General features: G+C 62.7%; 50 protein-coding genes (2 of these 50 cut by a window edge). 29 read left to right on the forward strand and 21 right to left on the reverse strand.

The features are described from left to right. Positions 1-4, reverse strand: the 5' portion of a protein-coding gene (locus BM408_RS13885; protein WP_092130465.1) for a cbb3-type cytochrome c oxidase subunit I. 1,661 nt of this gene lie to the left of the window's left edge; only the first 4 of its 1,665 coding nucleotides appear in the window; it begins with the start codon at positions 2-4; its stop codon lies beyond the left edge, outside the window. Positions 5-346: 342 nt separating this feature from the next. On the opposite strand from BM408_RS13885, the gene BM408_RS13890 reads away from it, so the two are divergent. Further along, positions 347-1,609, forward strand: coding sequence for an Nramp family divalent metal transporter (locus tag BM408_RS13890; RefSeq protein WP_092130466.1), 1,263 nt, complete (start codon positions 347-349; stop codon positions 1,607-1,609). Between the two features lie 24 nt (positions 1,610-1,633). Here the strand turns inward: BM408_RS13890 and soxR are convergent, their stop codons facing one another. Next, complete coding sequence (soxR, locus tag BM408_RS13895; protein WP_092130467.1) at positions 1,634-2,110, reverse strand: redox-sensitive transcriptional activator SoxR; 477 nt, start codon at positions 2,108-2,110, stop codon at positions 1,634-1,636. A 127-nt stretch (positions 2,111-2,237) separates the two neighbouring features. Here soxR and BM408_RS13900 point away from each other — a divergent pair, with 127 nt between their 5' ends. Next, a complete protein-coding gene (locus BM408_RS13900) occupies positions 2,238-2,576 on the forward strand; it encodes an antibiotic biosynthesis monooxygenase (RefSeq protein ID WP_092130468.1) in 339 nt (112 codons plus the stop codon). A gap of 16 nt (positions 2,577-2,592) precedes the next feature. On the opposite strand, the gene BM408_RS13905 is transcribed toward BM408_RS13900, so the two are convergent. From BM408_RS13905 to BM408_RS13920, 4 genes are all read right to left on the reverse strand, one after another. Beyond that, entirely contained in the window at positions 2,593-3,360 is a 768-nt protein-coding gene (locus BM408_RS13905) for an aldolase/citrate lyase family protein (protein ID WP_092130469.1), read from the reverse strand. A 43-nt stretch (positions 3,361-3,403) separates the two neighbouring features. Next, positions 3,404-4,186, reverse strand: a complete 783-nt coding sequence (gene hpaH, locus BM408_RS13910) for a 2-oxo-hept-4-ene-1,7-dioate hydratase (protein ID WP_092130470.1) — start codon at positions 4,184-4,186, stop codon at positions 3,404-3,406. Positions 4,187-4,224: 38 nt separating this feature from the next. Next, a complete protein-coding gene (locus BM408_RS13915; RefSeq protein ID WP_175541796.1) occupies positions 4,225-5,088 on the reverse strand; it encodes a polysaccharide deacetylase family protein in 864 nt (287 codons plus the stop codon). A 68-nt stretch (positions 5,089-5,156) separates the two neighbouring features. Continuing rightward, complete coding sequence (locus BM408_RS13920; protein ID WP_175541797.1) at positions 5,157-6,170, reverse strand: Bug family tripartite tricarboxylate transporter substrate binding protein; 1,014 nt, start codon at positions 6,168-6,170, stop codon at positions 5,157-5,159. Between the two features lie 111 nt (positions 6,171-6,281). On the opposite strand from BM408_RS13920, the gene BM408_RS13925 reads away from it, so the two are divergent. From BM408_RS13925 to BM408_RS13945, 5 genes are all read left to right on the forward strand, one after another. Further along, positions 6,282-7,154 (forward strand): LysR family transcriptional regulator, encoded by an 873-nt coding sequence (locus BM408_RS13925; protein WP_092130473.1) that lies wholly within the window; start codon positions 6,282-6,284, stop codon positions 7,152-7,154. A gap of 259 nt (positions 7,155-7,413) precedes the next feature. Next, the gene (locus tag BM408_RS13930) at positions 7,414-8,907 is read left to right on the forward strand and encodes a Wadjet anti-phage system protein JetA family protein (protein WP_092130474.1); all 1,494 of its coding nucleotides are present in this window, start codon (positions 7,414-7,416) and stop codon (positions 8,905-8,907) included. Beyond that, positions 8,904-9,566: a DUF4194 domain-containing protein gene (locus BM408_RS13935; protein WP_092130475.1), complete on the forward strand. Its 663-nt coding sequence runs from the start codon at positions 8,904-8,906 to the stop codon at positions 9,564-9,566. The genes BM408_RS13930 and BM408_RS13935 overlap by 4 nt, the downstream gene beginning before the upstream one ends. Beyond that, positions 9,563-13,006 (forward strand): SbcC/MukB-like Walker B domain-containing protein, encoded by a 3,444-nt coding sequence (locus BM408_RS13940; RefSeq protein ID WP_092130476.1) that lies wholly within the window; start codon positions 9,563-9,565, stop codon positions 13,004-13,006. The genes BM408_RS13935 and BM408_RS13940 overlap by 4 nt, the downstream gene beginning before the upstream one ends. Beyond that, positions 13,003-14,190, forward strand: coding sequence for a Wadjet anti-phage system protein JetD domain-containing protein (locus BM408_RS13945; RefSeq protein ID WP_092130477.1), 1,188 nt, complete (start codon positions 13,003-13,005; stop codon positions 14,188-14,190). The genes BM408_RS13940 and BM408_RS13945 overlap by 4 nt, the downstream gene beginning before the upstream one ends. 44 nt (positions 14,191-14,234) lie before the next feature. Here the strand turns inward: BM408_RS13945 and xdhB are convergent, their stop codons facing one another. Together xdhB and xdhA are read right to left on the reverse strand one after the other, a co-directional pair. Then, on the reverse strand, positions 14,235-16,664 hold the full coding sequence (gene xdhB, locus BM408_RS13950; protein ID WP_092130478.1) for a xanthine dehydrogenase molybdopterin binding subunit: 2,430 nt from the start codon (positions 16,662-16,664) through the stop codon (positions 14,235-14,237). Continuing rightward, positions 16,661-18,136: a xanthine dehydrogenase small subunit gene (gene xdhA, locus BM408_RS13955; protein ID WP_092130479.1), complete on the reverse strand. Its 1,476-nt coding sequence runs from the start codon at positions 18,134-18,136 to the stop codon at positions 16,661-16,663. The genes xdhB and xdhA overlap by 4 nt, the downstream gene beginning before the upstream one ends. Before the next feature lie 70 nt (positions 18,137-18,206). Between xdhA and BM408_RS13960 the strand changes: the two genes are divergently transcribed. From BM408_RS13960 to BM408_RS13990, 7 genes are all read left to right on the forward strand, one after another. Next, the gene (locus BM408_RS13960; protein WP_092130480.1) at positions 18,207-19,139 is read left to right on the forward strand and encodes a LysR family transcriptional regulator; all 933 of its coding nucleotides are present in this window, start codon (positions 18,207-18,209) and stop codon (positions 19,137-19,139) included. Between the two features lie 77 nt (positions 19,140-19,216). Further along, complete coding sequence (locus BM408_RS13965; protein WP_092130481.1) at positions 19,217-20,809, forward strand: ABC transporter ATP-binding protein; 1,593 nt, start codon at positions 19,217-19,219, stop codon at positions 20,807-20,809. Next, positions 20,806-21,915 carry an ABC transporter permease gene (locus BM408_RS13970; protein ID WP_092130482.1) on the forward strand — a complete coding sequence of 370 codons (1,110 nt, stop codon included), beginning with the start codon at positions 20,806-20,808 and terminating at the stop codon, positions 21,913-21,915. The genes BM408_RS13965 and BM408_RS13970 overlap by 4 nt, the downstream gene beginning before the upstream one ends. Then, a complete protein-coding gene (locus BM408_RS13975) occupies positions 21,915-22,835 on the forward strand; it encodes an ABC transporter permease (protein WP_092130483.1) in 921 nt (306 codons plus the stop codon). Before BM408_RS13970 ends, BM408_RS13975 begins: the two co-directional genes overlap by 1 nt. A 79-nt stretch (positions 22,836-22,914) precedes the next feature. After that, positions 22,915-24,072 (forward strand): BMP family ABC transporter substrate-binding protein, encoded by a 1,158-nt coding sequence (locus BM408_RS13980; protein ID WP_092130484.1) that lies wholly within the window; start codon positions 22,915-22,917, stop codon positions 24,070-24,072. Positions 24,073-24,227: 155 nt separating this feature from the next. Then, positions 24,228-25,280 carry an adenosine deaminase gene (locus tag BM408_RS13985; RefSeq protein WP_092130485.1) on the forward strand — a complete coding sequence of 351 codons (1,053 nt, stop codon included), beginning with the start codon at positions 24,228-24,230 and terminating at the stop codon, positions 25,278-25,280. 106 nt (positions 25,281-25,386) lie between these two features. After that, positions 25,387-26,676 (forward strand): YbfB/YjiJ family MFS transporter, encoded by a 1,290-nt coding sequence (locus BM408_RS13990; RefSeq protein WP_092130486.1) that lies wholly within the window; start codon positions 25,387-25,389, stop codon positions 26,674-26,676. A gap of 8 nt (positions 26,677-26,684) precedes the next feature. On the opposite strand, the gene BM408_RS13995 is transcribed toward BM408_RS13990, so the two are convergent. Continuing rightward, entirely contained in the window at positions 26,685-27,089 is a 405-nt protein-coding gene (locus BM408_RS13995; protein WP_092130487.1) for a tautomerase family protein, read from the reverse strand. 150 nt (positions 27,090-27,239) lie between these two features. Between BM408_RS13995 and BM408_RS14000 the strand changes: the two genes are divergently transcribed. The 4 genes from BM408_RS14000 (at position 27,240) to guaD (ending at position 30,735) form a co-directional block, all read left to right on the forward strand. Beyond that, entirely contained in the window at positions 27,240-28,136 is an 897-nt protein-coding gene (locus tag BM408_RS14000; protein ID WP_092130685.1) for a LysR substrate-binding domain-containing protein, read from the forward strand. Positions 28,137-28,365: 229 nt separating this feature from the next. Further along, the gene (gene queE / locus BM408_RS14005; RefSeq protein WP_092130686.1) at positions 28,366-29,001 is read left to right on the forward strand and encodes a 7-carboxy-7-deazaguanine synthase; all 636 of its coding nucleotides are present in this window, start codon (positions 28,366-28,368) and stop codon (positions 28,999-29,001) included. A 29-nt stretch (positions 29,002-29,030) separates the two neighbouring features. Next, a complete protein-coding gene (locus BM408_RS14010) occupies positions 29,031-29,393 on the forward strand; it encodes a 6-pyruvoyl trahydropterin synthase family protein (protein ID WP_092130687.1) in 363 nt (120 codons plus the stop codon). 55 nt (positions 29,394-29,448) lie between these two features. Then, the gene (gene guaD, locus BM408_RS14015; protein ID WP_092130488.1) at positions 29,449-30,735 is read left to right on the forward strand and encodes a guanine deaminase; all 1,287 of its coding nucleotides are present in this window, start codon (positions 29,449-29,451) and stop codon (positions 30,733-30,735) included. 14 nt (positions 30,736-30,749) lie between these two features. Here the strand turns inward: guaD and BM408_RS14020 are convergent, their stop codons facing one another. The 8 genes from BM408_RS14020 to urtA all read right to left on the reverse strand — a co-directional run bounded on the left by BM408_RS14020 (position 30,750) and on the right by urtA (position 38,477). Then, positions 30,750-31,787, reverse strand: coding sequence for an aliphatic amidase (locus BM408_RS14020; protein WP_092130489.1), 1,038 nt, complete (start codon positions 31,785-31,787; stop codon positions 30,750-30,752). A 26-nt stretch (positions 31,788-31,813) separates the two neighbouring features. After that, the gene (locus BM408_RS14025; RefSeq protein ID WP_092130490.1) at positions 31,814-32,155 is read right to left on the reverse strand and encodes a zinc ribbon domain-containing protein; all 342 of its coding nucleotides are present in this window, start codon (positions 32,153-32,155) and stop codon (positions 31,814-31,816) included. Positions 32,156-32,172: 17 nt separating this feature from the next. Next, entirely contained in the window at positions 32,173-33,402 is a 1,230-nt protein-coding gene (gene fmdA, locus BM408_RS14030; RefSeq protein ID WP_092130491.1) for a formamidase, read from the reverse strand. A 57-nt stretch (positions 33,403-33,459) separates the two neighbouring features. After that, complete coding sequence (gene urtE / locus BM408_RS14035; RefSeq protein WP_092130492.1) at positions 33,460-34,149, reverse strand: urea ABC transporter ATP-binding subunit UrtE; 690 nt, start codon at positions 34,147-34,149, stop codon at positions 33,460-33,462. A gap of 24 nt (positions 34,150-34,173) precedes the next feature. After that, complete coding sequence (urtD, locus tag BM408_RS14040; RefSeq protein WP_092130688.1) at positions 34,174-34,917, reverse strand: urea ABC transporter ATP-binding protein UrtD; 744 nt, start codon at positions 34,915-34,917, stop codon at positions 34,174-34,176. 33 nt (positions 34,918-34,950) lie between these two features. Then, positions 34,951-36,147, reverse strand: a complete 1,197-nt coding sequence (gene urtC, locus BM408_RS14045) for an urea ABC transporter permease subunit UrtC (protein ID WP_092130493.1) — start codon at positions 36,145-36,147, stop codon at positions 34,951-34,953. A 39-nt stretch (positions 36,148-36,186) separates the two neighbouring features. Continuing rightward, positions 36,187-37,101 (reverse strand): urea ABC transporter permease subunit UrtB, encoded by a 915-nt coding sequence (urtB, locus tag BM408_RS14050; protein WP_092130494.1) that lies wholly within the window; start codon positions 37,099-37,101, stop codon positions 36,187-36,189. A gap of 113 nt (positions 37,102-37,214) precedes the next feature. Then, complete coding sequence (gene urtA / locus BM408_RS14055; RefSeq protein WP_092130495.1) at positions 37,215-38,477, reverse strand: urea ABC transporter substrate-binding protein; 1,263 nt, start codon at positions 38,475-38,477, stop codon at positions 37,215-37,217. A 202-nt stretch (positions 38,478-38,679) separates the two neighbouring features. Between urtA and BM408_RS14060 the strand changes: the two genes are divergently transcribed. The 4 genes from BM408_RS14060 (at position 38,680) to BM408_RS22765 (ending at position 45,536) form a co-directional block, all read left to right on the forward strand. Continuing rightward, positions 38,680-42,066, forward strand: coding sequence for a hybrid sensor histidine kinase/response regulator (locus BM408_RS14060; RefSeq protein ID WP_092130496.1), 3,387 nt, complete (start codon positions 38,680-38,682; stop codon positions 42,064-42,066). Further along, the gene (locus tag BM408_RS14065) at positions 42,059-42,952 is read left to right on the forward strand and encodes a response regulator transcription factor (RefSeq protein ID WP_092130497.1); all 894 of its coding nucleotides are present in this window, start codon (positions 42,059-42,061) and stop codon (positions 42,950-42,952) included. Before BM408_RS14060 ends, BM408_RS14065 begins: the two co-directional genes overlap by 8 nt. 117 nt (positions 42,953-43,069) lie before the next feature. Continuing rightward, positions 43,070-43,645 (forward strand): dCTP deaminase, encoded by a 576-nt coding sequence (gene dcd, locus BM408_RS14070; RefSeq protein ID WP_092130498.1) that lies wholly within the window; start codon positions 43,070-43,072, stop codon positions 43,643-43,645. A 40-nt stretch (positions 43,646-43,685) separates the two neighbouring features. Further along, positions 43,686-45,536, forward strand: coding sequence for a hypothetical protein (locus BM408_RS22765; protein ID WP_175541798.1), 1,851 nt, complete (start codon positions 43,686-43,688; stop codon positions 45,534-45,536). A 255-nt stretch (positions 45,537-45,791) separates the two neighbouring features. On the opposite strand, the gene BM408_RS14075 is transcribed toward BM408_RS22765, so the two are convergent. Next, entirely contained in the window at positions 45,792-47,225 is a 1,434-nt protein-coding gene (locus BM408_RS14075) for an NAD-dependent succinate-semialdehyde dehydrogenase (RefSeq protein WP_092130499.1), read from the reverse strand. 436 nt (positions 47,226-47,661) lie between these two features. On the opposite strand from BM408_RS14075, the gene BM408_RS14080 reads away from it, so the two are divergent. Then, complete coding sequence (locus BM408_RS14080; RefSeq protein WP_092130500.1) at positions 47,662-48,180, forward strand: hypothetical protein; 519 nt, start codon at positions 47,662-47,664, stop codon at positions 48,178-48,180. Positions 48,181-48,296: 116 nt separating this feature from the next. Here the strand turns inward: BM408_RS14080 and BM408_RS14085 are convergent, their stop codons facing one another. Continuing rightward, positions 48,297-49,205, reverse strand: a complete 909-nt coding sequence (locus BM408_RS14085) for a delta(1)-pyrroline-2-carboxylate reductase family protein (protein WP_092130501.1) — start codon at positions 49,203-49,205, stop codon at positions 48,297-48,299. Positions 49,206-49,386: 181 nt separating this feature from the next. On the opposite strand from BM408_RS14085, the gene BM408_RS14090 reads away from it, so the two are divergent. Together BM408_RS14090 and BM408_RS14095 are read left to right on the forward strand one after the other, a co-directional pair. After that, on the forward strand, positions 49,387-49,803 hold the full coding sequence (locus BM408_RS14090; protein ID WP_092130502.1) for a hypothetical protein: 417 nt from the start codon (positions 49,387-49,389) through the stop codon (positions 49,801-49,803). A 77-nt stretch (positions 49,804-49,880) separates the two neighbouring features. Next, positions 49,881-50,138: a hypothetical protein gene (locus BM408_RS14095; protein ID WP_092130503.1), complete on the forward strand. Its 258-nt coding sequence runs from the start codon at positions 49,881-49,883 to the stop codon at positions 50,136-50,138. On the opposite strand, the gene pcp is transcribed toward BM408_RS14095, so the two are convergent. Next, positions 50,135-50,845, reverse strand: a complete 711-nt coding sequence (gene pcp, locus BM408_RS14100) for a pyroglutamyl-peptidase I (RefSeq protein WP_092130504.1) — start codon at positions 50,843-50,845, stop codon at positions 50,135-50,137. The genes BM408_RS14095 and pcp overlap by 4 nt on opposite strands. A gap of 48 nt (positions 50,846-50,893) precedes the next feature. Between pcp and BM408_RS14105 the strand changes: the two genes are divergently transcribed. Further along, on the forward strand, positions 50,894-51,754 hold the full coding sequence (locus BM408_RS14105; protein WP_092130689.1) for a 2-keto-4-pentenoate hydratase: 861 nt from the start codon (positions 50,894-50,896) through the stop codon (positions 51,752-51,754). Positions 51,755-51,775: 21 nt separating this feature from the next. On the opposite strand, the gene BM408_RS14110 is transcribed toward BM408_RS14105, so the two are convergent. Beyond that, positions 51,776-52,489, reverse strand: a complete 714-nt coding sequence (locus tag BM408_RS14110; RefSeq protein ID WP_254774815.1) for a DUF4136 domain-containing protein — start codon at positions 52,487-52,489, stop codon at positions 51,776-51,778. A gap of 149 nt (positions 52,490-52,638) precedes the next feature. Between BM408_RS14110 and BM408_RS14115 the strand changes: the two genes are divergently transcribed. The 3 genes from BM408_RS14115 to BM408_RS14125 all read left to right on the forward strand — a co-directional run. Continuing rightward, the gene (locus BM408_RS14115) at positions 52,639-53,526 is read left to right on the forward strand and encodes a KPN_02809 family neutral zinc metallopeptidase (protein ID WP_092130505.1); all 888 of its coding nucleotides are present in this window, start codon (positions 52,639-52,641) and stop codon (positions 53,524-53,526) included. A 331-nt stretch (positions 53,527-53,857) separates the two neighbouring features. After that, positions 53,858-55,306, forward strand: coding sequence for a DEAD/DEAH box helicase (locus BM408_RS14120; protein ID WP_092130506.1), 1,449 nt, complete (start codon positions 53,858-53,860; stop codon positions 55,304-55,306). A 96-nt stretch (positions 55,307-55,402) separates the two neighbouring features. Then, positions 55,403-56,239, forward strand: partial view of a YihY/virulence factor BrkB family protein gene (locus BM408_RS14125; RefSeq protein WP_175541799.1) — the 5' portion only. It continues 84 nt past the right edge of the window; only the first 837 of its 921 coding nucleotides appear in the window; the start codon lies at positions 55,403-55,405; its stop codon lies off the right edge, out of view.

Here is a 56,239-nt window from a genome sequence, read left to right on the forward strand (position 1 = left end):
CCATCATGCGGCTCCTTCAGGCCTTGCCGTGCGCGCTGCGGCATCGCCGCCGGTACGTGGTGCGACTGTCATGGGGCATTCCTCCGGTCATTGGCGTGAAGTCCCCGCTCGCGCGAAGCTTCCTCTGGCTCGTTCCGTAGCAGCCTGTGGGTGCAGGCCACGTCAAAGGCATCCTACGCGCTTGGCCTTTTTCAGGCCAGCCCGCCTGCCGGGAATGCCGGGCCGGCGATGAAGTTTGTCGCTTTTCCGCGCTGGCCGGCGCCGGAATGGACGCTTTCGCGAGGTCTTTGTACGACTTAAGTTTGGCCTCAGTTTTGCCGCACCTGGCCGTGTTAGCCTCGCGGCCATGTTGAACCGCATCCCCTCCTTCCTGCGCCATGTCGGCCCAGGCGTTGTCACCGGCGCTGCCGATGACGACCCATCGGGCATCGCCACCTACACGCAGGCGGGGGCGCAGTTCGGCACCGGCCTGCTCTGGACGGTGTTTTTGTCGCTGCCTTTCATGATCGCCATCCAACTGGTCAGCGCCCGCATTGGGCGCGTCACCGGCAAAGGTGTGGCGGCCAATCTGCGTGAGCACACGCCGCGCGCTTTTTTGATGGCCATGGTGTTTTTGCTGGTGATTGCCAACACCATCAACATCGCCGCAGACATTGCCGCCATGGGTGAGGCGCTGCAACTGGCGGTGGGTGGTGGCGAGCACTTCCATGCGGTGGCCTTCGGCGTCATTACCGTGCTGCTGCAGGTGTTTGTGCCTTACCGCAAGCTGGCGCCCATTTTGAAGTGGCTCACGCTCTTTCTTTTTGCCTATGTCATTGCCGTGTTTCTGGTGCAGGTGCAGTGGGCCCAGGTGCTGCATGATCTGGTGATCCCCAAGCTGCAATGGACCTCGGGCTACTGGATGATGATCGTTGCGCTGCTGGGCACCACGATTTCGCCTTACCTCTTCTTCTGGCAGGCCTCGCAGGAAGTCGAAGAGCTGCGCCTGAAGGGCGCCGGGCATGGGTCAGAGAAAGAAGTGCGGCACGACCTGCGCCGCGTCAGGCGCGACACTTTCATTGGCATGTTTTTCTCCAATGCCGTCGCCTTCTTCATCATGGTGCTGGCCGGCGCGGTGCTGTATGCGGCGGGCATCCATGATGTGACCTCGGCCGCGCAGGCGGCAGAAGCCCTGCGGCCGCTGGCTGGCGACTTTGCGTTTGCGCTGTTTGCCGGCGGCATCATCGCCACCGGTTTGCTGGCGGTGCCGGTGCTGGCTTCATCGGCCGCCTATGCGGTGGCCGAAGCCTTTGGCTGGCCCGAGGGCCTTGAGCGCCGCTGGTACGAGGCCAAGCGCTTCTACGCCATCATCGTCATCGCCACCGTGGTGGGCACCGGTATGGATTTCACTTCCATCGACCCGATGAAAGCGCTCTACTGGAGCGCCGTGATCAACGGTGTGGTGGCCGTGCCCATCATGGCGGGCCTGATGCTGCTGGCCGGCCGCAAGTCGGTCATGGGCAATTTCACCTCGGGCCTGAAGACCACCTGGTTTGGCTGGGGCGGTGTGGTGGTGATGGGTTTTGCGGTGCTGATGATGTTGCTGGATCTATTCCACCCGCTTGTTTAAGGGCGGTTTGATAAGGCGACCGATTCAGTCAGCCATGCCCTTGATCCACAGCCGCTGCGGCCCCGCGCCCTTGTCGCCCAGCTTGTCCAAGGGATTGCGCAGCCGGCATTTGTCAATCGACAGGCAGCCGCAGCCTATGCAGTCGTCCAGCGTGTCGCGCAGCTTTTTGAGCTGCGCCATGCGCTCGTCCAGGTCTTTGCGCCAGGCGGCTGACAGGCGCGCCCAGTCCTCGCGGCTGGGCGCGGCCCGGGCGGGCAGGGTGGCCAATGCGGCCTCAATGTCGGCCAGCGCAATACCTACACGCTGCGCCACGCGCACAAACGCGACGCGCCGCAGCATCTCGCGCGCATAGCGGCGCTGGTTGCCGTCGGTGCGGGTGCTGCTGATCAAGCCTTTGGTTTCGTAGAAGTGCAGCGTGGACACCGCCACGCCGCTGCGGCGCGCCATGTCGCCGACCGAGAGTGTGGGGAAGAGGCCGGCTTCTTCCAGCGGAGAGGTCATGAGGGGCTCCTTGCAAGCAATGCGCAAACAGTGCACAAATAGTGCTTGACCTCAACTTTACTTGAGGTTCTAAGCTCCTGTCTACGAGCTGAACCCGGCCCGTATCTTTTCAAGGAGATTTTTCAAAATGCCCCATGAAGCCCAGAACGACGCGTCCGCAGCCGTGTTTCGCGTCGACAAATTTGTCGTGCCGTCAGAGTCGCTGCCAGAGTTCATTGCGCAAATGCGCCGCGCCCACCAGACCCTGGCCACCTTGCCGGGCTGCCAGCAAAAGCATGTGCTCACCCAGACGGGTGGAGACGGCGAGTTCAACGTGGTGACGGTGGTCGAATGGGCCAACGCCCAGGCAGTGGCCTCCGCCCAGGCCGTGATGCAGCGCGTGTTTGAAGAAGAGGGGTTTGACCCGGCCACCTTCCGCAGAAAGCTGGGCGTGCGGGGCGACTCAGGGTTTTACAGCCGGGTTTGATACCCGGCGCGCCGGCTCAGACGCCGAAGCGCTGGCGCAGCTGTGAGGTTGAGCGGGCCAGCAGGCCCACATCCACGCCCACGGCGGTAAAGGTGGTGCCCAGTGACATGCAGCGCTGCGCAAAAGCCTCATCCCCCGTCAGGATGCCGGCGGGTTTGCCGCATTTCTTGAGGCGCTGTATGGCGTCCTCTATCTTCGCGACCACGGCCGGGTTGCCCGGCTCGCCCAAGTGGCCCATGCTGGCGGCCAGGTCGCCGGGGCCGATGAAGATGCCGTCCACGCCCTCCACCGCTGCAATCGCTTCCAGGTTGTCCAGCGCTTCCAGGGTTTCAATTTGCACCAACAGGCACAGTTCGTCCTGGCAGGTCTTGGCGTAGTTCGACACGCGGCCAAAGCGCGAAGCCCGCGTCAACGCGGAAACGCCGCGCACGCCGCCGGTGCTGGGGTAGTTGATGCTGCGCACCGCCTGCCGGGCTTCCTCGGCGTTTTGCACGTACGGAATCAGCAGCGTCTGCGCGCCGATGTCGAGGTAACGCTTGATCAGCACCGGGTCGTTCCAGGCGGGCCGCACGATGGCCGAGACCGGGTAGGGCGCGACAGCCTGCAACTGGGCCAGCACATTGGTTACGTCGCTGGGCGAGTGCTCGGTGTCCAGCAGCAGCCATTCATAGCCGGAGCCCGCCAGCAATTCGATGCCGTAGGGGCTGGACAGCGTGCACCACAGACCGATTTGCTGCTGCCCGGCGCGCAGCATTTTTCTGAAGTTGTTGACTGGCAATTCCATGGTTGGACCTTATAGCTTGATGAGTGCGCAGTTTAGAGCGCTCTTAGCTGAAGGACACGCCGATAGAACCCAAGGGCCCGAAGTCCGCATGAATCGTGTCGCCCGCCGAGACCGCCGTAGGCCGCGTGAACGAACCCGCCAGCAGGATATGCCCCGCCTGCATGGTGATGCCATGCAGCGCCAGCTTGTTGGCCAGCCAGACAATGCCCATGGCCGGGTGGCCCATGATGGCGGCGGACACGCCCGACTCTTCGATGACGCCGTTTTTGGACAGCGTGGCGCTGACCCAGCGCAGGTCGATGTCCATGGGCCTGACGACACGGCCGCCCGTCACCATGGCGGCAGCCGCCGCGTTGTCGGCAATGGTGTCGACGATGGCGCGCGGCACCTCGGTGCGGTAGTCAATGATTTCCAGCGCGGGCGTCACATACGCCGTCGCGTCCAGCACGTCATAAATCGTCACGTGTTTGCCGCCCAGCGGTTTGCCCAGCACAAAGGCTAGCTCCACCTCCAGACGCGGTGCGTGAAAGTTTGCCGCCGGGATGCGTGCGCCATCCACGTACAGCATGTCGTCCATGAGCATGCCGTAGTCGGGCTCGGTCATCTTCGAGGCCATTTGCATCGCGCGTGAGGTCAGGCCGATCTTGTGGCCGACGATGCGCGCGCCTTGCGTCACCTTGCTGTCGGCCCAGAGTTTTTGCACCGCATAGGCGTCTTCAATTTCCATCGCGGGCCAGGTGTGGCTGACCTGGCGTATCGGCTGGCGTGTGCGGCCCGCTTCCAGCAGTGCGTCCGCCGCTTGCCGGCGTTCAGTCTCGGTGATCATGTCTCGGGGGTCCTGTGGTCGGTATGTGTAAAAGCAGCTCAAGCAGCGAAGCGCTGCGTGAAAGGCGTTTCCTGCACGCTGTGTTTGTTGACCCAGTTGGCCAACTCGTCATGCCGGGGCATCCAGACTTCGTCATGAGCCCGGATATAGGTGAGCAGCTTGTCCAGTTGCGCCGCCATCAAGGGGCGGCCGCCAAAGTTGCCGTGCATCGTGATGTTGATCAGCGAGCCCGGTTCCTTGCGGTAGAGGTAGTCGAACATGTCCTTGTAGCAGTTGAACCAGTCGTCCGGCGCACCGCGCAGCACGCGGTTGTCGGCATAGTCGCTGTGCGGAATCGCCACGATGCTGCCCGAGCGTGTCTTGACCTGGTGCGGCTGGTCGATGTCGTTGTAGTCGCCGTGCCAAAGGAGGCCTTCTTCGGCCAGCAGGTCGGCGGTCTTGTCGGTTGTGGCGATCACCGAGCTCAGCCAGCCTGTGGGGCGCTGCCCCGAGATTTCGGTGAGGATGCGCAGGCTCTTCTGGATCAAGGCGCGCTCTTCAGGCTCGCTCAGGCCCGACAGCACTTCGTCCTGCATGTAGTTGTGGCCGCCGATTTCAAAACCCGACGCCACGATGTGTTTGACCGTCTGCGGAAACAGCTCCGCCGAGCGCGCGTTGATGCACACCGTGCCCGACACGCCGTGTTGTCCGGCGATGCGCATGAGCCGCGCAATACCCGATTGGCCGCCGTAGTTGGCCCACAAAATGCCCGCTCGGTCTACCGCGCCAGGCTTGGGCGGGCTGGTCATGGGCGAGTAGGGTGGCGCCTTGCCTTCAGACCAGTTCTCCATCAGGAAAGTCAGCACGACGGTGGTGCGGGGGAAAGCGGCGGTCTGCGGGCCGGCGGCGGTGGGGCGAGTCATGAAAAGAGTCTTTCTGGCCATGTGGCCGGGGTTGCTTATTCGGGTTTTATTCGGGAGTTATTCGGGAGTTATTCGGGGGTGATGCCGGAGTTGTTGACGATGGAGCGGTAAATCTCGGTGCTGTCGGCTAGCTGCTTGCCGAACTGCGCGGGTGTCGCCTCCGCCACGTCATAGCCCGCTTGCTGCAGCTGCGCCAGCACGTCCGGGTTGCGCAGGGTCTTGCTGATGTCGGCATGCAGGCGTTGCACGATGGCCGGCGGCAGGCCCTTGGGCCCCATCACGCCAACCCAGGTATCGGGCACCGAAAAGCCCGTCAGCCCGCTTTCTGCCAGAGTCGGAATGCTGGGCGCCGATTTGCTGCGGTGGTTCTCGACCAGGCCCAATGCCCTGAGCTTGCCCGACTGGATATAGGGCAACACATTCGACAGCACCAGGATGCCGGCGTCGGTCTGCGCGCCCAGCACATCGGTCAGCGCCGGTGCGCCGCCGCGGTAGCCGACATGGGTCAGGCTGAGCTTGTACTTGTGGGCCATCAGCAAGCCGGCCAGGTGCTGTGAGCTGCCTGAGCCGGAGGTTGCGTAGGCCAGGGCCTTGGGCGTCTTGGCGGCCGCCGTGAAATCAGCCACCGACTTGAACGGTGACGAAGCCGGCACCACCATCACCTGCGGCGCCGTGGCCACCTGCGCGATTGGCGTGAAGTCTTTCACCGGGTCGTACTTCACGCCCTTGGTAAAAAACTGCACCGTCTGGTGCGGTGGGCCCAGGTTGATCAGCAGGGTATAGCCGTCCGCCGGAGCTGCGGCCACAAAGGCAGAGCCAATGGCGCCGCTCGCGCCCGCGCGGTTGTCAATGATGATGGGCTGGCCCAGCGCCTCAGAGAGTTTGGGCACCAGGATGCGTGCCACCGTGTCGGCCGCGCCGCCCGCGGCAAACGGCGCGATCAGCTTGATGGGTTTGTTCGGGTAGGTCTGGGCCGTCGCGGGCTGGACCCAGGCGGTCGACAAAGCCAGCGCCAGCGTGGCGAATTTCAGGCTGTGCGACAGCAGGCGGCGCCGGCCTGCGGCGTGAAGGGAAAGGGTCATGTTTGTCTCCAGAAGCATTCGTTATGAGACGGATGCTAGGCCCCGATATTCATGCTGTCCAATGCATAATGAAGTCATTGGCTATACCTGAAAGGTATTCAAAGGATTCTCATGGATTTGCGCCAGCTGTCTTATTTCGTCGCTGTGGCCGAAGAGCTGAGCTTTAGCCGCGCCGCGGTGCGCGTGCACATCTCGCAGCCGCCGCTGAGCCGGCAGATCGCCAAGCTGGAAGAGGAATTGGGCGCCGTGCTGCTGGCCCGTTCATCGCACGAGGTAACGCTGACGCCAGCCGGCCATGCGCTGCTCGACGAGGCACGCCGCCTGCTGGCCCAGGCCGGCGGCATCAAGGACGTGGTGGCCCGCGCCCAGCGCGGAGAAACCGGCTCGCTGCGCATCGGCTTTGTCGGCTCCACGCTCTACACCTCGGTGCCTGCCTTGCTCAGCCGCTATCGCCAGCTCTACCCTCAAGTGGCCGTGTCGGTGCAGCAGGCCACGGTGGCCAAACAAACCGTCATGCTCAAGAACGGCGACATTGATATCGGCATCATTCGTCAGCCCATTACCGACGCGAAGCTTGTCACACGCAGCCTGTTCAAAGAAGACTTCATGGTGGCGCTGCCGGCCCACCACCGGCTTGCGGGCCAGCAAGCCGTCGCCCTGAAGGCATTGGCCGATGAAGACTTTGTGTTCTTCAGCCGCAGCGAAGCACCCGCCATTCACGAGCAGTTGCGACGCATGTGCGAAGCCGCCGGCTTTTCACCACGCATCGTGCAAGAGGTGTATCCCATGTCCACCGTCGTCGGCCTGGTCGCCGCAGGCGTCGGCATCGCCATCGTCCCCGAGTCCATGCAGCGCCTGCGCATGCAGCATGTGCTTTACCGCGACTTGCTGGGTACCAAGGCCAAGACTGAGTTTTTCCTGGCCTGGCGTGCGGATAACGATTCGCAGACGCTGAAGGGGTTTCTAGAAATGAAGGCAGCGTGAGGTGCTGATGAGGTGTACGGGTAGCTATCGATAGCCATCGCGCAATGCTTTAAAGCGGAAGCCCCCCGTTTGGAGGATGGACAGGCCTACTCGATGGCGGCTACATTTGCCAGAAGTTCGTTTCGCAGCGAAAGCCGATTCCTTGCGAGAGCCCTTAAATTGGGAAAGTTCGTTGCCGGTCAAGTTGCTCGCATTCAAGCAAGCCGGTAGGTTCCTTCCGACTATCCGCTAGTGGTTCAGAGCACGGAGGAGTGCCGGGATGGCTATTGATGACCTGACCGACCAAATTCGCCAGGAGAAGGCTGCCGAGCGCTATCCGCCGCTCTTCAAGCGCCTGCCTGATCGGCTGTTCACACCACTGGCCTCAGCCAATCGCTTCCAATACTGGTCACTGCTGTGCGCGTTGCATGCCAAGCGCTTCGGGCCAGAGGCGCCGTTGCCACCAAGCATCGGCTTCCTGATGCGAGAGATCACAGCCGACATCGCCGAGGAACTTCAATACCAGGATTGGGCCCCAGAAGGCGACGACGTGACGCCGGCCACCCCACTGGCGATTCGGGCCATCACGGTCTTTAACCGTTTACGCGACGCGGGATGGATTCGAGTGGACCGGGTAGGCGTGCGCGAGATGGTAACCATGGCACCGGCCGTCGCTCATTTTATGAACCGCTTGGTCGAGTTCGCCCACACTGGTCCGGAATTCGTCTCCGGAAAAATCCGCAGCATCGAGGCCAATCTGAAGCTGCTGCTCGACGAGAACACGGACGGCGCATCGCTACAGGAGGCGGCTCGGCAGTCTCGGGCCCTGCTCGAACACGTCCGCATAGCCGGCACCAATGTGCGCGATCTGATGCTGGAGATCGGCCGTGTCGATGCCACCGGCGAGTTCGTGCGGCGTTTTTTTGACGACTACGTCGAGCGCATGTTCATCGGCGACTACAAGGAACTACGCACACGCGAACACCCGCTGGCCCGGCGCCAGGAAATCCTGCGCCTGGCGGCTCACGTCCAGCAGACGCCAGACCTACGGGCCCGGCTGATCCAGTGGTACCTCGAGAAGCAGGCAGGCCGCGAGCCCACCCGTGCTGAAGCCATGTTCGAACGCGACATTCAGAGGGTGGAAGACCTCCGCCGTATCGACGAGTACTTAGACCGCCTGGACGACGAAATTCGGCGTGCCAACAAGCTGGCTCTAGCCTATTTGGATTACCGTCTGCGGGCTGCCCGGCCTCTTGACGAACTGATTGGCCAGGCCATCGACACCGTCGTCAAGCACGGTAGCAAAGCTGCCGCGATGGCACCGTTTGCGCCGGGCGATTGCGTCGCGGGCGAACGGCTGGCGTCTCCTCGCGTCGAGAGCAAGCGTGCTCCTCCCAGCGGGCTGCGCAAGCAGATTATGTCGGCGGAGCAAGAGGCTCGCGCACGTTTGGCCCTGATGGCTCGGGATCGGCGGACTATGTCACTGCCCAAGCTCGCGGCCTACGTACGCCAGCAGCTCGGTGAGGCCGACTCTATCCACAGCCTCGCGCTCCAGGTAGACCGCATTGAGTCTGTACGGGCCCTTCAGGTCTTGTGCGCGATCGCTGCAGCGAACGCGACGTCGAGCAAGCTGCTTCACGCAAACGCTCGAGCGACAAGTAGTGGATTCACCACAGTCCGAATGGAAGGCAAAGAAGACCAGAGTAAAGGCATTTCTCACTTTCCCTTTGCGATTGCGAGAACAACTAAGGCAAGCAAAGGAGGTAGCTCATGAGTTTTTGGGCGAATGCGGTTGAGGCCACTAAGAATGTGGTCACGGAAGATGAGTTCGAGGGGGCGGCGAACCGGCTGGTCACCGAGCAGGTGCTATACGCCGCAGACCGTGGGAGCAAGGTGGCCTACGGGCTCATCCGTGACTTCGAGCGCGACTTCAAACGAGCCCTCGATCCTCTGGGCTATGTTGTGCGAGTCAACAGCCAACTGCGCTATGCGTGTGCAATTCCCAAGCACGTCAAAAGCTCGCCACTTACCGTTGATCAGACATTGCTTGCGTTGGTGCTGCGGAAGATTTTCGATGAAGAGACGCGCTCCGGGCATCACGACGAAAACGGAGAGGTGGCGTGTGATCTCGTCACGCTGGAGGTCAAGTACAAACAGACCACGAGCGGTCGCGAACTGGCCACTGGAGGAAAACTTACCACGCTCATGCAGTGGATGCGGCGCTGGGGCATTGCCAGGATATCGGAGGAGGACGGTGATCAGTTCGGGCGCGATGCAGACCAGCCTTACGTGGTCATCATTCGTCCTGGTATCGCCGAAGTACTGGGAGAGGCGGCATTGGCGCGGATAGCCCTCTTTACCAGTCCTGAAGCCGAGGTCGATGGCTTAGACCGCGTGGTCACCTCCGCGGCAGCAGAGGGCGATGCCGTATGAAGAAGCTAATCCGGATTCGTGTGGTCCAGTTCTTCCTGTATGAGATGCGCGACGTAGACGTGGGCATGACTTGCGGTATCTTCGGTGCTAATGGCAGTGGCAAGTCTTCGCTACTGGACGCCGTTCAGATCGTCATGTTGGGCGCCAACGAGAGCCGTGGGAGCACCGGCGTCGCCTTCAACGCCCAGGCAGACGAGTCGAATCACAACAGTCGCAACATCCGCAGCTACTGTTTGGGGCAATTCGGTGACTCCCCGGATGCGCGCGTGCGCGATAGCGCCAATACATACATCACCCTGGTGTGGGAAGACACTCTGACCCAGGAGATCGTTTCGACAGGTGTGTGCATCTACGTGAGCGCTGACCGCGAGAAGCCCGACATCCTCGGTCGATACGTCATCCCGGTGGATCTGACGCTCAACGATCACCTGGAGCTTGTCGATGGAGAACCACGTCCTCGACAGTGGGGAAATTTTCGACAGATGCTGTCACAGCGCGCCCATGGGGAGGAAGTGCTTTTTCACGACTCCGAGCGCTTTGTGAGCGCGATGTTGTTCCGGCTGAGGGGGGCACGCGGCGCGCCTCGTGTAGATGCCTATCGCCAGGCGTTCCGCTTCGGCCTGCGCATGAAGTTCGACAGGAGCGTTGACGACATCGTTCGCCAACAAGTGCTGGAGACCAGGCCAACCAACATCAAGCGCTTCAAGGAGGTGCTGCACACCTTCCAGGAGATGGCGGTCTTGGTGCGAAGCGTGCAGGCCAAGCTCGATGAGGCCGAGGTGATCGAGGCTGACTTTGTCGATGCGCATCGGCGTAATAGTCACTCGGTCTCGCTCGCCGCGTTGGCCCAGGCGGCCGAACTTGAAGTCGCCAATGAGGAGGTGACAGCAGCAGAGGAAGCTGAAGGCCATGCTACAACGGCCTTCGACACCGCCAATGCTCGGCGTGACGAGGTGAGTCGTCAGGTCGAAGCTGCTGAGGGACACGCACGCGACAGCATCTCTGACCGCGACAAGCACGTGTCCCATGCTGACGCCTCATTGCTGAGCGAGAGCCTTGCGGGAGCCCAAAGTCGGCTTACTGAACAAAGGGCGGTGCTGCATCGCAGCATCAATGCCATCGGGAGGGCCATCGACGTGCAGATTCCGGGCAAGCTCGTGGCCGATAGCGCCGAAGCCACAGGGTTGGCGTTCAAGGACGTCCACGCCTTGTTGGAGGGCGATAAGGTTGGAAGTCGCGACGCGGTGGAGTCAACGGTTCGGAGGGCGCTGCGTGCAGCCAAGCTGTTAAGCAATGAGGTGTTCGAGGAGATGCAGTCCGTCGGCCGCGCGCAAATGGAAGCCGAGGCCGAGCTGGCTGCCGTGCAGGAAAACCAAGAGCGGATCGCTAAGGGAAAGCCGCCTCTCGACGGGCCGGCTGCCGCACTCAAGCGTGCGCTTGCCAACGCTGGGGTGGAAGCCACTCCGGTTTGCGATTTGGTTCGCATCGACGCTCCGGAATGGCAACCGGCCATTGAGTCCTATCTGGGCGCGTCGAATATGCAGGCACTGCTGGTCGACGAGGCTGAAGAGCGCAAAGCCTTCCGGGTGTCACGTCAAGCTGGGGTCTACGAAGCGAAGGTCGTGATGCCCAGCAAGTTCTCCAATCGCGGTAGTCCTAGGCGCGGTGCCGTCGCTGAGTTGATTAGCGGCAACAGTACCGCCGCAGTCAACTATCTGCGGTCCAAGTTCGGCGACACGCAGCGAGCCGAGACTGAGGACGAGTGCTTCGCCCATCGATTTGCGATGACCAGAGACGGCATGTTGCTGGCCGACGGCGAGATGGTGCGCAAGAAGCCAGCGAATCCCGCCTTCTTCAAGATTGGCCCGACCTCCACGGCGACGCGCAGCTCGATCACTGAGCGAGCACACCAACTCCAAGATCAGATTGCCGTGCTTAAGGACAGGTACGCGAAGCTCAGGGTGCTCTTGAACAATCTTGGCCCGTTCGTGGGTGGGGAGCAAGATAAGGTCCACGAGATTCTTGAGATCTTCCATCGGGTGGCCAAGGAGGCCGCCGACGAGGCAGATTTGTCGCGGCGCCTGGAGGCTCTAGACACCGAGGAGTATCGTCAACTCGTCAAAGCGGCCGCGGAGGCGGAGGTGGCCGTGATCAAGATGCGTGAGCAGCTCCTTGCTGCGGCCCAGGCGGTTGGCGCGGCAGAGACCGCATGCCAGCAGAAGAGTGACGAGACAAAGAAGAAGCAGGCCTGGGCCGTCACTCAGATGGAAATTGCCGACGCGGCTCGCGCGGTCGAGGGCTATGACGCCGACTACGCGGCGGACCAGTGGGAAAGGTTACTGACCCGCCAAGCTCTCCCTTATCGAGAGATCGTCATCGATTGCAATCGCCGTAGCAACGGGGCCAAGGAAGATTCCCGACAGAAGGCATCGAGCGCCATGCAGAAATTGTCAGCTTTTCTCGTCAGACACAACGAGTTCATGCCGGCGGGCACCCAAGACGACTGGCGCAGCGGGCGCGCTTGGCTGGAAGCTCGCGTCGTAATCCTGACCGAGACCGGCCTGCGCGAGAACAAGGCCCGGATGGAAGATGCCTTGAGCGCCGCCAAGAGTACCTTCCGCAATGATGTCGCGGTGGCGCTACACGAGCATCTTGAGTGGTTGAGCGATACGGTCAACCGGATGAACGAGGCCCTGCGTCTGGCGCCTATGTTCACCAATAATGAGCGCTACCAGTTCCGCTCACATGTGCGGCCAGCCTTTTCCGTGCTGCTGAAGTTCATCAAGGACGTGGCCCAGTACGGCCCTACCGAGGACTTACTCGGCGGGGCCGGTGAACTGCCCAAGGAGTTTGAAGAGCTGATGCGCGAGAAAACGATCATCGGCGCTGCGGCAGTGAAGTCCCCGCTGGATGACTATCGCGAGTTTTTCGACTTCGACATTGAGGTGCTCCGCGAGGAAGCCTCCACCGGTGCGACCAAGCACATAGGTTGGCTGAGCAAGCGCGTTGGGTCGGGCTCCGGTGGTGAGCATCGAGCACCGCTGTACGTGATCGCAGGCGCTGCTCTGTCCTCGGCATACCGGCTGGAACGCGGCGACGACACGGGCATCCGGTTGCTGGTCATCGACGAGGCCTTCATCAAGATGGATCCAAGGAACATCGTAGCCACTATGCGCTACTTCGAAGAGCTGGGCCTGCAGATATTCATGGCCAGCACAGGTGACGCGTTGGGTAGCCTGACGGCCTTCCTTGATCGGTACTATGACATCATGCGTGACGCTGAGAGCAATGTAGTGGTGCTCGAAGGCCACGACGTGTCACCTGGGACACGCGAGATGTTCCGTGCTGATCTCCCAGAGTTCAACAAGGAGCTGGTTGAAGAGGAGATCAGGCGGCAATATCAGCCGCAGATCAGTGCAGCGCAGGATGTCGCAGCATGAGCAGCAGTGATCAGGTCGAAATGCATCCGCTTGCCAGAAAAGCACTAGAACGTCTGCTGAAGTCCGCCGACAGGTATGACGCCGGTGTCGCCGCGCGGCGCCCCGTGCTGACGGGATCCTCGCTGTCCGAGTACGGAAAACTGCGCAGTCTGAAGGCCAAGGAAGACTTCGAAGCCGTGATGGCTTATGCCCAGGCGGAGGGTGCAGTTGAACTCCGCCGCCCTCGAATGGACCCGCAGGGGCTTATCGAGCGCATCGAGTTGCTTGACGTTGTAAAGCTGGCCAGCTTGCTCGGCGGGGTGCCTTATGCCACGAAAGTCAAAGCGGCCAGGCAGGCTCTTATTCAGCGTTCCGTGGAGCATCCGGTGCTTCTCGACGTCCTGTCTAGCTGGGAGAGACTTAAGAAGGTCCGCGGAGTCGGACCTGACAACGCCGCCAACTGGGTGATGGCTTGTGACGTCATCGGTTATTGCCAGAACCAGATCGGGCTCGGTGTCACGGAAACACCGGTGCGTGATGCCAGTGCGAGGTTGTTCAAGGACAGCAAGCGCGTTGAGTCCCTGTTGCCATGTCTCGATGTGCTGCTGTCAGGCAATGTTGAGGAAGATGCGCGCCCGGAAGCGGAGGTGTTACAGGAGCTCGGCCTTTACCGGGAGCAGCAGCCTTCCCGCTTGGCGGGCAACATTGTGGTCCGTCGAGAGCGCGGAGCGTTTCCGCTCGATCGCCCCTACTGCGCACTGCCTCCATCGACCGTTCTGGGCATCGAGTTCACACCCAGCCAAGTCCTGACCATTGAGAACCAGACCACGTTTCATGGCTGGGCGCGTCAGCACTGCGACTCCAATATGCTGTGTATCTACACCGCTGGAATGCCTTCCCCGGCTTGGCTAGCGATGTACCTTAGGTTGCTCTCTGGGATTCCGGTCGGGACGCCGGTGTTTCATTGGGGTGATGTCGACGAAGGTGGGTTCCGGATCGCAGCTTTCTTGAGTCGGCATGCGTCTGAACTCGGCCACGCATTACTTCCGTGGAAGATGCGACCGGTGGATGTACCTGAGTCGCTGCGCCGCGCCGCGCCGACGTGTACTGTGGAACGGATGGTCAAGTACGCTACTGAGGCAGGATGGATCGATGTTGCGCGCGAATTGGCGGAGGCCAAACTCATCGCCGAGCAAGAGGGCTAAGCTGGTGCACGCAAGGAACAGAAGAGTTTGAAGAAAGGTTCGAATTAGAGGGCGACCGTCACAGAATTCAGCACACTCTCCGCCGTCGCCGGCGCAGCCATCACCACAGGCTGGTCTCCAGTCTTTACTGCACCCACCGCATCCCGCATCGCCTCATACACACTGATCGCCAGCATCAGGGGCGGCTCTCCCACCGCCTTGCTGCCGAAGACGTTGTCCTCACGGTTGGGTTCGGGCCACAGGTCGACCTTGAAATGCTCGGGCACATCGCCGGTGGCGGGGATTTTGTAGGTGCTGGGGGCGTGGGTGGTGAGCAGGCCCTTGTCGTTCCACACCAGCTGTTCGGTGGTGAGCCAGCCCATGCCCTGGATGAAGCCGCCTTCGATCTGGCCGATGTCGATGGCCGGGTTGATGGACGTGCCCACGTCATGCAGGATGTCGACTTTCAGTACGCGGCTTTCGCCGGTTAGCGTGTCGATGGCGACCTCGGTGCAGGCTGCGCCGTAGGAGAAGTAATAAAACGGCCGGCCGGTCAGGGTGGTTTTGTCGTAGTGGATTTTGGGCGTTCGGTAAAAACCGTCGCTCCACAGCTGGATGCGGTTGGCATAGGCCAGCTTCACGACCTCGGTGAAGGGCCGTGTGCCTTCGGGTGTGATGACTTCGCCGCCGTCCGGCCCGCACACAAAGCGCACAGCGCCTGCGCCGCAGTGGTCCAGGCCCGCCACAAACTGCGCCAGGTTGTCGCGCACATTGCGGGCGGCGTATTGCGCGGCGCGGCCGTTCAGGTCGGTGCCGGCCGATGCGGCGGTGGCTGAGGCATTTGGCACCTTGCTGGTGTCGCTGGCGGTGGCCAGCACCTGCGCAAAGGGCACACCCAGTTCGTCGGCCACGATCTGCGCGACTTTGGTGTTCAGGCCCTGGCCCATTTCGGTGCCGCCATGATTCACCTGCACGCTGCCGTCGGTGTACACGTGCACCAGCGCGCCGGCCTGGTTAAACAGCGTGGCGGTGAAGGAGATGCCGAACTTGACGGGCGTGAGGGCGATGCCGCGTTTGATGACCGGGCTGCCCTGGTTCCATGCCGAAATGGCTTCCCGCCGGTGGCGGTAGTGGGATGTCTGCTCCAGCCTGGACAGCAGGGGGTCAAGGATGTTGTCCTCCACCTTCATCTGGTAGTGCGTCACATCGCGCTCGCCGATGCCGTAGAGGTTGCGCTTGCGCACGTCCAGCGGGTCCAGGCCCAGTGTGCGGGCGATGTCGCCCATGATGGCCTCGATGACGATCATGCCCTGCGGGCCGCCGAAACCGCGAAAGGCGGTATTGCTCTGCGTGTTGGTCTTGCAGCGATAAGACGCTATCTCCACGTCTTCCAGAAAGTAGGCGTTGTCAGCGTGAAAGATCGCGCGGTCGGCCACCGGGCCCGAGAGGTCGGCGCTGAAGCCGCAGTTCACCGCCATGGTGATCTTCAGGCCGGTGAGCAAGCCGGTGCTGTCAAAACCCACGTCGTATTCATAGGCGAACGGATGCCGTTTGCCGGTGACCATGAAGTCGTCGTCGCGGTCCATCCGCAGCTTGACGGCGCACTGGAGTTTGTACGCGGCCAGCGTGGCCCACACCGCCATTTGGCCCGATTGAGTTTCCTTGCCGCCAAAGCCGCCGCCCATGCGCCGGCACTCCACGCGCACCGCATGGTTGGCAATGCCCAACGCATGCGACACCCAGTGCTGGATCTCGCCCGGGTGCTGAGTGCTGGAATACACCAGCCATTGGTGTTGCTCCTGCGGCACCACGTAGGCGACTTGGCCTTCCAGGTAGAAGTGTTCCTGGCCGCCGACTTCCAGCGTGCCGTGCAGCGTGTGCGCGGCCTTCTTCAGCGCCGCTGCCGCATCACCGCGTTTGACAAACACCGGCGGCAGCACATAACTTTCGGCCTTCAGGGCATCCTGCACACTCAGTACCGCGGGTAGCGCTTCGATCTTGCACACCACCTTGCGCGCGGCGCTGCGCGCCTGCATCACCGTGTCGGCCACCACCACGCCTATAACCTGGCCGATGTGCTGCACGGTGTCTTTCGCAAACACCGGCTCGTCGTGCGAGAAATTGCCCAGCACCGGGTCACCTGGAATGTCGCGCGCCAGGATCACATCGCGCACACCCGGCATGGCCAGGGCCGCTGTGATGTCAACGCCCAGCAGTTTGCCGTGCGCCACGGTCGACAGAATGGGCGCGGCATGCAGCGTGCCGCGCACTTCGGGAATGTCGTCGATATAGGTGGCGGCGCCGGCGACCTGTGCACGGGCGCTTTCGTGGGCGGTCGAACGGCCGGCCGCCTGCGTGTGTGCAGGCCTGCGCGCCAGCGAGGCTTTTTCAGCCGGATCGGCGGCGGGTGCTCTGCCGGCGCGGGCGTTGGCTTCGCGCACGTCGGGGTCGGCCACGGCATCGCGGCTGACGGAGATATCTTTGGCGGCGTTCATACAGCCTCCTCCAGCTTGAAGCTGGCCAGGTTGATTTGCTGCAGGCCCTGGCTTTCCAGCCAGTAGCGCTGTAGCAAATTGCCCAGCACCTGGCTGCGGTAAGCGGCCGTGGCCCGCATGTCGGAAATCGGCGAGAACTCGGCGCGCAGCGTAGCCATGGCCTGCTGCACGGTGGCCTGCGTCCAGGGCTGGCCGGTGAGGGCGGTTTCGGTTTTGACGGCGCGCACCGGCGTGGCGGCCACGCCGCCCGCGCCTATCGAGGCGCTTACGACCTGGCCACCTTCAATGCGCAGATTGATCGCCAGGCAGACGGCGGAAATGTCGTCGTCGTAGCGCTTGGAGATTTTGTAGACCTTCATGGCCTCCCGCGGCTGGGCCTTGGGCACCTTGATCCAGGCCAGCACCTCATCGGGCGCCATCACATTCTGGCGGTAACCGGTGTAAAGCTTTTCCAGCGGCAGCTCGCGGTGGCCGCGCACGCTCATCAGCACCACATTCGCGTTCAGGGCAATCAAGAGCGGCATCGAGTCGCCAATCGGCGAGCCGTTGGCCACATTGCCGCCCAGCGTGCCGGAGTTGCGTACCGGCAGGCCGGCAAAACGGGTGGCGAAGTTATGCAGCTGCGGGCGGTCTTTGACCAGCGCGGTGTAGGCGTCGGTCAGCGTGACGGCCGCGCCTATGGCGATGTGATGCGGGTAGTCTTCCACCTGCCGCAGCTCCTGCACTTTGGTCACGTCCAGCACCTGGCCGAACTGCTTGTGCATCTTGGTCACCCACAGGCCCACGTCGGTGCAGCCGGCCACCAGCTGGGCTTGGGGGTGGTCTGCGCGGGCTTGCAGCAGCCCGGCCAGTGTGTGGGGCGATTGGTAAGCCGAATCAGGCTGCAGCCCTTTATTGGCGGGCGCAAGCAGCTTCAGTTTTTGTAGCAAAACATTTTCGTCAACTGCGGCCGGCGGCAGCGCCGCCATGGCCTGCGCGGCGTCCAGGATGGGCCGGTAGCCGGTGCAGCGGCAGAGATTGCCCGAGAGTTCTTCCTGTGCCAGCTCGCGCGTGATGGTTTCGCCCTTGCAGACATGGTTTTGGTACATGCCGAACATGCTCATCACAAAACCGGGGGTGCAGAAGCCGCATTGGGAGCCATGCTTGTCGACCATGGCTTGCTGCGCGGGGTGCAAGGCGCCGTCTTGCGCTGCAAGATCTTCCACCGTCCACAGCGCCATCCCATCCACCGAATGCGCCAGCCGTATGCAGCTGTTAATCGCCCGGTACTGGACTTCGCCGCCGGCCGCTTCACCCAGTACGACTGTGCAGGCGCCGCAGTCGCCTTCGCCGCAGCCCTCCTTGGTGCCGGTGCAATTGAGGTCCTCGCGAAGCAGCTCCAGCAATGTACGGGTGGGTGGTACATTGCTGACGGAAATGACCTCGCCCCGCCTGATGAAGCGGATGGATTGGGATAAAGATGGGACAGACATGCTTCAGATTAAAACAGTCGCGCCGAGGCCAGCATACAAAAGCGCGTATCAACCGCATGGGTGAAAAGGTATGAAAGACCAGGCGCTTTTCGACAAGATAGACCTCCATCTCATCAGGGTCTTAAACACCGTGCTAACTGAACGCAGCGTATCACGCGCCGCCATCAAATTGGGTATGTACCAGCCCGCTGTCAGCGCCGCGCTCAAGCGCCTGCGCGTGCTGGCGGGAGACCCCATCCTGGTGCGCTCAGGCTCAGGCATGGTGCCTACCGATGCCGGCCTGCGCATGATCGAGCCCTCGGCCAGCATCCTGCGCGCAGCCGGCATGCTTTTCAGTGACGCCCGCGGTTTTGACCCGGCCACCGCCGAGATCACCTTTCGCCTGGCGGCCAGCGACTATATGGACCCGCTCTTTTTGCCGCAGCTGGTTGCGCAGATCAAGTCGCAGGCCCCGCGCTGCCATATTGAAATCCAGCCGCTGTCGTCCGAGTCCGACTACCGCTCCCACCTGGCGAAGGGCGATGCCGACCTGGTCATCGGCAACTGGTCTGCCCCGTCGGACGAGCTGCACATGGCCCGCCTATTCGGCGACGACGTGGTGTGCCTGGTCGCCAAAGACCACCCGGCCGTGCGCCGTGGTTGGGACGCCGCCGGCTGGCTGGCATCCGAGCACATCGCGCCCGCCGCCATGCACCCCGGCGCCAAAGGCGTGATCGACGAACATCTTGATTCACTGGGCATGGTGCGCAACATCACGGTGCGCTGCCCGCATTTCGGCCTGATGCCTTCCATGGTGGCATCGAGCTTGCTGGTGATGACCACCGGCCGTCAGTATTGCGAACGCTTTGCGAGCATCCTGCCGGTCAAAATACTGCCCAGCCCCATTGAGTTCCCCCGCATGATGTATTACCAGCTCTGGCACGAACGCACGCACGCCTCCAACGCCTCGAAGTGGCTGCGTGAACGGGTCAAGTCGGTGGCCGCCATGCTACGAAAGGAATAGCTGCTTACGGTTCCCAAATAAGGGCTGAAGCACTCATTCTTATAAGACCGACACTAGAACGGACACCAAAGAGACAAATGACAGCACCATCGCCCCAGATTGAAAACCCCCCAGGGCTGCCGCCGCGGCTGCAGCTGAGCGGGATCACCAAAAGTTACCCCGGCGTCGTGGCCAACAGCGGCATCTCGCTGGCCGTGCAGCCCGGCGAGATTCATGCCGTGCTCGGCGAAAACGGCGCCGGCAAATCCACGCTGATGAAAATCATCTACGGCTCCGTCAAGCCCGATGCCGGCAGCGTGACCATGGACGGCAAACCCGTGACGGTGCGCAACCCGCACGAGGCGCGCGCGCTGGGTATCAGCATGGTGTTCCAGCACTTCAGTTTGTTTGACACCCTCACGGTGGCCGAAAACGTCTGGCTCGGACTCGACAAACACCTGAGCCTGGCCGAAGTCTCGGCCCGCATCGAGCAAACCACCCAGGCTTACGGCCTGCAGCTGGACCCGGGCCGGCCTGTGCACACCCTCAGCGTGGGTGAGCGCCAGCGCGTAGAGATCGTGCGCGCGCTGCTCACCCACCCCAAACTGCTGATCCTGGACGAGCCCACTTCGGTGCTCACGCCCCAGGCGGTTGAGAACCTGTTTGTCACGCTGCGCCAGCTCTCGGCGCAGGGCTGCAGCATTCTCTATATCAGCCACAAGCTGCATGAAATCCGCGCGCTGTGCACCGCCTGCACCGTGCTGCGCGGCGGCAAGGTCTCGGGCGTGTGCGACCCGCGGCAGGAGTCCAACGCCTCGCTGAGCCGCCTCATGATTGGCGCCGAGCCGCCCGCGCTGGAACACCGCGAGGTGCGCGCAGGCGCGGTGGTGCTGGAGGTCAAGCAGCTCGATCTGCAGAAAGAAGAGCAATTCGGCGTTGACCTGCACCAGGTGGCGCTGCAGGTGCGGGCCGGTGAAGTTGTCGGCATCGCCGGCGTCTCGGGCAACGGGCAGAAAGAGCTGCTCTACGCGCTCTCGGGTGAAGACACCCGCGCCGCGGCTGAAGCCATCCATGTCAAAGGCCAGGCGGTCGGCAAGCGTGGCCCGCGCGGCCGCCGTGCGCTGGGCCTGCATTTTGTGCCTGAAGAACGCCTGGGCCGCGGCGCCGTGCCTTCGCTGTCACTCGCACGCAACCTGTTGCTCACGCGCAAAGAGGCGGTGGGAAAAAGCGGCTGGTTGAACCGCGGCGCGTTGCAGGCGCAGGCCGCCCGCATCATTGCTGAATACAAGGTCAAGACAGGCGGGCCGCAGTCGGTGGCCAAGTCGCTCTCGGGCGGCAACCTGCAAAAGTTCATCATGGGCCGCGAGATTGACGCCAAGCCCGAGCTGCTCATCGTCTCGCAGCCCACCTGGGGTGTGGACGTGGGTGCAGCCACACAAATCCGCGGCGAAATCCTCAAGCTGCGCGACGCCGGCTGTGCGGTGCTGGTGGTGAGCGAAGAGCTTGAAGAGCTGTTCGATATCTGCGACCGCCTCTATGTGATGGCCAAGGGCCAGCTCTCGCCGTCGCTGCCGCGCGCTGACGCCACGGTCGAATTGGTGGGGCAGTGGATGAGCGGACTCTGGTCGCCTGGTGCGCACCCCACTGAAACAGCCGAAACAACAACACACACGATGGAGGCCTCGGCATGAAGCTCGAAGTCCGCCCCCAACCGTCCTCCTTCTGGAGCTACGCCTCGCCCCTGCTGGCCTTGCTGATTACCGTGCTGATCGGCGTTGCGCTCTTTATTGCGCTCGGCAAAGACCCTGTGAAGGGCCTTCAGGTGTTTTTCTGGGAGCCTATCAAGTCGCCCTATGCCATCGGCGAGCTGCTGGTCAAAGCCACGCCGCTGCTCATCATCGCGCTGGGGCTGGCCGTGTGCTTTCGCTCCAACGTGTGGAACATCGGCGCTGAAGGCCAGTTTGTCATCGGCGCCATCGCGGCCGGTGGCGTGGCGCTGCTGGCTGACAAAACCACCGGCGCCTGGATCATCCCCGCGATTTTGCTGGCGGGTGTGATGGGCGGCATGGTGTGGGCCGGCATCACCGCCTTGCTGCGCGACCGCTTTAACGCCAATGAAATCCTGGTCAGCCTGATGCTGGTCTATGTGGCCGACATGGTGCTCAACTACCTGGTCTTCGGCCCCTGGAAGGACCCCAACGGCTACAACTTTCCGCAGACCAAGACCTTTGAAGCCGTGACGCAGATCCCGCGCCTGATGCAGGGTTCGCGCGTGAACATCGGCATCATCCTGGCGCTGCTGGGCGTGGCGGGGCTGTGGCTGTTTCTGTTTCGCACGCATGCCGGCTTCCGGCATGAAGTCAGCGGCCTGGCGCCTGCCGCCGCGCGTTATGCCGGCTTCTCGTCGCGCCGCGCGCTGTGGCTGGCCTTGCTCACCTCCGGCGGCGCTGCGGGCCTGGCCGGCGCGCTCGAAGTGGCCGGCCCCATAGGCCAGCTCACGCCCTATGTGCCGGTGGGCTACGGTTTTGCGGCCATCATCGTGGCCTTTGTCGGGCGGCTGCATCCGGTGGGTGTGGTGTTCTCGGCCATCCTGATGAGCATGTTCTATATAGGCGGCGAGCTTGCGCAGTCGCGCCTGGGCCTGCCCAAGTCCATCACCGGTGTGTTCCAGGGCCTGCTGCTCTTTAGCCTGCTGGCCTGCGACACACTTATTGCCTACCGCCTCAAGCTGGCCAAACCCATCACCATGCCGGTGGCCACGCCTCCTTCAACCGACGTCCTGAAAGGAGCCAGCTGATGGACTCCACCGCATTGCTTATCGCCTCTACGCTGAGTGCGGGCACCGTGCTGGCTATTGCCGCGCTGGGCCTGCTCATCAATGAAAAAGCCGGCATCGTCAACCTGGGCGCTGAAGGCATGATGCTGTGCGCCGCCATCGCCGGCTTTGCCACCGTGGTGCACACCGGCAACAGCTGGCTGGGTTTTGCGGCCGGCATGGCGGCGGGGGCCTTCCTGGCGGCCGTTTTCGGCGTGCTGGTGATCTGGCTCAACACCAACCAGTACGCCACCGGGCTTGCGCTCAGCCTCTTTGGCGCGGGCTTCTCGGCCTTTGCCGGCATCAAGTATGTGCAAGAGAAGTTGCCCGAGCAGTCGCAATACCCCATCCCCTTTCTGGCCGACATCCCCCTGGCGGGCCCGGCGCTGTTCCGCCAGCACCCCATGGTCTATATCGCGATGGCGCTGACGGCCGGGCTGATCTGGTTTTTGTACCGCACGCGCGCCGGCCTGGTGCTGCGCTCGGTGGGCGAGAGCCCCGAATCGGCGCATGCGCTGGGTTACCCGGTGCGGCGCATACGCCTGGCAGCCGTGGTGGCCGGCGGCGCGCTCTGCGGGCTGGCCGGGGCTTATGTGTCGGTGGTCTACACGCCGCTGTGGGTAGAGGGCATGATCGCCGGCAAGGGCTGGATCGCGCTGGCGCTCACCACCTTTGCCACCTGGCGCCCGGCACGGGTGTTGCTTGGGGCTTACCTGTTCGGCGGCGTGACCATGCTGCAGTTTCACCTGCAAAGCGTGGGCCTGGATGTGCCCACGCAGTTCCTGAGCATGCTGCCTTACCTGGCCACCATCGTGGTGCTGGTGCTGATTTCGCGCAACCCCTTGTGGATACGCATCAACATGCCCAGCTCCATCGGCAAGCCGTTTTACCCCGGCGCCTGATGGTGCAAATCGCTCAAACCGCCGCATAATTGCCTTTTTCCCAACTTCACCTTCCTTCCCATAACGAAAGCGAGATGACATGACCGACCTGCAAAAACGTTCCCTGCTCAAGCTGGCGGCCCTCTCGGCGCTGGCCGCGGCAACCCTGGCCGGTTGCGGCAAAAAGGAAGAAGCCGCGCCGGCAGCCCCGGCGGCTGCGCCCGCTGCTTCGGCGCCCGCCGCCAAGGCTGAGCCCCTGAAGATCGCCTTTGCCTATGTCGGCCCGGTGGGCGACGGCGGCTGGACCTACGCGCACGACAACGGCCGCAAGGCCGTGCAAAAAGAATTCGGCGACCGCGTCGTCACCAGCTTTGTTGAAAAAGTGCCCGAGTCGGCCGACGCCGAGCGCGTGATCCGCGACATGGCAGCCAACGGCGCCAAGCTGATCTTCGGCACCACCTTCGGCTACATGGAGCCCATGCTCAAGGTTGCGGGCGACACCAAAGACGTGAAGTTCGAGCACGCCACCGGCTACAAGCAGGCCGACAACATGCGCACCTATGACAGCCGCACCTACGAAGGCGCCTACATGGCCGGCGTCATCGCAGGCAAGATGAGCAAGACCGGCACGCTGGGCGTGGTCGGCTCGGTGCCGATTCCTGAAGTGGTGCGCAACATCAACAGCTTTACGCTGGGTGCGCAGTCGGTCAACCCCAAGGTCAAGACCAAGGTGGTGTGGGTCAACGAATGGTTTAACCCGCCGAAAGAAACCGAGGCCGCCACGGCTCTGATCAACGGCGGCGCCGACGTGCTGTTCCAGAACACCGACTCTTCCGCCGTGCTGCAGACCGCCGAAAAAATGGGCAAGCGCGCCTTCGGCTGGGATTCGGACATGACCGCCTACGGCCCCAAAGCCCACCTGGCATCGGCCGTGATCAACTGGGGCCCGTACTACATCAAGTCCGTGGGTGAAGCGCTGGACGGCAAATGGACCGGTAACACCGGCTCCTGGTGGGGCGTGAAAGAAGGCGCGATCGACATCGTGTCTCTCGCCGCCGACGTGCCCGAAGAGACCAAAAAACGCATCGATGAAGTCAAGGCCGGCCTGAAGGACGGCAGCTTCTCGATCTGGAAAGGCCCCATCACCGACAACACCGGCAAAGAACTGCTGGCCAAAGACGTGGTGGCGGACGACAAATTCCTCGGCGGCCTGAAGACTTATGTCAAAGGCGTCGAAGGCAAGGTTCCCGGCAACTGAAGATAATGGACGAAGCGCCGTGCCCCGGGCAGCTGCCTGGGGCCGGAGCGCTCGCAACGTAGTTTCAAAGCTGCCTCCGGGCAGCTTTTTTCGTTATGGGCTATGGTCGATAGCATTGATACGACCCCCATGAATTGAATGCTTCCGGAGCCAAAATGACGCCCCCACCCATCAAAGTCAAACCCATTGCCGCAGACCGCCTGCCCGCGCTGCTGGCCGGCATGCCCAAGGCCGAATTGCACATGCATATCGAGGGTTCGCTCGAGCCCGAGCTGATCTTTGCGCTGGCCCGCCGCAACGGCGTGAAGATTCCCTATACCAGTGTTGAAGAGCTGCGCAGCGCCTATGCCTTCACCAACCTGCAGAGCTTTCTCGACATCTACTACGCCGGCGCCAGCGTGCTCATCACCGAGCAGGATTTTTACGACATGGCGCAGGCGTATTTGCGCAAGGCCGCTGCCGACAATGTGGTGCACACCGAAATGTTCTTTGACCCGCAAACGCACACTGCACGCGGCGTCAGCATGGCGACTGTCGTCAATGGCCTGCACCGCGCCTGCGTGGATGCACAGGCCGAGTTCGGTGTCAGCGCTTCGCTGATCCTCTGCTTTTTGCGCCACCTGAGCGAAGAAGACGCATTTGAAACGCTGGAGCAGGCCCTGCCGTACCGCGACAAGTTCATCGGCATCGGCCTCGATTCAGGCGAGGTCGGCAACCCGCCTGAAAAATTCGCCCGCGTGTTTGCACGCTGCCGTGAGCTGGGCTTTCACCTCGTCGCCCATGCCGGTGAAGAAGGCCCGCCAGAGTATGTGTGGACGGCGCTTGATGTGCTGAAGGTCGAGCGTGTCGATCACGGCGTGCGTTCCAGCCGCGACGCGTCGTTGATGCAGCGCCTGGCCAAAGACCGCATTCCGCTCACTGTGTGCCCGCTCTCCAATCTCAAGCTCTGCGTCTTCCCCGACCTGGCCAGTCACAACATTCGCGAGTTGCTGGACGCCGGGCTGGCGGCCACCGTCAACTCCGACGACCCGGCCTACTTTGGCGGCTATATGAATGAAAACTTCATGCAGACCTTTGCCGCGACGGGGCTGAGCGCGCAGCATGCCTACACGCTGGCTCGCAACAGTTTTGAAGCGAGTTTTATCGATGCCGCGGCGAAGGCGCGTTATGTCGATCGCCTCAACGGGTACTTTGAGCGCTTCAACTGAGCGCAGATTAAAAACAGGCTGAGGGGTTATCTGGCGGCGCGCCAGCCCGGGCGGCGGCCCAAACGTATGATCCGGGTAGAACCATGAGCAAGCAAGGACCCCGGGCATGAGCGCCACATCACAGCCGCATCCAGTGTCTTCCTCCGCCTCGCACGGCGCCTGGCCTATCGCGCTGGCCGGGCTGGTCGCCCTGGCCGTGGCCATGGGCATAGGCCGCTTTGCCTTCACGCCGCTGCTGCCCATGATGCTCAACGACGGTGTGGTCGACTTGCCGACCGCCAGCTGGCTGGCCAGCGCCAATTACTTCGGCTACATGCTGGGTGCGATTTTGTGCACGCTGCAGCCCTGGCTATGGGCGCGTTTTAAAGGGCTGCCTTCTGTGGCGTATTCGTCGCTGGTACGCGCCGGGCTGGTCGCCACGGGTGTGCTCACGCTGGCCATGGGCTGGCATTTCCCCGCCCTCTGGCCGTTTCTGCGCTTTGCCGCGGGCGTGACAAGCGCCGTGGTGTTTGTCTTCACCTCGGGCTGGTGCCTGTCGCAGCTTGCCAAACGCGGCGTGCCTGCAATGGGCGGCATCATCTATATGGGCCCGGGCGCCGGCATTCTGGTGAGCGGCCTGTTTGCCACCGGCATGGTGGCCTGGCACTGGACGGCCGCCACCGGCTGGATGATTTTTGGCGTGCTGTCTTTTGTGCTCGCCGCTGGTGTGTGGCATGTCTTGCGCGGCGGCGACGAGCGCCTGATCCCGCTGGCGCCGCGCGCGGCCGCCCAGCCGGGCGACGCACCGCAGCACCACGGCAACGCCGAGATGACCTTGCTCACGCTGGCTTACGGCCTGGCTGGTTTCGGCTACATCATCACCGCCACCTTTTTGCCGGTGATTGCACGCGCGGCCTTGCCGGGCTCGGCCTGGCTGGACATGTTCTGGCCCATCTTCGGCCTGGGCGTGATGCTGGGCGCGTTGCTGGCCACGCGCCTGCCGCCGGGCAAAGACTTTCGCCTGCTACTGGCCGGCTGCTACTTTTTGCAGGCGCTGGGCATCGCCGCCAGCCTCTGGAGCCCCAGCCTGGCCGGCTTTGCGCTGGGCAGCCTGATCCTGGGCATTCCCTTCACCGCCATCACCTTTTTTGCGATGCAGGAAGTGCGTCGCCTCAAGCCCGCCACGGCCGCCAGTTTTATGGGCCTGCTCACCGCCACCTACGGCGTGGGGCAAATCCTCGGCCCGCCGCTGGTCGCGGTGCTGCTCAAGCGCACGGCCAGTGCGGGCGCGGGTTTCACCCTGTCGCTGGAGATCGCGGCGGCCTCGTTGCTGGTGGGCGCCGTGATGTACCTGTGGATGGCCAAGGCCTACCCGGTGCTGCGTGCGGCGCCGGCCGTTGCTGCGGCTGCAAAGTAAGCGGCTGCTTACGTCGGCCCGGGCTGTTGCACCAGCGCCATCGCAAACTTGCCGCCGCCCACCGACCAGTCCGAGTAGTCGTTTTCGTGGGTGAAGATAAACACGTCGTCGGGCGCCACGCCCGCGTTGGCCTTCAGGTTGCGGGCGATGCGCGCATACAGGTCGCGCTTCATCGCGTCGCTGCGGCCGCGGCGCATGGTGATCTCAACCACCACCAGCTTGTCTGAACGCGCCATGCCGTTAAAGCTGCGGCTGTAGAAAAAATCCCCAGGCGCGTAGGCGCTCACCCGGTTGAAAAGCTCGTCTTGCGGCATGCCGATGGCGTCAATCAGCGCCTGGTGGATGCCGTCGACGATGCCCTGCCGTTGGGCCTGGGGCGTGTCTCGATGGACCTGGGTATGAATAAATGGCATATGAATTTTTCTCAAAATGAATAGCAGGAAGGCATCAAAACACCAAATTTGATGCCTTGGGGACGCCAAGAATTAGGGAGTTTCCTGAACTCGGCCATTGGCGTAAAGCGATTAATCCTATTTTGTATGTGCATTAAACTCACATACATGATGAAGCGCCGTCTTCCGCCCCTGAACGCTTTGCGCGCCTTTGAGGCCGCCGCCCGGCTGGGCCGCATGACAGCCGCCGCCGACGAGCTGGCCGTCACGCCCGGCGCCATCAGCCGGCAGGTGCGCCAGCTGGAGGACCTGCTGGGCACGCCGCTGTTTGAGGGCGCCAAAAACAAACCGCAGCTCACAGCCGCCGGCGCCACGCTGCTGCCCGCGCTGACGGCCGCGCTGAACCAGATGGAGGCGGCGGTGCGCGAAGTCAGCAACGGCGAGTCCCGCACGCTAGACGTCTCCTGCTTCAGCACCTTCACCCTCAAGTGGCTGATCCCGCGCTTGTACAGCTTCAATGCGCGCCATCCCGATATCGATGTCCGGCTCAGCTCCTCGGAGTCGGCCGACGGCCAGGCAGCGGGCCTGGACCGCGACCGCTACGACCTCGTCATCACGGTCGACGGGCGCGGCAGCCCCCAATCCGCCACGCTGCTGCCCCTGTTTGTCGAGCGCCTGGGGCCCGTCATGGCGCCGGCGCTGGCGGCCGAGGCCCATGTGCGCAAACCGGGTGACCTGGCCGGCCAGCCGCTGCTGCACACCAAAACCCGTCCCGCCGCCTGGCAGGCGTGGAGCGAGGTTCAGGGGGTCAGTTTCCCCCTGGAGGGCGGCCCCGAGTTCGAACACTATTACTTCACGCTCGAGGCAGCGGTGGCTGGCCTGGGCATTGCCATCGCACCCTGGCACCTGGTGATGGACGACATCCGCGCCGGCCGCCTGGTGGCGCCCCTGGGCTTTGAGGAAAGCGACTACCAGTACGTGGCCAGGCGGCGCGGCGACGCCAATCCGCGGCTGGACACGTTTTGCGGCTGGCTGGCGCAGCAGGCGCGTGAGATGCCGGTGCCTTGAGGCGCTGATCTGCCCGCAAAACCCCTGAAACCCGGCCATCCGCCCTGAACCGTTAAAATCAGGGCTTGCGTGCTGTCTCGGCGCGCCGGCATTTTGCTTTTCATTCCGGGGCCATGTAGAGGACTACCATGTATAAAAACCTCGCGACCCCCGGTCTTTCGGCTTGTGTGGGCGCCTGTTTTATTTCTCCATCTTTGCCTTCGACCTGCCGGCTCACAAAGGCCGCGCCATGAGCTACCAGGTCAAGGAAATTTTCTACACGCTGCAAGGCGAGGGCGCCAACGCCGGGCGGCCGGCGGTGTTCTGCCGCTTTGCCGGCTGCAACCTCTGGACGGGCCGCGAGCAGGACCGCGCCACCGCCGTCTGCCAGTTTTGCGACACCGACTTTGTCGGCACCAACGGCACGCTGGGCGGCAAGTTCAAGGACGCCGATGCACTGGCCGACCGCATTGCCGCGCAGTGGCCGGCGGGCGACAGCAGCCACCGCTTTGTCGTGATGACAGGCGGCGAGCCGCTGCTGCAAGTCGATACCGAGCTGATTGCCGCGCTGCACGCGCGCGGCTTTCAGATCGCGGTCGAAACCAACGGCACCATTGCCGCGCCCGAAGGCATCGACTGGATTTGCGTCAGCCCCAAGGCCGGCGCGCCCTGGGTGCAGCGCGCGGGGCACGAGTTGAAAGTGGTGTGGCCCCAGACCAGTTTTGACCTGGCCGAGCTGGAAGCCGCCGACTTCACCCACCGCTACCTGCAGCCCATGGACAACCCCCAGCGCCAGCAGAACACCGAAACCTGCATCCAGCTGTGCATGCAGCGCCCCGCGTGGCGCCTCAGCCTGCAGACCCACAAGATCACGGGCATCCGATGAGCACGAAAAAACTCCCCGCACCGCAGCCCATGCGCTGCGAGATCAGCCAGACTTTTTACTTCGACGCGGCGCACACGCTCAAGCGCGCCATCGAGGCCGACAGCAGCAAACGTGTGCACGGCCATACCTACAACGCCGAAGTCTTTGTGGCCGGCGAGCCCGACCCGGTGACGGGCATGGTGATGGACCTGGGCCTGGTGCGGCGCGAAATTGCCGAGCTGCGCGAGCTGCTGGACCACCATTTGCTGGACGACGTGAAAGAGCTGGGCCCACCCACGCTGGAGAATCTCTGCCAGTTCATCTTTCGCAAGCTGGATGCGCGTTTGCCGGGGCTGACCTCGGTGCGCGTGTGGCGTGCCTCGCTGGGTGACGGCTGCCGGGTGGGCCGATAACCCTTATCGGGTTTTGCATATCAGCCCAGGCGGCCTCTGCGTTACCCTAGCCGCCATGAAAGCCTACCGCGCCGCCATCCTCTATTTCACCGGTCCCGCTCAAGCCGTTTTTGAATCCGACGGCCTGCTCGTCGTAGGCCCCGACGCCGAAGGCCGCCAGCGGGTCGAGGCCGTGGGCAGCTACCAGGCCCTGGCGCCGCGTTTTGCCGATGTGCCGACTGAACACTTTCCAGGCCGCATCATCGCGCCGGGTTTTGTCGACATGCACATCCACTACCCGCAGCTGGACGTGATCGGTTCGCCCGCCGACGGCCTGCTGCCCTGGCTGGAGAACTACACCTTTCCCGAAGAAAGCCGTTTCTCGCAAGCGGAGCACAGCGCGCAGTCTGCGGACTTTTTCATTGACGAGCTGCTGCGCAACGGCGTGACCACCGCGCTGGCCTTTGCCACCTCGCATGTGGAATCTGTCAACGCGCTCTTCACCGCTGCGCAAAAAGGCAGCCTGCGCCTGATGACGGGCAAGTGCCTGATGGACCAGAACGCGCCCGACGGCGTGCGTGATGAAACCGAACAAAGCCTGATCGACACCGAAGCGCTGATCCAGCGCTGGCACGGCGTGGACAGGCTGGGTTACGCCATCACGCCGCGTTTTGTGCCCAGCTGCAGCGCGGCACAGATGCGCGGCGCCGGCGCGCTGGCCGCCAAATACCCGGATGTGTGGATCCAGTCGCACGTGGCCGAAAACAAGGACGAGATCGCCTGGGTGAAATCGCTGTACCCCGATGCCCGCAGCTACCTCGCCGTGTATGAACAGTTTGGCCTGCTGCGCCCGCGCGCCGTGTATGCGCACTGCATCCACATCGACGACGAAGACCGCGCGCTGATGCGCAGCACCGGCACGGCCGCCGCCATCAGCCCGACCAGCAACCTGTTTCTGGGCAGCGGGTTTTTTGACTACGAAGGCGCAGACCGCATCGGCTTCCCGTACGGCCTGGCCAGCGACGTGGGCGGTGGCACGTCGTTCAGCCCGTTTCACACCATGCTGGCGGCTTATTACGTGGGCCGCGAAGGCCAGACCAAGACGGGCCTGTCGCTCAAGCCGCAGGCGCTGTGGTGGCAGCACACAGCGGGCGCGGCGCGCGCGCTGGGGCTGGACGGCGTGGTCGGCAACCTGCAACCCGGCTGCGAGGCCGACTTTGTGGTGCTGAACCCGCAGGCAACGCCGCTACTGGCCCGCAAGACCGCGCAGGCTGGGAGCCTGGACGAGTTGCTGTTCTCGCTGATCGTGCTGGGGGATGACCGGGTGGTCGAGCGCACGGTGATTTCGCAGGCCGCCCTTTAGGCGTGGCTGGCCGTTCAGGCCGTCACGCTGCTCTGGTTCGGAATCCCTTCCATGGGCGCTTCATCCGTGCCAATCGTGGCGCGCGTGAACGACTCCACCTGCTGGCGCGCGGCCACCGGGTCGCGCAGCCAGTCGGCGTAAAAGCTGAAGGGGCAGGCGGGCGTTCCCTTGTCGCCATCACCCGAATTGATCATGCCGGTGTAGCCGCGGTGCAGCAGCTTGAACAAATGGTTCTCCGACTGGCCGTTGCGGCGGAAGTCGCGTATCAGGCTCTTGGAGAGCGCCGCGTACTGCACGCCCATTTCCTCCTCGCCGCATTCGCCCAGCGTGCGGCCGTCAAAGCCGATCAGCGCCGAATGGCCGAAATAGGAATACACGCCGTCAAAACCCGAGGCATTGGCCACCGCCACATAGGTGTTGTTGGCAAAGGCCATGGCTTTGGAGATCAGAATCTGCTGCTCTTTGGCCGGGTACATATAACCCTGGCAGCGCACGATGAGCTCTGCGCCCTTCATCGCGCAGTCGCGCCAGATCTCGGGGTAGTTGCCGTCGTCGCAGATGATGAGGCTGATCTTCATACCCTTGGGCCCGTCGCTCACGTAAGTGCGGTCGCCGGGGTACCAGCCTTCAATCGGCACCCAGGGCATGATCTTGCGGTACTTCTGCACGATCTCGCCCTGGTCGTTCATCAGGATCAGTGTGTTGTAAGGCGCCTTGCGCGGGTGCTCCTCATGCCGCTCGCCGGTCAGCGAGAACACGCCCCAGACCTTGGCCCGGCGGCAGGCGGCTGCGAAGATCTCGGTTTCAAAGCCCGGCACCGTGGCGGCGTTTTCATGCATCTCCTTGCTGTCGTACATGATGCCGTGGGTGCTGTACTCGGGGAAGATCACCAAGTCCAGGCCGGGCAGGCCCTTCTTCATGCCTTCGAGCATGCGCGCGATGTTGTTCGCGTTCTCCACCACTTCGGCTTTGGTGTGAAGCCGCGGCATCTTGTAGTTGACCACCGCCACGCCAACGGTGTCCTTGCTGCTGGAAATATCGCCGTGAATCATGTTGTGCTCCTTGTGAAGGGACGCCCTCAGTGGCTGATCATCCAGGGGCGTTTGCTGGGGAAGGCCTTGTTGCCGTTGGGCGCCGTCAGCGTGGCGCCGCGCTTGCCGCTCGAGCAGCAACCGCAGCCGGCCGGGTGCTTGAGTCGCGCATAGTCGCCTGATCGCTTGGGCTCATGCCTGGCGCGCTCATTGGTGTCCATGGCGCGGCGTGTGCCGTCTTCCATCAGCGCCAGCGCGGGCGCGACGGACAGAATGCGCGCCGAGAGGCCGCCGCAGCTGGGGCAGGCGGCCGCCTGGTTGCGCATGGAGACCGAACGCAGCGCGTCGAAGCTGCCGCATTTCGGGCAGTCGTAGTCATAGGTGGGCATGGTGCTTCCCTTGTGTCTCAGCGCAGGTCAGGCGACAGCGGCATGCTGATCTTGCCGTCGATGTGCTTGATGGGCCCGGATGCGTTGGGGTTGATGTCGAAGTCGAAGATGCCGGTGGGCAGCCACAGCGTGGCGCAGGAGTTCGGCACGTCGACCACACCGCTGATGTGGCCCTGCACCGGCGCCGTGCCCAGGATGGAGTAGGCCTGTGCGCCCGAGTAGCCGAACTTTTTCAGGTACTCGATGGCGTTCAGGCAGGCCTGGCGGTAGGCGACGTTGACGTCCAGGTAGTACTGCTTGCCGGCTTCGTCGACCGAGATGCCTTCGAAGATCAAATAGTCGTCATAGCGCGGCGTGATCACGCTGGGCTTGAAGATCGGGTTCTTGATGCCGTACTTGGCCATGCCGCCCTTGATCAGTGTGACCTTCATGTGCACCCAGCCGGCCATCTCGATGGCGCCGCAGAAGGTGATCTCGCCGTCGCCCTGGCTGAAGTGCAGGTCGCCCACCGAGAGGCCCGCGCCGTCGACGTAGACCGGAAAGTAGACCTTGGAGCCGCGCGACAAATCCTTGATATCGCAGTTGCCGCCGTGCTCGCGCGGCGGCACAGTGCGCGCGCCTTCCGCGGCGGCCTTGTCGCGGGCGGCGCCTGTCATCTTGCCCATATGGGCGGTGCCGGCCGAAGGCGGGTTGGCCAGGCCCGTGCGCGTCGGGTCGCTGTCGATCAGCGCCTGCTCCCGCGTGTTCCACATGTCCAGCATGGCCTTGTCAGGCAGGCAGCCGATCAGGCCGGGATGGATCAGTCCGGCGAAGTTGACGCCCGGCACGTGGCGCGAACTGGTGAACATGCCTTTGAAGTCCCAGATCGATTTCTGCGCTTCGGGGAAATGGTCGGTCAAAAAGCCGCCGCCGTTCTTCTTACTGAAGAAGCCGTTGAAACCCCAGAGGCTGTCCTGCTTGGCGCCTATGTCCAGCAGGTCGACCACCAGCAGGTCGCCGGGTTCCGCACCCTTGACGCCGACCGGGCCCGAGAGATAGTGCACCGTGCTCAGGTCGATGTCGCGCACATCGTCGGCGCTGTCGTTGTTCTTGATAAAGCCGCCGGTCCAGTCAAAGGTTTCCAGGATGAAGTCGTCACCCGGGTTGACCCAGCAGGCCATGGGGATGTCCGGGTGCCAGCGGTTGTGGATGTTTTCGTTGAGGGTGGGCGACTTCGTCAGGTCAACCTTGATCAGCGTGTCGGTCATGCCATATCTCCTGGTGGTGATGAAAAAAAGAAAGAGAGGAAGAGAGGAAGGAAAAAATCAGACGGAAAGAAACTGCTTGATGCGCGCCGTGTCGGTGCCGGCGCGGGTGCTTTCGTGCACCAGCTGCCCGCCTTCGATCACGAACAGCCGGTCGGCCACGTCCATCGCAAAGCTCAGCACCTGCTCCGACACCACGATGGTGATTTCGCGCATCTTGCGGATTTCATTCAGGGCTTTGGCGATGTCTTTGATGATGGAAGGCTGTATGCCCTCGGTCGGCTCGTCCAGCAACAGCACCTTGGGGTTGGTCACCAGTGCACGGGCAATCGCCAGCTGCTGCTGTTGTCCGCCCGACAGGTTGCCGCCCTTGCGGTTGCGCATGTCAAAGAGCACCGGGAACAGCGCGTAGATCTCGTCCGGGATTTGTTTGTGTTTGGCGTTTTCCAGGCCGGTCAGGATGTTTTCCTGCACCGTCAGCGTCGGGAAAATCATGCGGCCCTGCGGCACATAGGCCACGCCCTTGGCGACGCGCTGGTAACTCTCGTCTTTCGAGATGTCCAGGCCGTCGACTTCAATCGTCCCGGACTTGAGCGGCAAGATGCCTATCAGCGACTTGAACAGCGTGGTCTTGCCCATGCCGTTGCGGCCCATGATGGCCACGGTCTCGTTTTTCTTGGCAGAAAAAGTGATGCCGTGCAGCGCCTCGCTCTGGCCGTAGCTGACGTGGAGGTTGTTGACGTTGAGCATGGTGTTCTCCTTGATCCGTTGTGCTTAATGGCCCAGGTACACGTCGATAACGCGCGGGTCGGCCTGCACTTTTTCCATAGACCCTTCGGCCAGGATCTTTCCCTGGTGCATGACGGTCACCTTGTCGGCGATGCGCTTGACGAACTCCATGTCGTGCTCGATGACGATCATGGCGCGGCCCTTGCAGATGCGTTTGAGCAGCTCTGCCGTCAGTTCGCGTTCGCGCACGCTCATGCCGGCAATCGGTTCGTCCAGCATCAGGAGCTCCGGGTCCTGCATCAACAGCATGCCGATCTCCAGCCACTGCTTTTGCCCGTGTGAGAGCAGGCCGGCTTCGGTGTCCAGCTGGTCGCCCAGGCCGATCTCGGCCGCCACGGCCTGCACCCGGGCCTTGACCTCTTCGCTGCGCTTGAAGAAGAGCGCACCGAACACGCCGCGCCCGCGCGGGAACGAGACTTCCAGGTTCTGAAACACGCTGAGGTTTTCGTAGATCGACGGCGTCTGGAACTTGCGGCCTATGCCGGAGCGCACGATCTGGTATTCGGGCAACTTCGTCATCTCGGCGTTTTTGAACTTGATGCGGCCGTGGCTGGTGCGGGTCTTGCCGCAGATCAGGTCCAGCAGCGTGGTTTTGCCCGCGCCGTTGGGGCCGATGATCACGCGCAGCTCGTTCTGGTCGACATAAAGGTTCAGGCTGTCGATGGCCTTGAAGCCGTCGAAAGAAACCGTCAGGTCTTCGACCGACAGCACAAAGTCGTTGGGGGTCATGGCGGGGGCGATCATGATGGCTTCCTTGGGTGATCAGGTCTGCTGGCCGGTAAGACCGTTCAGGCCGGCAGGCAAGGTGGGCGTTTCATGCGTCGCGGCCGGCGGGGGTGTCATAGGTGGAGCGACGGGCGGCACAACCTTCTCGCGGCGCGCGAAGCGTTTGACCAGCCAGGGCTTGACGCGCTGCGTGTAGACGCCTGCCAGGCCGTCGGGAAAGGCCAGCACCACGCCCAGGAACATGCCGGCCATCAGGAACAGCCAGAGGTCGGGAAAGCTTTCGGAAAAATAGGTCTTGCCGAAGTTCACCAGCAGCGCGCCGTAGACCGCACCCACCAGCGACATGCGCCCGCCCACGGCGGCGAAGATCACCATCTCAATCGACGGCACAATGCCGACCAGCGAAGGCGACATAAAGCCCACCTGCAAGGTGAACATCGCGCCGCCCACGGCCGACAGCATGGCTGCAAAGCAGAAGGCAAACACCCGGAACATGGCGACGTCGTAGCCCGAGAAGCGCACGCGGTCTTCCTTGTCCCGCATGGCCAGCAGCAGCGTGCCCAGCTTGCTCTTCTGGATCCAGGTGCACAGCACGATGGCGCCCAGCAGCAAACCCACGGTGAGGAAGTAGAGGATGTACTTGGCGCTGTCGGTGCGCGTGTCCCAGCCCAGGATGGTCTTGAGGTCGGTCATGCCGTTGACGCCGCCGGTGTAGCCCTGCTGGCCGATGATGAGCACCGTGAGGATGAGCGCCACGGCCTGCGTGATGATGGCGAAGTAGACGCCGCCGACACGCCGCTTGAACATCGCGTAGCCGATGATGAAGGCCAGCAGCGTCGGCACGACCAGAATCAGCACCAGCGTGAGCGGAAAAGACTGGAAGGGCTTCCACCAGATCGGCAGCGCGGTGATCTGGTTCCAGTCCATGAAGTCGGGAATGCCCGGTGTGGACTGGATCTTGGTGGTGATGGGGTCGCTGGCTTCAAGCTTTAAAAACATGGCCATGCCGTAGCCGCCCAGGCCGAAGAACACGCCCTGGCCCAGGCTCAGCACGCCGCCGTAACCCCACAGCATCACCAGGCCTAGCGCGACAAAGGCATAGCTCAGGTACTTGCCGACAAGGTTGAGGCGAAACAGATCCAGCGCCAGGGGAAAGGCCACCAGCAGCACCAGGGCCAGCAGGGCGACGTTGCCCAGGCCGTTGCGTGTTATCCATTGCTTGAGGCTGTTCATGAAAAACTCCGGTTGTCTAGATGGAAATACGGTGAAAGCTCAGCGCCGCACCTTGGAGGCGAACAGGCCCTGTGGGCGCAGCATCAGGATGGTCACGATGGTCATCAAGGTCAGCACCTTGGACATGGAGCCGGTCATAAAGAACTCGGCAACCGACTGGGTCTGCGCGATACCGAAGGCCGAGACCACGGTGCCCAGCAGGCTGGCTGCGCCGCCGAAGGTCACGACCAGGAAGGCGTCGACGATGTAGAGCGAGCCGCTGGTCGGGCCGGTTGAGCCAATCGTGGTGAAGGCCGCGCCGGCCACGCCGGCAATGCCGCAGCCGATGGCAAAGGTCAGGCGGTCGGTCTTTTTGGTGTTGATGCCGGTGGCGTTGGCCATCACGCGGTTGGCGACTGTGGCGCGAACGCGCAGGCCCCAGCGCGACTTGTGCAGTGCGATCAGCACGCCGCAGGTCACGACCAGCGTCAGCACCATCACAAACATGCCGTTGATGGGAATGTCCAGGCCTTCAGCCGGGGCCCAGGAACCCATGAGCCAGTCGGGCAGGGTGGGGCTGACTTCCTTGGCGCCGAAGGTGGTGCGAAAGATCTGCTGCATGCCCAGCGACAGGCCCCAGGTGGCCAGCAGGGTGTCCAGCGGGCGTTTGTAGAGGTGGCGGATAAAGGCCCATTCAGCCAGCCAGCCGACGGCAAACGCGAAGATGAAAGCCGCGACGATGGCAAACGGAAAGTAGGCTTGCACAAAGCCGGGCGCATAGGTTTCAGACAGGTGCGAAAACAGGTAGATGGTGTAGGCGCCTATGGTCATGAACTCGCCATGCGCCATGTTGATGACGCCCATCTGCCCGAAGATGATGGCCAGGCCCAGGCCCATGAGCAGCAGCACGGAAAACAGGCTGAGCCCGGCAAAGCCTTGCATCAGGCCGATGTTGAGCATTTCGGAAAGGTTCATGGCGGGCTCCGGTGCGGCGGGGGATCAAAAAAACAAATACGACTGTCAGGAAAGCCCCTGCCGGCTCACCCCGCCATGCGGCGGAATGAACCGGTAGGGGCCAGCATTGGCGCTTACTGGTAGCCCTTGGGGAAGGGGTTGGGTTCAATCAGCGCCGGCGATTCGGCGACCACCTTGAACTGACCGTCGGCCTGGGCCTGGCCGATGCGGGCCTTGCTCCACAGGTGATGGTTTTCGTGCAGCTTCACGTAGCCTTCGGGTGCGGTCTTCAGCTCGATGCCGGTGGAGGCCGCGGCGATCTTGTCCACGTCGAAGCTGCCGGCTTTTTCCACCGTGGCTTTCCACAGCCAGGGGCCGAGGTAGCCGGCCTGCGTCACGTCGCCGATCACCGCGTCCTTGCCGTACTTGGCCTTGAAGGCGGTTACGAAAGCCTTGTTGTTGGGGTTGTCCAATGACTGGAAGTACTTCATGGAGGCGTAGAAGCCGTTCATGTTTTCGCCGCCAATGCCCAGCACCTCGTCTTCGGTCACGGAGATGGTCAGCAGGAACTGCTTGGCGGCGGTAACGCCTGCCGCTTTGAGCTGCTTGTAGAAGGCCACGTTGGAGCCGCCGACCACTGCGATAAAGATGCAGTCGGGTTTGGCGACCTTGATCTTGTTGATCAGCGAATTGAAGTTGGTGTGGCCCAGCGGGTAGTACTCTTCGCCGACGACCTTGCTGCCGGTGAGGTGGCCTTCAATGTGCTTGCGGCCTATCTTCATCGAGGTGCGCGGCCAGATGTAGTCGGAGCCGACCAGGAAGAAGGTCTTGGCTTTCTTTTCTTTTGAAGCCCAGTCCAGGCCGTAGAGGATTTGCTGCGTGGCTTCCTGGCCGGTGTAGATCACGTTCTTGCTTTGCTCCAGGCCTTCGTAAAAGGTCGGGTAATACAGCATGCCGTTTTCTTTTTCAAAGATCGGCAGCACGGCCTTGCGTGAGGCAGAGGTCCAGCAGCCGAACACAGCGGCGACCTTGTCGTTGACCAGCAGCTTCTTGGATTTTTCGGCGAAGGTCGGCCAGTCGGAAGCGCCGTCTTCCTTGATGACCTTGATCTTGCGGCCCAGCACGCCGCCCATGGCGTTAATCTGGTCGATGGCGAGCTGTTCGGCCTGGATGGAGCCGGTTTCGGAAATCGCCATGGTGCCGGTGGCCGAGTGCAGCTGGCCCACCGTCACTTCGGTGTCGGTGACGGCCAGCTTGGTGGTGTTGACCTTGGCCGTGGGGAACTGCTGCGCCTGGGCCCAGCCGGGCAGGCCTGCCAGGGGCAGGGCTGCGGCCACGCCTTGCATGAGGCGGCGGCGGTTGATGAAGGAAGATGGATCGCGATCGTCGTTGGACATGCTGGGCTCCTGCGGTTGGTGAAAAACTGAAAGGTTGATGGGGTGAAGGCTTGCGTCGGGGTCAGGCGAATCATGTTCACAAGCGCCGCGCATCCCTATACGTCAATCAACGTAGCCACCCTTTTTGGTGCGCCGGGCACACTTCTTGCGGAACGCTTTAGGTGCGTTGCCGCAGCCCTACGGCCGTTTGACGGAGACCGCCTTGACCATCGCTACCCAGAAAATCTTTCGTATTCGACGCGAGTACAACGCGTGGGTGGCCGACGAATCCATTGAGGACTACGCGCTGCGCTATACGCCGCGCGGCTTTCGGAAGTGGTCGGAGTGGCGGGTCGGCAACACGGCCTTTGGCGCCATGTCTTTCCTGGCGCTGGAAGCCATAGGCGGCGCCATCGCGCTCAACTACGGCTTCACCAATGCGCTGTGGGCCATCCTGGTGGTGGGGCTGATCACCTTCTTCACCGGCTTGCCTATCAGCTACTACGCGGCGCGCTACGGCGTGGACATGGATTTGCTGACGCGCGGCGCAGGTTTCGGTTACCTGGGCTCGACCATCACCTCGCTGATCTACGCGAGCTTCACTTTCATCTTCTTCGCGCTGGAGGCGGCCATCATGGCGCTGGCGCTGCAGATGTACCTCGATATTCCGATTGCCTGGTGCTACGTCATCAGCGCGGTGGTCATCGTGCCCATGGTGGTTCGCGGCATCACGCTGATCTCGCGCCTGCAGATGTGGACGCAGCCGCTGTGGGGCGTGCTGTTGCTGCTGCCCTACCTGGCGGTGCTCTGGAAGAACCCGCAGGCGTTTTCAGACTTCACCGGCCTCACCGGCCGCACCTCGGGCAGCAGCGAGTTCGACCCGCTCATGTTTGGTGCGGCCGCCACCGTGGCGTTCTCGCTTGTGGTGCAGATCGGCGAGCAGGTGGACTTTTTGCGCTTTCTGCCCGAGAAAACCCAGGCCAACCGCGGGCGCTGGTGGGCCGCGGTGCTGATGGCCGGGCCGGGCTGGATAGTCCTGGGCATGCTGAAAATGCTGGGCGGCGCGTTTCTGGCCTTTCTGGTGCTGCAGCACGAGCTGCCGGCTTCCAAGGCGGTGGAGCCCACGCAGATGTACCTGGCGGGCTTTGCCTATGTGTTCAGCGACCCGGCCTGGATACTGGCCGCGACCGTGGTCTTTGTGGTGGTGTCGCAGCTCAAGATCAACCTGACCAATGCCTATGCGGGCTCGCTGGCCTGGTCCAATTTCTTTGCGCGCCTGACCCACAGCCACCCGGGGCGCGTGGTGTGGCTGGTGTTCAACGTGGCGATTGCGCTGCTCCTGATGACGCTGGATGTTTTTTCGGCGCTCGAAAAAGTGCTGGGCCTTTACAGCAACGTCGCGATTGCGTGGGTGGGTGCGCTGGTGGCCGACCTCGTGATCAACAAACCATTGGGCTTGAGCCCGCCGGGTATTGAATTCAAGCGGGCGCATCTGTACGACATCAACCCGGTGGGCCTGGGCTCCATGCTGCTGGCGACCATCGTGTCGGTGTTTGCGTATACCGGCGCCATGGGCCCGCAGGCTGAGGCGTTTTCACCTTTCATCGCGCTGGGCATGGCGCTGGTGCTGTCGCCGCTGCTGGCGTGGGTGACCAAGGGGCGTTATTACGTCGCGCGCAAACCGCAGGCCATGGGTGTGCCGGGCCAGATGGTGCGCTGCCATGTCTGCGAGAACGCCTTCGAGGCTGAAGACATGGCCAGTTGCCCGGCCTACGGCGCGCCCATCTGTTCACTGTGCTGCACATTGGAGTCGCGCTGCCACGACCGCTGCAAGACGCGCTCGCGCGCGGCCGAGCAGGCGGAGGAGTTTTTAAGCACGCTGCTGCCCAGCGCGCTGTCCAGCCGGGTGAACTTCCGCGTCGGCCACTACATGGTGGTGATGCTGTCGCTCTGCGCGCTGCTGGCCACGGTGATGGGCATGGTCTATATGCAGGAGACCACCTTTCCGCCCTCGGGTGATCTGTCGGGCTTGTTGCGATCGGCCTTTGTGAAAGTGTTCGCCATGCTGCTGCTGATCGTTGCGGTGTGCAGCTGGTGGGTGGTGCTGGGCAGTGAAAGCCGGCGCATGGCGCAGGACGAGTCGAACCGGCAGAACCAGTTGCTGTCGCGCGAAATCGAGGCCCACCAGCGCACCGACGCGGCGCTGCAGACCGCCAAGGAGGTAGCCGAGTCGGCCAACCAGGCCAAGACGCGCTACGTGGCCGGCATGACGCACGAGCTGCGCACGCCGCTCAACAGCATCCTCGGCTATTCGCAAATCCTGCTCAAGGGCGAGGCGCTGGCCAACACGCCGCGTGAGGCCGTGCAGACCATACAGCGCAGCGGCGAACATTTGCTGCAGCTGGTCGACGGCCTGCTGGACCTGGCGCGCATCGAGGCCGGCCGCCTGCGTCTGGAGCCGATTCCCGTGCCGTTGCCCGACTTCCTCGAAGGCCTGGTCAGCATGGTTCGGCCGCAGGCCGAGGCCAAGGGTGTCGACTTTTTCTACACCCACAGCGGCCGCATGCCGGCCTGGGTGCAGGCCGACGCCAAGCGGCTGCGCCAGATCATCATCAACCTGCTGAGCAATGCAGTGATGTTTACCGACGCGGGCAGCGTGAAGCTGCACGTGGACTGCCGGCGCGAGGTGATCCGCTTCGACGTGGTGGATACCGGCATAGGCATCGCGCCGCAAGACCAGCAGCGCATCTTTTTGCCGTTTGAGCGCGGCGCCGCGGGCCGCCGCCGCGGCGAGCCGGGCACAGGCCTGGGCCTGACTATTACGGGCCTCTTGACCGCGCTGATGGGCGGTGACCTGACACTGCAAAGCGAGCCCGACAAGGGCAGCACCTTCAGCGTGCGGCTGTATTTGCGCGAAATCGACGACCCCGGCCCGCTGGCCGACCCGCCGCACCAGATCGCCGGCTTCTTCGGCAAGCGCCGCACGCTGCTGGTGGTGGACGACCAGCCGGTGCAGCGCCAGATGCTGGCCGGCATGCTCACGCCGCTGGGTTTTGACATCAAGGAGGCGGCCAGCGGCCTGGAGTGCATAGACAGCCTCAAGGACGGCGTGCCCGACGCCATCCTGCTGGACATCAGCATGGACGACCTGGATGGCTGGGAAACCGCCTTGCAGATACGCAGCCGGGGTTATGCCGAGGTGCCCATCATCGTGGTGTCGGCCAATGTGTTTGAAAACCAGGCCTCGCGGCTCAAGGCCACGGGCTGCCAGGCCTTTGTCGGCAAGCCGGTGCTCGAATCCGAGCTGATGGATGCGCTGCAGCGCCATCTGGGGCTGGAGTGGGCAACCTCGGTGGTCTCGCCCGCGCCGCTGGCCGCCGGCGCGGCGGGCCCGTCCGGGGAAGCTTCGCTGGGCCTGCCCGAGGAGGCCCGCGCAGGGTTGATACGCCTGGTAAAGCTGGGCCACGTGCACGGCCTGCACCGCCTGCTGGACCGCGTCACGGCCGAAGACCCGGCGCTGGCCGCGAGTTGCGCCCGGCTGCGCGGCTTTGTGAGCCGCTGCGAGCTTGAGTTATTGCTCGATCATTTGACGGAGGATGTCGATGCTTGAGGCTACCGACGAACAGCGGCCGGTCGTGCTGGTGGTGGACGACGCCCCCAGCAGCCTGGGCATGCTCTGCGACACGCTGGAAGGTGAGGGTTACACCGTGCTGGTGGCGCGCGACGGCGACTCGGCCCTGCAGCGCCTGGAGCTGGTCGCGCCCGATGCCATTCTGCTGGACGCCGTGATGCCCGGCCTCTCGGGCTTTGACACCTGCCGGCAGATCAAGGCCAACCCCGTGATGGCGCACATCCCGGTGATCTTCATGACGGGCTTGTCGGAGACGCCGCACGTGCTGGAGGGTTTTGCCTGCGGCGGCGTGGACTACGTCGTCAAGCCGCTGCGCGCGCAGGAAGTGGTGGCGCGCCTGCACACCCACACGCGCAATGCGCGCATGACGCGGCTGGCGCGCGAGGCGGTGGACGTGGCCGGTTTTGGTGTGGTGCTGGTCGATGCGCGCGGGCGCGTGGCCTGGCGTTCGCCACAGGCCGCCTTGTGGCTGCAGGGCGCCGGGGGCGTGGCGCAGCCGGGGCGTTTGCCCGAGCCGGTTTATGCGGTGCTGGAGGACGGCACCGACGAGGTCTTGCTGACCCTGGCCGGTGTGCAGCTGTCGGTGCGCAACATGGGCCGGGTCGGCATAGGCGAAACCATGCTGCTGCTGGAGCAGCGCGGCGCGAACGCCGCATCGCCTTCGCGCCTGGCCAATGCCGCACTGACGCCGCGTGAAACCGAAGTCCTCTCATGGCTGGCCAAGGGCAAGACCAACCGTGATATCGGCGACATCCTGGGCATGAGCCACCGCACGGTGAACAAGCACCTGGAGCATATTTTTGAGAAGCTGGGCGTCGAGACCCGGGCAGCCGCTGCGGCGCTGGCCACCGGGCATGTGTTTTGAGCATTTCCCTCATGGCGGACGGGCCCCGGAAGCTCCTGAATCCATAGCGCCCAGGCATCCCGGACCGGGTGGCTGGCAGCTTGCCTACAATCGGGGCACAGTGAGGAGTTCCCCCGAATGAGCATCAAGAGCGACAAATGGATACGCCACATGGCGGAAACCACCGGCATGATCGAGCCCTTCGAGCCCGGCCAGATTCGCGCCGCGGCCGACGGCCAGAAGATCATCAGCTACGGCACCAGCAGCTACGGCTACGACATCCGCTGCGCCCCCGAGTTCAAGGTCTTTACCAACATCCACAGCACGGTGGTCGACCCGAAGAACTTTGATGAAAAAAGTTTTGTCGACTTCCACGGCGACAGCTGCATCATTCCGCCCAACAGCTTCGCACTGGCCCGCACGGTTGAATACTTCCGCATCCCGCGCAATGTGCTCACCATCTGCCTGGGCAAAAGCACCTATGCCCGTTGCGGCATCATCGTCAACGTCACGCCGTTTGAACCCGAATGGGAAGGTTATGTGACGCTGGAGTTCTCCAACACCACGCCGCTGCCCGCCAAGATTTACGCGGGTGAGGGCTGCGCCCAGGTGCTGTTCTTTGAAAGCGACAAGGACGACGTCTGCGAGGTCAGCTACAAGGACCGCGGCGGCAAGTACCAGGGCCAGGTGGGCGTGACGCTGCCAAAGGCTTAACCTAAGGGGCTGCAGCCAAGTACAGATCAAGGTAAAGAGAATGACTAGTACTTCGTCCCAGAGATCGCCGGAGACAGCTCTTCTACCGTCGGAAACTATCCGAGAAACCGATGATTTCTCGGTGTTTTTTTTACAACGCCTTCATGAGGCTCTATTTGATTATTCTGCTGACTCTTTTAAGGCTCCGGCACTTAACACTCACCAGCGAGTACTTGAATTAAAAAGAATCGCTGCACAAGCTGAATCGCATGATTTTATTAGTGCTTCAACCGAGTCTTTTTTTGAGGAGTTGCTTTGGAGTGTTCGAGAAGATGTAGTGCTAAAAGGGGTAAAAAAACAACTAGTCAAAGAACTAATTACCAGAGTTAAAAGTGGATGGGGAAAGCCCGCGCAGTTCTTGCCGCCCATCTCAGCTCTAGAACTTCAATTTAGAGACTACTTAGACGACTTAAATGCGGCCTTGAGTGCTGAAGCAGCACTAAAAGATTGGTCAAAAGTAAAAGTTATTCGAATATTGGATTCGTTGATTGTCGAGCTAGAAGCCGTTGGGTATCCCAGATCTTATGTTTACTCTGTAGCTCAGAAAATAAACTCAAAGAAAAAGCAGAGTCGACTTGTAAAAGGTGCACCTTACACCGTTGGCCTTTTTCTGAAGCACTTCATTGGCACCAAGAGAAAATATGAAGTTTTTGGTTTTGTATCCGAAAATCTTGCTAATTTTGTTGATAGATATACAGACTGGAAAAAGTATGGTGCCCCTGTCCCGGCGATAGCCAGTCTTCGACCGTGGATCGAGTTCTCCGGGCAAGTTGATAAGGCGATCACGCCAACAATAGTAGGCTTCCGAATGGAAGCTCTCTGCAAGCAGTCGGCAGTAAAAGCTTTTTTCACTGTTTTAGATAGAGGGGTCGAGCAAATAAGTTTTGTCGATCACCATGTGCCGTTGGCTATTCATGACAGGATTCTTTGCTTGAGTCTTGCTGAAAACGGGCTAAGTGGCTTCGGTCGCACCGTTTCACCTTTGAAATTTGTTCAAAGAACTTCTCCAGAGGAATTGTCTGCTGCATTGGACGTTTTTCAGTTCTTCTTCTCAGAAAGCAAGCTCTCTCAAGCGGCTCGTCGTCGACTTGCCAGAGCCTTTGAATATCATGGCGCAGCATTGTCTGCTACACGCCATGAGGATCAGCTTCTCAATTTGTGGTCCTGCCTCGAAGGGTTTGTGGGAGTACCTGCATCTGCGGGATCAAAAATTGCATTTGTTCGCGAGGCGGTTTTATCTTCTTTAAGTCTTCTTTATCCCCAAAGGTTGTTCTCGTTAGCAGCAATGCGGATAGGAGACGTCTTAGGGATTGATAAATACCAGCGATGCCTTGAAAAAGCAACTGAGCTAACAGAAGAGCCGAAAGACCGATTGGCGTTAGTGTTGCTTTGCCCTCAGTTTGAAAGAGAGAGAACGCTCTTAGCGGAGTCAGTAGCTGCGCGAGAGCCCGTTCTATTGTTTCGACTGTATGAGCTCGTGAATCGGTTTAAGACTGCGGAGATAACTAGAGCTACCTTGGTTCAGCATAGAGAAAAGGTTGCTTGGCAGCTAAACCGTATTTACTGGAATCGAAATCTGATTGTGCATTCGGCAGAATCATTGCCATACCTACCTACACTGGTTGAGCATTTGCACGTATACGTTGATTCATTTCTAACAAGCATTATGTTGGTAGCGGCTCGTCTTCAAGCGAACACCATCCCTTCTGTTCTTGAACTGATTAACGTGCACGAAACTCAGCGGTTGCATGAACTTTCTGCTATGAAGGGTGCGATGGATCAGTCTCCAGAGGCTGTGCTCAGCTGGGTATTCGGCGCTTCGAATATCATGAGGGAAGATGATGGCCTTTGACATCTAATTCTGTAGCACGCGTGACCATACACTTGCTCGAAGAATTTTCTACCATCGGCCAATTCGTGCCCTCATGCGATTGAGTCTAGCGGCGTTCCTCGTAGATATCCCTATGGCGTCATTGAACCTCAGTAGCGCCCCGCGCTTCGCGGCTCGCAGAGTCTCGGCGATGGTTTGAGCGACTGATTCTTTGGCGGATTAGGCCACATGAAACCGGGTTTTGCTATGCGGGCAAAGACAACAAGTGCCGCGCGATCAGAACGCCATCTTGTGCGAGACGGTTTTCACGGCCGTGTAGTGCAGCAGCCCCTCTTCACCCCCCTCACGGCCGAATCCGCTGGCCTTCACGCCGCCGAAAGGTGTTTCGGCCACTGAGGCTTCCAGTGTGTTGATGGAGAGATTCCCAGCCTCGACCTCGTCAATCATCTTGTCCACGTTGGCGGCGGAATGGGTGAGTCCATAGGCCGCAAGGCCAAACGGCAGCGCGTTCGCCTGGGCAATCGCTTCGTCCAGGGACTTGACCGGGTTGATGATGGCCATGGGCCCGAAAGGCTCTTCCTGCATGACGCGTGCGTTGTCCGGCACGTTGGCCAGAATCGTCGGTGCGAAGAAGTAGCCTTTGTCGCCGATGCGGTGGCCGCCGGCCAGAACGCGTGCACCTTTTGCCGCAGCGTCTTCCGAAAAGGCCGTGAGCGCTTCCAGTCGTCTGGCGTTGGCCACGGGCCCCATGTCGGTAGTTTCTTTAATGCCCTTATCCACGACGGTCGCGGCCGCCTGCGTGGCAAACGCGTCGACAAACCGGTCAAAGATTTTTTCGTCGACAAAAAAGCGTGTCGGTGAGGTGCACACCTGGCCGGCGTTGCGGAACTTTCTTGTCGCTGAAAGAATGCCGGCCTGCCGGGGATCCACATCGTCGCAAACAATCACTGGGGCGTGGCCGCCCAGCTCCATCAGGACGGGTTTTCCGTGCCGCCCAGCCAGGCTGGTCAGGTGCCGGCCTACGGCCGTGGAGCCGGTGAAGGCAATCAGCCGGGTCTGGTCCTGCGGGATCAGGTAGTCCGAGATAAAGGACGGGACGCCGAACACCAGGTTCAGCACACCGGGCGGCAGACCGGCATCGTGGAAGGCGCGCGCGATATGGATGGCGCCGCCGGGGGTTTCTTCGGCGGCTTTCAGGATGATGGAGCAACCGGCCGCCAGGGCGCCTGCGACTTTGCGCGCGGGCTGGCTCATCGGGAAATTCCACGGTGAAAAGGCCGCCACCATGCCGATAGGCTGGCGCACCGTCATGTAGCGGATGCCCGGCTCACTAGGAATGACCCGGCCATAAAGGCGCTGCGCCTCGCCGGCATCCCATTCAAAAAACTCACAGCCGCGTATCACTTCGAGCCGCGACTGCCGGATGGGTTTGCCCAGCTCCGAGGTGATCGCATAGGCCACCTCTTCATTGCGCTCCCGCAGGAGCGCGCTGGCGCGCATCATGATCTCGGCGCGTTCGCGCGGTGCGGTGCGGCTCCAGACCTTCAGGCCTTGCGCCGCGGCGGTGAGCGCGTCGTCCAGGTCGGATTGCCGCGCCACGGGCAGGGCGCCGATCACGGATTCATCCGCAGGGTTCAGGACGGGCAGGGTATCGGGGGAAGAGCGCCATGAGCCGCCGATGTAAAACTTCAGGTCAGGGTAAGTGGGCATAGGATCATCAGAAGGTGAGTTCGCAGGAAGGTTGTCCGGCATGGCTGGCATGACCGGCTTGTCGGCATTAGGCCGCCCGGTGCCGCTCCAAACAAGCGAATTCTTTTGAATGATTCTTCAGTGCAGCTGTAAAGTGCGGCGCGGCGTGGAAGTGACAAACTTCGCCGCGCGCACTGAAGCGCAAGCAGCGGGCCGGCCTTGCGCCGCGCACTGTGTTTCTTGCCGCCGGTGTTGCGTTTCCCCGGGTCGTTCAATAGTCAGTACGGTGTACGCCATTGCGGCGTGTTGAGCGCTTGAGCGCGGCGTGACCCCGCTGGGCAGGGCTATAAAACAACAGGCCGTGCACGCGAAACGGGCGCTTTAAGAAACACCGTGTTACATTCTCTGCGGCATTGGATGACCAATGACAACTACTACAACCCCAAGGGAGACCTGAATGTCCGTTCGCCTCTATTCCATCGTTTTCGCGTGCATGGCCATGACCGGCTGCGCATCCATCACCAACGACACCACCACGCCGGTTCGTTTTGAAACCTACAACGCTGCGGGTGTTGAAGTCAAAGACGTCGATTGCACGCTCGAAAATGACTACGGCCAGCAAGTCATCAAGACACCCGTGACGGCGAATGTGCGCCGTTCTTCCAAAGACCTGCAGATGACCTGCGTCAAGGCAGGCGAGGCTGACGGCCGCGGCGTGGCGATCTCGCGCGCGAACGCTGGCATGGCCGGCAACATCCTGTTTGGCGGCGGCATCGGCGCCATCATTGACCACAACAAGGGCACCGCCTACACCTACCCGCAGTGGGTGCAGGTTGTCATGGGCAAGCTGACCACGTTTGACCGCAAGGCCGATGTCGAAGGCAAGCCCAACGTCGGTGTGGTGGTGCCTGCCACCGCGCCGGTGGCTGCTACCCCCGCAGCAACGCCGGCAGTGACGCCAGTCGCCGCCAAGTAAGGCCAGGTTCGGGTTCCGGCTGCGGCGCGTGCGCTGCGGCCTGCCGCGACCCACCCGCCCGCCCAGCCACCGCCTTGAAGCGGTAGGGCCGGCGGGTTTTCTTTTGCCTGCGGTGTCTATACGGCCAGCGCCGCGCGCGCAGCCGCCAAATCCCAGCCCGCCCAGCCGCAGCTTTTGAACAGCACCGGCCCGGCGGGTTTTTTCATGTCCTGGCGGATCACGTCGGCCAGTGTGGCGATGCGGCTCACGTCGAGCCCGGCTTGCAGCAGGTCGCCGGCTTCATGGCTGGCGTCGGCGGTGTCGACAAAGATGGAGCCCTTGGCGGCGAAGTGCTGGCACAGCGCGGCGCTCAGCTCGAGCATGGCGGGTGTGAAGGCTCCGACGGCGCTGATGAAACCGTCGGGTCGGGGCAGGGCGCTGAGCACCACCGCGCTGGCGGGTGTGCAGGTGACGGCCAGCGGGCAATCGGCCAGCGCGACGTCGGCATCAAACACCATGCGGGCATTCAAGCCCAAAGACTGCGCGTGATGAACCAGGGCTTGCGCGCTGGCCGCCCTGCGCGAAGCAACCCGGAACTCGCGCACGCCCAGACCCTCGGCAAAGGCCTCCAGGTGCGCCAGGCCCTGCACCCCGGCGCCGACGATCAGCATCGGCCCCTGGGTGTTGGGCGCCAGCCGCTGCGCTGCCAGCAATGACACGGCGGCCGTGCGGCGGGCGGTGACGGTGGGGCCGTCCAGCATCAGCCGGCGCTGGCCTGTGGCGACGTCGAACACGACCACATCGCCCTGGATGGTGGGCAGGCCGGCGGCCGCATTGCCGGGGGTGAAGGTGATGAGTTTGGTGATGGCGGTGCGGGCGTCCAGCGCCGGCATCACAAACAGGCTGCCGCCGCCGGGCAGGGGTTGCACTACCCGCGGCGGCGCCTGCACCGAGCTGTCTTTGAGCAGGGCCGCCAGCTCACTGACCAGCAGCGGATAGGGCAGGCGGGCGGCGGTCTGGGCGGGGTCGAGCAGGGTGGGCGTCATGGGGCGATGGTAAGGCGGGTTGGAGGGGGCTGGATAGAGGCATGGATAGGGGCGTGGATGCCGGCGTTACGCCGCGTAAAAAAATGAAAGGTTTTTATCCTACAAAGTGCCGGGAAAAGCGCTGGATGGAAACCGCAAACGCCCGCCTCACGATGGAGCCAGATTCACCGGGAGGCCCACCATGTTCTCTGACCACTTGAAAAAAATCGACGAAACGCCTTACAAAACGCTGCTCTGGGTAGCGGCCGGCCTGGTCTTTGTTTGCCAGCTGGTGGCTGTCGGGTTTGTGGCGGATGGGCAAGTCACCAAAGCCAAGATTCGCGACTTTCAGCGCAAGACTGAAATGCAGGCGATTGCGCAGTGCATGGACACCGCGGCGGGCTCCGCGCGCCAAAGCTGCATCCAGCAGGCACGTGTGGTGGCGGGTACTTATGTGCCACCCGAAACCCTGGACGCACCAAAAGCTCAGACGCTGGCCGGTGCTTCGGGTGAATCCAGCGGCGTGATGGCGAGCAACGGCGTCGGCGCTGCCGTTAGCAGCATGCTGCCCACGCAGCCAGCGCAGGGCTTTATGTCTGCGTCTTTCGCCATTCGCTGATCCACCCTCAATCACCGGAAAATCACCGGAAAATCACCGTCAGTATCGGTGGCCGCTGCGGTTAGCATGTGGCCACGATGAAGCCCTCACGCCTGTTTCGCCTTTACCAGCCGCGCAATCCCCTTTTCTGGCTGATGCTGGTGCTCAATGGGCTGTCTCCGTTGCTGGCCTGGGTGGTGCAAAACCGGCCGCTGAACACGGCGGCGACTTTGGTGGTGACCTGCTTTGCCATCGGCAATGCGGTGCTGGGGATGTGGCTGGCCTGGCGCCTGATGCAGGACGAAGCTGCCGCGCCTGTAGCCGATAACGACTCCGATAGGGTTAACAAGCCCTAGCTGACGGCGCCCGCGCCTTTTGAAATGTCGTGCCCGGTGGCCAGCGCTGTGGCCACCGCCACCCGCAAGCCATTCACGATCTCTTCCAGCGGCATGCTGGGCACGTTTTGCCCTGCCACCTGCTCAGGCACATAAGGCACATGAATAAAGCCGCCGCGTGTGCGCTTGAATCCGCGCTGCGTCGTCAGGGCATGTATCAGCGCATAAAACACATGGTTGCAGACAAAGGTGCCTGCCGTCTGCGACACCTCGGACCTGATGCCGGCGGCCTGCATCGCCTGCAGCATGGCCTTGATGGGCAACGTGCCGAAGTAGGCCGCCGGGCCATCGGCCACCACGGGCGTGTCGATGGGCTGGCTGCCTGTGTTGTCGGGAATGCGCGCGTCATTGACGTTGATGGCCACGCGTTCCAGCGATATCGCGTTGCGCCCGCCGGCCTGGCCGACGCAGATGACGAGCGCCGGTTTGTGCAGCTTCAGCAAACGCTTGAGCTCCAGCGCCGAGTCCCCAAAAACAGTGGGTAGTTGCGCGGCGACGATGCGGTGGCCGGCGATGCGTTTGCCCTGCAGCGCCTTGACGGCCATCCAGCTGGGGTTGAGGGTCAGGCCGGCCGGCCCGAGGTCGCCGAAGGGGTCAAAGCCGGTGAGCAGTACGCAAGGAAGGGCAGGGCTTGAAGGAGCGGTGGGGGTGGAAGGGCTTGCAGGCATTTCGGCATTGTGGGCTATCGCTGCGGGTTTTTGGCTACCATGGTCTTTATGAATACTTCGGCCCCTCACCCGGATCACCCTGATATCCAGAACCTTGTCGCTGACCTGACCCGGGCGCGCCTGCAGTCGCAGCCCTTGCCGTGGTCGAATGCCGTGCCGGCGGATGTGCCCCTGGCCTATGCCACCGCGCTCGCCGTGCGCACGGCACGCAGCGCGGGTGGCGAGCGCCCGGTGGGCTACAAGGTCGGCTTTACCAACCGCACCATCTGGCCGCGTTACGAGGTCTATGGCCCCATCTGGGGCACGGTGTGGAACAGCACGCTGACGCAGGTCGATGCCTCTGCGCCGAATGAAGGCGTGCTCTCGCTCAAAGGCTTGGCCGAGCCGCGCATCGAGCCAGAGGTGGTGTTTTGCCTGCGTGAGGCGCCGCCGCCCGATTGTTCGCTGGCGCAGCTGGTGGCTGTGGTGGACTGGGTGGCGCACGGTTATGAAATCGTGCACACACATTTCCCGGGCTGGAAGTTCACCGCCGCGCAGGCGGTGGCTGATGGCGGTTTGCACGGCCTGCTGCTGGTGGGGCATCGCGTCAAGCTGGAGGCCGGTGCGGCGCCCGAGGCCGTGATGGCGTCACTGACCGGCTTGCGCATCAAGCTCTATGGCGACGGCGTGTTGAAAGACGAAGGCATGGGCGCCAATGTGCTGGACGGCCCGGTGCAGGCGCTGCTGCATTTTGTGAACGAGCTGCGCGCCACCCCGGGTGCGCCGGCTTTGCAGGCCGGCGATGTCATCACGACGGGAACCATTACCGATGCCTGGCCGGTGGCTGCGGGGCAGACCTGGCACACGGAGATCGAGGCGAGCGGCCCGGTGGGCGGCGCGCTCAAAGGCCTTAAGGTGCGCTTCGAGTAAGTCGGGGCTTACTGGCGGGGCTTACTTCTTGATCAGCGCGCCGGTCTCGCTGTCGAACTTGACGATGCGCACCTGGCCGTTCTGGCCGGGGAAGTCGTCAAACACCGCCCGCACCAGGTAGGGCACCACCAGCGGGAGCTCGGAGGTGCCGCCTTCGTACATCGCCCGTGATTCAAACACCGTGCGGGGCGGTTTGCCGGGCGGCGTGTCTTTGGTGTCCAGCAGGCGCAGGCGCAGGCTGCTGGTGTAGATGGTCATGCTCATCTGGCGGTCGCCTATGTAGCGCGGCCCGAACGGGTCAGGCACCCAGCCGCCGCCGTAGAAGCGGCCGGCGGCATCGCGATAGGGCGGAATGAACACCATGTTGTCCTGGTAGACCGGCTGCAGCCAGGTTTTTTCGTCACTGCGGCTGCTGGTGGTCACGTCGACCTGCAGGCGCCCGGCCTGGCCGGCGGGGGCGCGTTGGAGGCCGCGCTTTTCTAGCTCGGCCTGCACATAGCCTTCGTAGGTGGCTTGCTCCAGCTGCCGCGTGGTGTCCATGGGCGTGATGTAGCTGAAGGTACTGCCCGCGGCATCGGCCGGCCACTGGTTGAAGCTGGTGACGCGCGTGGTGATGGGGCTGGCGCAGGCGGTGAGCAGGGCGGCAGCCGCCAGCACCAGCCAGACGCGCAAGGAAGAGCGGGGGCCGGTGAAAGAGGACAAAGAAGGCGGCGAAGAAGGGGACGAAGAGGGCATTGAACCGTTCATGGTGAGTGGATACATGGGGGTTCAATTTTGTTCCATGAACCGCGCCCTGCTCAAGTAAAGTCGGCGCATAGGCTGACAGCCGGTGGGGCGCCGCCGGCGCACAGTTCGTTACCACTGCACGGGATGGGGAGAACGCCATGAAATGGGAAGGCAACCGGGAATCAGACAACGTCGAAGACCGCCGTGACGGCGGGGGCGGCGGCTATGGCGGCGGCGGGTTTGGTTTTGGCGGCCGCAGCATCGGCATAGGCACCATCGTGATCGCACTGGTGGGCGGCTGGATCTTCGGCATCAACCCGCTGACCATCCTGGGGCTGCTCAGCGGCGGCGGGCCGCCTGCCCAGGTGCAGCAGCAGGGGCCGGCCCACAAACCGCCGGCCGACGACCGCATGGCCAAGTTTGTGTCGACCGTGCTGGCCGACACCGAAGACGTCTGGACGGATGTCTTTACAAAAGGCGGCGCCACTTATCAAAAACCCCGGCTGGTGCTGTTTCGCGGCGCGACGCAGACCGCCTGCGGCCAGGGCCAGGCGGCGATGGGGCCGTTTTACTGCCCCGGCGACCAGAAGGTCTATATCGACCTCGGGTTTTACGAGACCCTGAAAAACCGGCTGGGCGCGCCCGGCGATTTTGCCCAGGCCTATGTGATCGCCCATGAGGTGGGCCATCACGTGCAGAACCTGCTGGGCATCAGCGGCAAGATGGACCAGATGCGCAGCCGCGTCAGCAAAACCGAATACAACGCGCTGAGCGTGCGGCTGGAGCTGCAGGCCGACTGCTTTGCCGGCGTATGGGCTCACCATGCGCAAAACGCGCGCCAGATCCTGGAGCAGGGCGATGTCGAGGAGGCCATGAACGCGGCGGCCAAGATCGGCGACGACGCCTTGCAGCGCGCCGGCGGCGGGGCGGTGGTGCCCGAAAGCTTTACCCATGGCACCAGCGCCCAGCGCCAGCGCTGGTTCGACACCGGGTTTAAAACCGGCACCGTCAAGGCCTGCGACACCTTCAGCGCCCGGGTTTTGTAGCCGGATTCAGGGTTAAAAAGGCCAGAATCCCTTTGGTGGCGGGCGTAAGCAGCTCCTGAATTAATAGCAACCGGGTGGGCGCCCCCCAACCGCCTGCCGGGGCCGGAAATAGCCCTGAAAGCGTGATTGGCCGGTAAAACCGGCCAATTCGCCCAAAGTGCGACAATAGAGGGCTAAGGAAGCGCTACAAAAGCCCTGCCACGGCCGGCCTGCCGCGCTCCCTTTCTTGCCAATGGTGCAGCGGTGCTGTTGGCTGCCAGCGCGCCGGCCCGTGATTTCCGGTCCGCGCGCCCTTCGCAAGACAACCTGCAAGTACCGCCTAGCTTTCCTTATGACATCCTCTTTTTCCAATCTTTCGCTGGCAGAACCACTGGCCCGCGCCGTCGCCGAAATGGGCTACGAAACCATGACGCCCATCCAGGAGCAGGCCATACCGGTCGTCCTGCAGGGCAAAGACGTCATGGGCGCCGCGCAGACCGGCACCGGCAAGACGGCGGCTTTCTCGCTGCCACTGCTGCAGCGCATGATGAAGCACGAGAACGCCTCGACCTCGCCCGCGCGCCACCCGGTGCGTGCGCTGGTGCTGCTGCCCACGCGCGAACTCGCCGTGCAGGTGGCCCAGCAGGTCGAGCTGTACGCCAAATACACCAACCTGCGCAGCACCGTGGTGTTCGGCGGCATGGACATGAAGCCGCAGACCGCCGAGCTCAAAAAAGGCGTTGAAGTGCTGGTGGCCACACCGGGCCGCCTGCTGGACCATATTGAAGCGAAGAACGCGGTGCTCAACCAGGTTGAGTACGTGGTGCTCGACGAAGCCGACCGCATGCTGGACATCGGCTTTTTGCCCGACCTGCAGCGCATCCTGAGCTACCTGCCCAAGCAGCGCATCACCTTGCTGTTCTCGGCCACCTTCTCGCCTGAAATCAAACGCCTGGCCTCCAGCTACCTGCAGGACCCGGTGACGATTGAGGTGGCGCGCTCCAACGCCACGGCCTCGACCGTCGAGCAGCACTTCTACAGCGTGGGCGCTGACGACAAACGCCGCGCCCTGCACCAGATCCTCAAAGAACGCGGCATGAAGCAGGCCTTCGTCTTCGTCAACAGCAAGCTGGGCTGCGCGCGCCTGGCCCGCTCGCTGGAGCGTGAAGGCCTCAAGACCGCCGCGCTGCACGGCGACAAGAGCCAGGACGAGCGCCTCAAAGCACTCGACGCCTTCAAGAAAGGCGAAGTCGATTTGCTGGTCTGCACCGATGTGGCAGCCCGCGGCCTGGACATCAAGGACGTGCCGGCGGTGTTCAACTTCGACGTGCCCTTCAATGCGGAAGACTATGTGCACCGCATTGGCCGCACCGGCCGCGCAGGCGCATCCGGCCTGGCGGTGAGCTTTGTCTCCCCGAGCGACCAGCGCCTGGTGGCCGACATTGAAAAGCTGATCAAGACCAAGATCGAACTCGAACCTATCGAGTTTGAAGAAAACAGCCCCCGCGCCGGTGACGGCCGCATCAACGACGGCCGCCGCATGTACCGCGACGCCGAAGACGGCGGCAGCCCGCGTGAAGCGCGTGCTCCCCGCGAGCGCCGCGAACACCTGCCGCACCGCCAGCCTGCTGCGCCGCGTGATCCCTTCTTTGATCAGCCCTACGAATCAACCGCAGCGCCCGACGCCCAGCCCGCCTGGGAAGCCGCCGCCAAGGCCACGCCGGTGCGCAGCAGCGTGTCGGCCAACATCAAGCCGAAGAAAAAAGTCGCGGCGCTTTTCAAGACCACAGTTAACACCTGAGACGTACCAATGCCCTGCGCACCGTCGGCCAGCGCCTACGGCTGATTGCGGGGCCGTCCGGTGAGGGCCATGCGCCCCGGCTCTTACGCTGTCTGCATGATGGCGAAATCCGACCCGCAACCCAAGCCTGCATCGGCTTTTGGGCTTCCCGTGCTCCCCCAGAAAATCCTGAACATCTTTCGCCCCTTGTGGCGCGCGGTTGATCACTGGATCGACGCCGGCGGCATGCGCATGAGCGCGGCCATGTCGTTTTACGGCATCCTGAGCCTGGCGCCGCTGCTCGTCCTGCTGGTGGCCGTGCTGGGCTGGTGGCTGGACCGCAGCTACATCGAAACCAGCCTGGTCGACCAGATTCGCGCCGTGATCGGCGCGCAGGGCGCCCAGGTGGTGCAGCAGGCCTTGTCGAGCGCCCAGGCGCCTTCGGAAGGCATTACGGCTTCGCTGTTTGCGTTTGCCTTGCTGCTGTTCGGCGCCACCGGTGTGTTTGCCGAGCTGCAGGACGCCTTTGAGCGCCTCTGGCGGCAGGGCAGCGGCGAGGTGCCGCAGCAAAAGTGGTGGCACGGCGCTTCTGTGCGCCTGCGCGGGGTGGCTTATATCCTGGCGTTCGGCTTTCTGTTGCTGGTCTCGCTGGCGATCTCGACGGTTCTCAGCCTTCTTTCGGGTTGGGCCGGCAGCTATTTGCCGATCGAGCAGATCGCCTGGGTCCTCAACGAGGTCATCTCTTTTTGCTTTTGTGTGGTGCTGTTTGTGGCGCTCATGAGGATGAGCGTGGGCCCCAAACCCGCTTTACGCTATCTGGTGATGGGCGCCGCCGTGGGGGCCATCCTGTTTGCGGTCGGCAAGCACCTGATGGCTTTTTACCTCTCGACTGCTGCGGTGGTATCGGCCTATGGCGCGGCCGGCTCGCTGGTGGTCATCCTGATGTGGATCTAC

The organism is Polaromonas sp. YR568, assembly GCF_900116715.1.
GTDB lineage: Bacteria > Pseudomonadota > Gammaproteobacteria > Burkholderiales > Burkholderiaceae_C > Polaromonas.

Bases quoted from the DNA above. Each gene is read 5' to 3' on its own strand.
- BM408_RS13890 (WP_092130466.1), top strand. From the start codon at position 347: ATGTTGAACCGCATCCCCTCCTTCCTGCGCCATGTCGGCCCAGGCGTT.
- soxR (WP_092130467.1), bottom strand. From the start codon at position 2,110: ATGACCTCTCCGCTGGAAGAAGCCGGCCTCTTCCCCACACTCTCGGTC.
- BM408_RS13900 (WP_092130468.1), top strand. From the start codon at position 2,238: ATGCCCCATGAAGCCCAGAACGACGCGTCCGCAGCCGTGTTTCGCGTC.
- BM408_RS13905 (WP_092130469.1), bottom strand. From the start codon at position 3,360: ATGGAATTGCCAGTCAACAACTTCAGAAAAATGCTGCGCGCCGGGCAG.
- hpaH (WP_092130470.1), bottom strand. From the start codon at position 4,186: ATGATCACCGAGACTGAACGCCGGCAAGCGGCGGACGCACTGCTGGAA.
- BM408_RS13915 (WP_175541796.1), bottom strand. From the start codon at position 5,088: ATGACTCGCCCCACCGCCGCCGGCCCGCAGACCGCCGCTTTCCCCCGC.
- BM408_RS13920 (WP_175541797.1), bottom strand. From the start codon at position 6,170: ATGACCCTTTCCCTTCACGCCGCAGGCCGGCGCCGCCTGCTGTCGCAC.
- BM408_RS13925 (WP_092130473.1), top strand. From the start codon at position 6,282: ATGGATTTGCGCCAGCTGTCTTATTTCGTCGCTGTGGCCGAAGAGCTG.
- BM408_RS13930 (WP_092130474.1), top strand. From the start codon at position 7,414: ATGGCTATTGATGACCTGACCGACCAAATTCGCCAGGAGAAGGCTGCC.
- BM408_RS13935 (WP_092130475.1), top strand. From the start codon at position 8,904: ATGAGTTTTTGGGCGAATGCGGTTGAGGCCACTAAGAATGTGGTCACG.
- BM408_RS13940 (WP_092130476.1), top strand. From the start codon at position 9,563: ATGAAGAAGCTAATCCGGATTCGTGTGGTCCAGTTCTTCCTGTATGAG.
- BM408_RS13945 (WP_092130477.1), top strand. From the start codon at position 13,003: ATGAGCAGCAGTGATCAGGTCGAAATGCATCCGCTTGCCAGAAAAGCA.
- xdhB (WP_092130478.1), bottom strand. From the start codon at position 16,664: ATGAACGCCGCCAAAGATATCTCCGTCAGCCGCGATGCCGTGGCCGAC.
- xdhA (WP_092130479.1), bottom strand. From the start codon at position 18,136: ATGTCTGTCCCATCTTTATCCCAATCCATCCGCTTCATCAGGCGGGGC.
- BM408_RS13960 (WP_092130480.1), top strand. From the start codon at position 18,207: ATGAAAGACCAGGCGCTTTTCGACAAGATAGACCTCCATCTCATCAGG.
- BM408_RS13965 (WP_092130481.1), top strand. From the start codon at position 19,217: ATGACAGCACCATCGCCCCAGATTGAAAACCCCCCAGGGCTGCCGCCG.
- BM408_RS13970 (WP_092130482.1), top strand. From the start codon at position 20,806: ATGAAGCTCGAAGTCCGCCCCCAACCGTCCTCCTTCTGGAGCTACGCC.
- BM408_RS13975 (WP_092130483.1), top strand. From the start codon at position 21,915: ATGGACTCCACCGCATTGCTTATCGCCTCTACGCTGAGTGCGGGCACC.
- BM408_RS13980 (WP_092130484.1), top strand. From the start codon at position 22,915: ATGACCGACCTGCAAAAACGTTCCCTGCTCAAGCTGGCGGCCCTCTCG.
- BM408_RS13985 (WP_092130485.1), top strand. From the start codon at position 24,228: ATGACGCCCCCACCCATCAAAGTCAAACCCATTGCCGCAGACCGCCTG.
- BM408_RS13990 (WP_092130486.1), top strand. From the start codon at position 25,387: ATGAGCGCCACATCACAGCCGCATCCAGTGTCTTCCTCCGCCTCGCAC.
- BM408_RS13995 (WP_092130487.1), bottom strand. From the start codon at position 27,089: ATGCCATTTATTCATACCCAGGTCCATCGAGACACGCCCCAGGCCCAA.
- BM408_RS14000 (WP_092130685.1), top strand. From the start codon at position 27,240: ATGAAGCGCCGTCTTCCGCCCCTGAACGCTTTGCGCGCCTTTGAGGCC.
- queE (WP_092130686.1), top strand. From the start codon at position 28,366: ATGAGCTACCAGGTCAAGGAAATTTTCTACACGCTGCAAGGCGAGGGC.
- BM408_RS14010 (WP_092130687.1), top strand. From the start codon at position 29,031: ATGCGCTGCGAGATCAGCCAGACTTTTTACTTCGACGCGGCGCACACG.
- guaD (WP_092130488.1), top strand. From the start codon at position 29,449: ATGAAAGCCTACCGCGCCGCCATCCTCTATTTCACCGGTCCCGCTCAA.
- BM408_RS14020 (WP_092130489.1), bottom strand. From the start codon at position 31,787: ATGATTCACGGCGATATTTCCAGCAGCAAGGACACCGTTGGCGTGGCG.
- BM408_RS14025 (WP_092130490.1), bottom strand. From the start codon at position 32,155: ATGCCCACCTATGACTACGACTGCCCGAAATGCGGCAGCTTCGACGCG.
- fmdA (WP_092130491.1), bottom strand. From the start codon at position 33,402: ATGACCGACACGCTGATCAAGGTTGACCTGACGAAGTCGCCCACCCTC.
- urtE (WP_092130492.1), bottom strand. From the start codon at position 34,149: ATGCTCAACGTCAACAACCTCCACGTCAGCTACGGCCAGAGCGAGGCG.
- urtD (WP_092130688.1), bottom strand. From the start codon at position 34,917: ATGACCCCCAACGACTTTGTGCTGTCGGTCGAAGACCTGACGGTTTCT.
- urtC (WP_092130493.1), bottom strand. From the start codon at position 36,147: ATGAACAGCCTCAAGCAATGGATAACACGCAACGGCCTGGGCAACGTC.
- urtB (WP_092130494.1), bottom strand. From the start codon at position 37,101: ATGAACCTTTCCGAAATGCTCAACATCGGCCTGATGCAAGGCTTTGCC.
- urtA (WP_092130495.1), bottom strand. From the start codon at position 38,477: ATGTCCAACGACGATCGCGATCCATCTTCCTTCATCAACCGCCGCCGC.
- BM408_RS14065 (WP_092130497.1), top strand. From the start codon at position 42,059: ATGCTTGAGGCTACCGACGAACAGCGGCCGGTCGTGCTGGTGGTGGAC.
- dcd (WP_092130498.1), top strand. From the start codon at position 43,070: ATGAGCATCAAGAGCGACAAATGGATACGCCACATGGCGGAAACCACC.
- BM408_RS22765 (WP_175541798.1), top strand. From the start codon at position 43,686: ATGACTAGTACTTCGTCCCAGAGATCGCCGGAGACAGCTCTTCTACCG.
- BM408_RS14075 (WP_092130499.1), bottom strand. From the start codon at position 47,225: ATGCCCACTTACCCTGACCTGAAGTTTTACATCGGCGGCTCATGGCGC.
- BM408_RS14080 (WP_092130500.1), top strand. From the start codon at position 47,662: ATGTCCGTTCGCCTCTATTCCATCGTTTTCGCGTGCATGGCCATGACC.
- BM408_RS14085 (WP_092130501.1), bottom strand. From the start codon at position 49,205: ATGACGCCCACCCTGCTCGACCCCGCCCAGACCGCCGCCCGCCTGCCC.
- BM408_RS14090 (WP_092130502.1), top strand. From the start codon at position 49,387: ATGTTCTCTGACCACTTGAAAAAAATCGACGAAACGCCTTACAAAACG.
- BM408_RS14095 (WP_092130503.1), top strand. From the start codon at position 49,881: ATGAAGCCCTCACGCCTGTTTCGCCTTTACCAGCCGCGCAATCCCCTT.
- pcp (WP_092130504.1), bottom strand. From the start codon at position 50,845: ATGCCTGCAAGCCCTTCCACCCCCACCGCTCCTTCAAGCCCTGCCCTT.
- BM408_RS14105 (WP_092130689.1), top strand. From the start codon at position 50,894: ATGAATACTTCGGCCCCTCACCCGGATCACCCTGATATCCAGAACCTT.
- BM408_RS14110 (WP_254774815.1), bottom strand. From the start codon at position 52,489: ATGCCCTCTTCGTCCCCTTCTTCGCCGCCTTCTTTGTCCTCTTTCACC.
- BM408_RS14115 (WP_092130505.1), top strand. From the start codon at position 52,639: ATGAAATGGGAAGGCAACCGGGAATCAGACAACGTCGAAGACCGCCGT.
- BM408_RS14120 (WP_092130506.1), top strand. From the start codon at position 53,858: ATGACATCCTCTTTTTCCAATCTTTCGCTGGCAGAACCACTGGCCCGC.